Here is a 57071-nt window from a genome sequence, read left to right as displayed (position 1 = left end):
AGTAGAGCTAGATAAAATTGCTGACAAGCACGCGAGCCAAGACAAAGAAGCGCAAGATGCGGTGACTGATTATCAGCCGCTAGTACACACAGAGATCCCCCATTCAACGGGTAAGTTTCCGACCACGCGTTACTGTTTAATGGAACTGAAGCCAAAGACAGGCCGAAAACATCAATTGAGACGGCATATGGCGCATCTACGCCATCCAATCGTCGGTGATACGACTCATGGTGACGGTAAACATAATAAACTCTTCAGAGAGATTTATGACTCTCACCGACTGTTACTGCATGCCTCGGCTTTGACTTTTGTTCATCCGTTTACTCAGCAGGCGATCACAATCAAAGCGGGTGTCGATGAGACATGGCAGAAGCTGTGTGCTGAATTTGATTGGGCCGTTCCTGCCTAATACATTTGGTAAATACGAAAGAGCCCTCGAAGTGAGGGCTCTTTGTCGCTATGTTCCAGGGCTATTACTTTTCTAAGTAGTTAAGAATGGCTTTCTCAATGCCCTTAGCGTCTAATCCAAGTTCGGTGTGCAGCTCTTCTTGAGTGCCTTGGTGAACAAACTGATCAGGTAGGCCCAAGTTCAGAACAGGCTTAATCAGTTTTTCCTTCATCAGGAATTCCACCACACCCGCACCCGCACCACCAGCAATGGCATTCTCTTCCAGAGTTACGATGACATCGTGATCCGCAGCCAGTTGTTTGATTAGCTCTTCATCAAGCGGCTTCACAAAACGCATATCTGCAACGGTGGCGTTTAGATACTCTGCTGCCTCTAAGGCATTTTGTAAGAAGGTACCAAAGCTCAGAATCGCGACTTTTTCGCCTTGGCGGACCAATCGACCTTTACCAATTTCTAGTGCAGTAAACTCTTTGCTAATCTCAGCGCCTATGCCTGTACCACGAGGGTAACGAACAGCAGAAGGACCGGTGTGTTTGTGACCAGTGTAAAGCATCTGGCGACACTCATTCTCATCACTTGGTGCCATAATAACCATGTTTGGAATGCAGCGCATAAAGCTTAAGTCAAAGGCACCTTGGTGAGTTTGACCGTCAGCACCGACCAAGCCTGCGCGATCGATAGCAAACATGACAGGAAGATCCATAATTGCGACATCATGGATCAGTTGATCGTAACCGCGTTGTAAGAAAGTCGAGTAAATTGCAACGATCGGGTGATTCCCCGCAATGGCCATCCCTGTTGCGAGTGTCACAGCGTGCTGTTCAGCGATCGCGACATCGAAGTATTGATTTGGGAACTCTTTCGAGAAGCGAACCATTCCAGAACCTTCTCGCATGGCTGGAGTAATTGCCATAAGCTTGGGATCTTGAGCGGCCATATCACAGAGAAAATCACCGAAGATCTTCGAAAAGTTTGGCTTACCACCACTACTTTTAGGTAGGCAATTGTGGGATGGGTCAAATTTAGGTACACCATGGTAACCAATAGGATCGCGCTCTGCGGGCTCGTAACCTTTTCCTTTCTTGGTCATGATGTGTAGAAACTGAGGACCTTTAAGTTCACGCATGTTCTTCAATGTTTTGACGAGTTCGTTGACGTCATGTCCATCGACAGGGCCAATATAGTTAAAGCCAAACTCTTCAAACAGCGTACCTGGGACTACCATTCCCTTCAAATGCTCTTCGGTACGGCGTACGAGCTCTTTGATAGGAGGGACGCCGGAAAGGACTTTTTTGCCACCTTCGCGAATTGAAGTATAAAGGTTACCTGATAGTACTTGTGCCAGGTGATTATTCAGCGCGCCAACGTTTTCTGAAATCGACATTTCGTTGTCGTTCAGAATCACCAACATATCAGAATGAACGTCACCTGCGTGGTTCATTGCTTCAAACGCCATACCTGCGGTAATTGCGCCGTCACCAATGACACTGACAACTTTTCGGTTTTTACCTTCTTTTTCAGCACTAATCGCCATGCCAAGAGCAGCACTGATCGAAGTGGATGAGTGACCGACTGAAAGCGTGTCGTATTCACTTTCTTCGCGCCAAGGGAAGGGGTGTAATCCGTCTTTTTGGCGGATGCTTGACATCCGATCGCGGCGACCTGTCAGTATTTTATGCGGGTAAGCTTGGTGGCCTACATCCCAGACCAATTGGTCAAAAGGCGTATTGTAAACGTAGTGCAGAGCAACTGTGAGCTCTACAGTGCCTAAGCCTGAGGCTAGGTGGCCACTAGATTGGCTGACTGAATTGAGTAAATAGGTACGTAATTCATCACATAGCTTAGGCAGTAGCTCATTGGGAAGACTGCGTAGTTCATCGGGCGTATCTGCCAGAGCCAGTGTTGGGTACTTTGAAATATCAAGAGTCATATATTTGCGCGCTTATAGTGTTAGTTCTTGCGCTCGATGACGTATCGGGCGAACTCTTCGAGTAACTCTGTATTGTATGGGATAGCTTCCAATGCTTGAAGTGCTTCATGTAACAGAGTGTGAGCTTTGTTTATTGCTCCATCTAGCCCAAGTAATGAGGGGTAGGTGCTCTTGTTTAATTCTTGATCAGAACCCTGAGGTTTCCCTAAAGTTTCTGTATCACTAATAATATCTAAAATATCATCTTGGACCTGAAATGCTAAGCCTATAGCATCCGCGTATTGATCCAATTGAGGTAATACTTCCAGCCCTTTCTCACCTGCCGCTAAAGCACCTAAGCGAATGGCACTTTTCATTAATGCACCCGTCTTATGGCGGTGAATTTCTTTTAGCTCGTCTAAAGAAATAGAGCGGTTTTCAGCGGAAAGATCCAGTGACTGCCCCATGCACATACCGCTTGCCCCTGAAGCAGATGCCAGAGCACTGACCATTTTTACTCGGTTACACTCGGCTTCTGGTGCGAGTTTGCCATCGGCAAGGATAGTGAATGCCAAGGTTTGCAGTGCATCACCAGTAAGAATAGCGGTCGCCTCATCAAACTTAATGTGGCAGGTTGGTTGCCCACGGCGAAGTGCATCGTCATCCATGGCTGGCAAGTCATCATGGATTAAAGAGTACGCATGAATGCATTCCACAGCGGCGGCGGGAGTATCAAGTACTTCTAAATCACAACCCAGCATCTGTCCTGTGATGTATACAAGGAAAGGGCGTGCGCGTTTTCCGCCAAGGAGTAGACCATAGCGCATTGCATCAATCAGAGGTTGCTGTTGGTGAGGTAGCTGGTTTAGCCACTCTTCTAACTTAACGTTATTACGTTGTTGAAGTGAGGTTAGGGCCTCTTGCATAAGGATATCTTCTAAATCAATTATTCTGGCTGAGCGTCAAACTGACTAAGTGGCGCTTCATCATCATTGCTTAATAAAATACTGACGCGTTGTTCCGCATCATTTAGCTTGCCTTGACCTGCGCGTGCTAGTGCAATGCCACGCTCAAACTTTTTAAGTGCGTCATCAAGCGCAAGATCACCATTTTCAAGGTTTTCTACGATTGTATCGAGCTCTTTAATGGTTGCCTCAAAGGTCATATTTTCAGGTTTTTTGCTCGCCATAATATATCTGTGTTGATAAAGATGCACGAAAGTTACCTTAGAGGCTAATGATGGTCAAATTTAACCGAGTAAATTTGTCAGAAAATCGAACCTGCTCAGTGATATCGGGCATAGCTATGAACTCACCTTGCGCTGTCTATTTTTACTTGGAACAAGAATCTAGGTTGGGGATTGAGAAAAGACTAAAGATCTGAAGGCGTTGCCGATATAATCTGATAGAAGCTCAGAGATAGCATGAGGAGTGCTTTGTGGATTTAGCAACGCTGATAGGTTTGATTGGCGGCTTTGCTTTCGTCATCATGGCGATGGTACTTGGCGGAAGCATCATGATGTTCGTTGATGTCACCTCCATTCTTATTGTGGTCGGTGGCTCGACATTTGTCGTATTGATGAAATTTACAATGGGCCAGTTCTTCGGTGCAGGTAAGATTGCTGGCAAAGCGTTTATGTTTAAGGTTGATGAACCTGAAGACCTTATCGCCAAAGTGGTTGAGATGGCCGACGCTGCCCGTAAAGGTGGTTTCCTTGCGCTTGAAGAGATGGAAATCTCCAACAGCTTTATGCAAAAAGGCATCGATTTACTGGTGGATGGACACGACGCCGATGTCGTCCGTGCAGCGCTGCAAAAAGATATTTCACTGACCGATGAACGCCATGAGTTCGGTACTAGCGTATTTCGCGCCTTCGGTGATGTTGCTCCCGCGATGGGGATGATCGGTACATTGGTTGGTCTAGTGGCTATGCTTTCTAATATGGATGACCCTAAAGCCATCGGCCCTGCAATGGCGGTTGCACTTTTGACGACATTGTATGGTGCCATCTTATCTAATATGGTTTTCTTTCCGATTGCGGACAAATTATCGTTACGCCGAGAGCAAGAAAAACTCAACCGTCGCCTGATCATGGATGGCGTACTGGCTATTCAAGATGGTCAAAACCCTCGTGTTATAGACAGCTACCTCAAGAATTACCTTAATGAAGGTAAGCGTTCTCTTGATATAGATAACGAGTAAGGAAGTCACTATGGATGACGATAGCGAATGCAAATGCCCGCCACCTGGCCTTCCCCTGTGGATGGGGACATTTGCTGACTTGATGTCGCTGCTGATGTGCTTCTTTGTACTGCTGCTTTCTTTCTCTGAAATGGATGTACTGAAGTTCAAGCAGATAGCAGGCTCTATGAAATTTGCCTTTGGTGTTCAGAACCGTTTAGAGGTGAAAGACATACCTAAAGGTACCAGCATCATTGCACAAGAATTTCGTCCGGGTAGGCCGGAGCCGACACCAATTGATGTGATCATGCAGCAGACAATCGATATTACGCAGCAAACTCTCGAATTCCATGAAGGTGAGTCAGACAGGGCTGGTGGTACTCAGCGTGACAAAGGTAAGCTGACGGGGGGGAAGTCACCGGACACCTCCACGCAAGATAACCAGAATTCAGAATCGGATAACGAACAGCAACAATCGGCTGAGATGTCTCAAGAGCTAGAAACACTGATGGAAGCCATCAAGAAAGCGCTCGCTAGGGAAATAGAGCAAGGTGCGATAGAAGTGGAAAACTTAGGGCAGCAAATCGATATTCGTATTCGTGAGAAGGGCGCGTTCCCTGAAGGGTCTGCCTTCCTACAACCTAAATTTAGACCATTAGTGAGGCAAATCGCAGAACTGGTAAAGGATGTGCCAGGTGTGATTCGTGTTTCTGGTCATACGGATAACCAGCGACTTGATTCTGAATTGTATCGCTCTAATTGGGACCTTTCTGCCCAGCGAGCGGTGTCAGTGGCTCAAGAAATGGAAAAGGTGCGCGGCTTTGATCATCAACGATTGCAAGTTCGCGGCATGGCAGATACTGCACCACTGGAGCCTAATGATACGGAAGTACAGCGTTCGCGAAATCGACGGGTAGAAATCAGTATTTTACAGGGTGAACCTATTTACAGTGATGAAGTCCCGGCCCTAGAGAATTAAAACCCAACGGGTAATAGAAAGACGAGCAGCACGCTCGTCTTTTTTATGAGCGATCGATCATGTATAATCTTGCGCCCTTAGCTTTTCCGCCGACCACTTGACGAGTTCAGTGGCATTGATATCGGTGCGATTAAGCGAACTTGTTTTGCGAAACTATTAACTTGTGAAGTGAATTATGAAATTTATCGTTAAGCCCCATCCAGAAATCTTCGTAAAAAGTGAATCGGTACGTAAACGCTTCACAAAGATTCTCGAGTGTAATATTCGCAACATTATCAAGGCTCGTACCGAATCTGTCGCGGTATTCAACCGCCGTGATCATATCGAAGTGACGTCAGAATCTGCAGAATTCCATAAAGAAGTGGTTGAAGTGCTGACGCAAACGCCGGGTATCCACCACGTGCTTGAAGTGAAACAGTCTGAGTTTACAGATCTGCATAACATCTTTGAGCAAGTACTGGAGCTAAACCGTGCTGACATTGAAGGCAAAACCTTCGTTGTGCGTGCAAAGCGTCGTGGTAAACATGACTTTACTTCGATCGAGCTTGAGCGTTATGTTGGCGGCGGCTTGAACCAAGCGGTAGAAAGCGCAAGCGTGAAGCTGAAAAATCCAGATGTGACAGTTAACGTCGAAGTGGCTGGCGATAAACTAAACCAAGTGATTGCACGTCATAAAGGTTTGGGTGGCTTCCCACTTGGTACGCAAGAAGACGTATTAAGCCTGATTTCAGGTGGCTTTGACTCTGGTGTGTCTAGCTACCTACACATCAAGCGTGGCTCAAAAGTCCACTACTGTTTCTTTAACCTTGGTGGCCCTGCACACGAGATCGGCGTTAAGCAGGTTTCTCACTACCTATGGAACAAATACGGTTCATCGGCCAAAGTACGTTTCATCTCTGTGGACTTCGAACCTGTTGTGGCAGAAATCCTTGAGAAAGTTGATGACGGCCAAATGGGCGTGATCCTTAAGCGTATGTTTATGCGTGCAGCGGGTATGATTGCAGAGAAATTTGGCATTCAGGCTCTTGTGACGGGTGAAGCACTTGGTCAGGTATCTAGCCAGACGCTGACTAACCTTCGTCATATTGATGGCGTAACGGATTCGCTGATCCTTCGTCCTTTAATCAACTGGGATAAAGAAGACATCATCAACCTAGCGCGTCAAATCGGTACAGAAGACTTTGCTAAGACCATGCCGGAATACTGTGGTGTGATCTCTAAGAAGCCAACAGTGAAAGCGGTGAAAGCGAAACTGGAAGCTGAAGAAGAGAAATTTGACTTCGATATCCTAGAGCAAGTGGTTCGTGATGCTCGCCAGATGGATATTCGCGATATCGCCAAAGAAACAGAGCAAGCAGCACCAGAAGTTGAGCAAGTTCAAGCGGTTGAAGAACACGCGATCGTGCTTGATATCCGTAGCCCAGAAGAGGAAGACGACAACCCGTTAGAAATTGATGGCGTTGAGGTAAAACACATTCCTTTCTACAAGCTAGGTACTCAGTTTGGTGATTTAGATCAGTCTAAGACTTATCTGCTGTACTGTGACCGTGGTGTAATGAGCCGACTGCAGGCGCTTTACCTGCAAGAGCAGGGCTTTAACAACGTTAAGGTGTATCGTCCATAGAGATGATGAGCCCATCGAGCTAAAAGCGAAAGCGCAAATCGTTCATCGGTTTGCGCTTTTTTGTTGGGCTAAATCCAGTGTAACGCATAGAGCGGAGCATAAAGGAAAATTCAGACATAAAAAAACACCGCCATATAGGCGGTGCTAAAAAATTTGACAGACAGGTCAAAATAAATACAGGAAGTATGTTTCACTTCATTCATTGAAATGAAACGGTGGTAGAAACCTACCTAACTCGAAATACGAGTTTGCAAACACAACATCGCAACAATATGCCAATTGATTCAACAAGGAATCAAGCCGTTCTGGCTTTTTGCTGCGGGGTGAAATATAGAATTTCTCTGGTCGTCAGGCAACGGACATTTTATAATGTTTCAGATAAAAAAAACTAATCCAACGTTAGGAAGAGCGCCATGTCTAGACGATTGCCTCCGTTAAATTCACTCAAAGTGTTTGAGGCTGCAGCACGTCATTTGAGTTTTACTCGTGCGGCTGAAGAGCTGTTTGTCACTCAAGCTGCGGTCAGTCATCAAATTAAAGCGTTAGAAGAATTTCTGGGCCTGAAGCTATTTCGCAGAAGAAATCGCTCCTTACTTCTGACCGAAGAAGGGCAGAGCTACTTCTTAGACATTAAAGATATCTTTACATCACTAGCAGAAGCTACTGATAAAGTGCTAGAGCGCAGTGAGAAAGGTGCACTAACCATCAGTTTGCCGCCAAGTTTTGCTATTCAGTGGCTTGTTCCGCGCTTAGCGGACTTTAATCAGCAAGAACCTGATATCGATGTGCGAATTAAAGCGGTGGACATGGATGAAGGATCATTGACTGATGACGTTGATGTCGCTATTTACTATGGGCGAGGTAATTGGCCAGGATTGCGAGCTGATAAATTGTATCAAGAGTTCTTGATTCCGTTGTGCTCTCCTTCATTACTGTTAGGAAATAAACCATTAGAATCATTAAGTGATTTGGCACAACATACGTTACTACACGACACATCTCGTAAAGATTGGAAACAATTTGCTAAGCAGAATGGTATCGAAGGCGTCAACGTTAACCACGGGCCTATTTTCAGTCACTCCACCATGGTGTTGCAAGCTGCGGCGCATGGACAAGGGGTTGCGCTAGGAAACAACGTTCTTGCTCAGCCAGAGCTAGAAGCTGGACGCCTAATTGCACCGTTTGATGAAGTGTTGGTGACCAAAAACGCTTTCTATGTGGTATGTCATGACAAGCAAGCAGACATGGGTCGTATAGCGACATTCCGAGATTGGATGCTAGCCAAAGCCCAAAGTGAACAAGAGGTACTTTTAGATGAGTAATTACCTGATTGATGGTGAGAAAGACCAACCGATCTTCATTTTTGCCCACGGTGCAGGAGCAGGAATGGATCACGACTTTATGTCGGCAGTCGCAAAGGGGCTGGCTGGAAAAGGTGTCCAGGTGGTGCGTTTTAACTTCCCTTACATGGTGAAACGCGCAGAAGATGGCAAAAAGAGGCCGCCAGATCGAGCTCCAAAGCTTCTGGAGGCCTATCAGAGTGTTATCAAGGAGTTCGCAGATATGCCTGTTGTTATCGGTGGCAAGTCAATGGGAGGGCGCATGGCGAGTTTATTAGCGGAAGAGAGCGATGTGGCAGCGGTGGCGTGTTTAGGCTTCCCATTTCATCCACCGGGTAAGCCGGAGAAGTACAAAGGAGAGCATTTAGCCTCCGTGACAAAACCGTTGCTTCTCTTGCAAGGTGAACGAGATACGTTTGGCAAGCAAGAAGAGTTTGCAGAGTTTCAGCTTTCCGATTCGATCAACGTGACATTCTTGCCTGATGGTGACCACAGCTTCAAACCTCGCAAACGCTCTGGATATACTGAAGAAGGCAATATTCAGTTGGCGGTTGAACGTTTAGCAACATTTATCTTTGAGGTGTATGGTGAAAAGTAATTCTATGCTTGCCGCTGGTGGCTTATTAGCCGGGTTGGGTGTTGCTCTAGGGGCCTTTGCGGCTCATGGTCTTAAGAAGGTACTTTCTCCTTACTTGATCGACGTTTTTAATACAGGTGTGCAATACCAGCTCATCCATGCACTCGCTATCTTGCTATGTGGAGTTCTGTTAAGAACGTCATTGAGTGCTAAATCACAAAAATATTTCGCCCTCGCTGCAATTTGCTTTATCATCGGCATCTTTTGTTTTAGCGGCAGTCTTTATGCTTTGGCTATAACCGGGATTAAGTGGTTTGGCCCAGTGACACCATTAGGTGGTATCACTTTTATGCTTGGATGGGGACTGTTCGTTTTCGCAGCACTACAGATTAAAGAGGTGAATCAGTGAAACAGGTAATGCTCTACTGCCGTTCGGGTTTCGAAAAAGAGTGTGCAGGAGAAATTCAGGATCGCGCGACGCAACTGGAAGTGTTTGGTTTCCCTCGTGTTAAAAACAATACGGGTTATGTTCTGTTTGAATGTTACCAAGATGGCGATGCTGAAAAGCTCATCAAAGAGCTGGATTTTAAATCGCTGATTTTCGCTCGTCAGATCTTTGCTGTTGCGACTGAAATCCAAGATCTACCGCGTGAAGACCGTATCTCACCTATTCTTGACCAGTTAGGTGATGTTGAAAATATGCCTCGTTGCGGTGACATTCGTATCGAAACACCAGATACCAACGAAGCGAAAGAACTGCTTAAGTTCTGCCGTAAGTTTACTGTACCTATGCGCCAAGCTTTGCGCGGTAAAGGCATTCTATTTCCGAAAGACAGCCCGAAAAAGCCAGTGCTTCATATCTGCTTTGTCGCGCCAGGCCACTGTTTTGTTGGTTACTCGTTACCGTCAAACAACTCTCAGTTCTTCATGGGGATTCCGCGTCTAAAATTCCCAGCAGATGCGCCAAGCCGTTCAACACTTAAGCTGGAAGAAGCGTTTCACGTATTTATTCCTCGTGATGAGTGGGATGAGCGTCTAGCGCCTGGAATGTGGGGTGTCGACTTGGGGGCGTGTCCGGGTGGTTGGACGTACCAATTGGTGAAGCGTTCTATGTTCGTGCATGCGGTTGATAACGGTATGATGGCCGATAGTCTGATGGAAACGGGCCAGGTTAAACACCACCAAGAAGATGGCTTTAAGTTTGAGCCTGCGCGTAAAAATGTGACGTGGCTAATTTGTGATATGGTTGAGAAACCATCACGCGTTGCACAGCTAATGGGTGAATGGATCATTAGTGGTTGGGCAAAAGAAGCGCTCTTTAACCTTAAATTGCCAATGAAGGGTCGATACGATGAAGTTCTTGAAGACATTGAGAACTTGAAGATCTTCCTTAAAGAGCATGGTGTAAAATACAGACTGCAAGCGAAGCACCTGTATCATGATCGTGAAGAAATCACCGTGCACGTTCAGTGCTTATCGAATATTTCTCCTCACTAAACGCTCAATGAATCAAAACGAAAAAGGCTCTGAAATCAGAGCCTTTTTTGTTGGTATGTAGCGTTCAATTATGCTTCATTTGCGCCGTTAAAACGCAAATCCTGCAGATTAAAGCCTAACTCAATATCTGTCTTAAGAGCGGATACAAGCTTACACTTGCGCGCCGATTCAATGTGCTCATCCAGCTTCTTGCGGTATTTCGTTGGGAGTTCGTCGCTAGCGTAAGCTTGCTCAATATCGTTAAATTGGTTGAGAATTTCCTTTGCCGCTTTGGGACCAACTCCCGGAACGCCTGGCACTTGGCTAGAGCTCACACCAGCAAGCCCCCAGTAATCTGCTAGCTGATTGGGTTTGACCCCAAATTCTTTGTCGATGAAGGGTTCATCTAACCAGCGGTGCTGGAAATAATCCCGAATTTGCAGAGTAGGAGAGAGTAGCTGGCAATACCCTTTGTCTGTTGAAATGATCGTCACTTTCTCATTATGGCTTGCGACTTTCATTGCCAAAGTCGCGACTAAGTCATCCGCTTCATCACCCTCTGATAGAAGTGAATCTATGCCAAGTTTCCACCATGCATCTTGAATGGATTCCAAACCTTTCATCAACGGCTCTGGCATGGGTTTCCGGTTCTGTTTGTATTCAGGAAGAATATCCGCACGCCAACCCCGCTCTTGCAGGTGATGGTCAAACACCGCAATGATATGTGTGGGTTGAGATTCGGTAATGATCTTGTTTAACGTCCGGGTCGTCGTGGTGATGGTTCTTGCTATATCGTTTGGATCGGGCTGGGCAGAGTGCACGCGTCGAATGAGGTTGAGGGCATCAATAATAACAAGATGGATAGACATAAAAAGACAAAAAGATAAGGGCAATTAAGCCCTTATTGTATAGGATGAATGACAGATTACCAGCGACTAGCCGAGCGTATTGATGTGATAACACGGTTCGTACGCGCTGCCGCCCGGTAACTTCATGCGGTCTTGTTCGACGAAATCTCGCAGTAGTTTGTCCATTTTTGTCATCAAACTGGCATCACCATTGAGTGAGAATGGGCCATACTTTTCAATTTCTTGAATGCCTTCTGCTTTGACGTTACCCGCCACTATCCCTGAGAAAGCTTGTCGCAGGGAAGCGGCTAAAAACTCAGGACGCTGGTTTAAGTGCAGGTTTAAGCGCGCCATGTTCTCATGGGTCGGTTCAAACGGCAGCTGGAACTCTGGCTCAATCTTCAATAGCCAGTTAAAGCTGTAGGCATCGCCGGTATCTTTACGGTGTTGACGTACATCGGTCATGCCATGCTTCATGATTTGCGCCACTCTTGCGGGATCGTCAATGACAATCTCATAGTGTTGCTGTGCTGTTTCACCTAATGTTTCACCAATAAAACGATCGATGGAGCGGAAGTACTCTTCACTCTCTTTCGGCCCGGTTAATACTATTGGCAGCGGCTGGCTGACGTTTTCGGGGTGCATCATAATACCCAAGATATACAACAGCTCTTCTGCGGTACCCGCGCCACCAGGGAAAATGACGATGCCATGAGCCATACGAACAAACGCTTCAAGACGCTTTTCGATGTCTGGCATGATTATCAACTCATTGACGATCGGGTTTGGCGGCTCTGCTGCAATGATCGACGGTTCAGTCAGGCCTAGGTAACGCTGCTCATAATAACGCTGCTTCGCGTGGCCGATGGCGGCACCTTTCATTGGCCCTTCCATTGCACCTGGGCCACAACCAGTACAGATATTCATTTCACGTAAGCCAAGTTCATGGCCCACTTCACGAGTGTACTGATACTCTACCGCGTTGATGGAATGGCCACCCCAGCAAACAACAAGGTTGGGTACGATTCCTGGCGTCAGCGCACCAGCATTGCGTAAAATACCAAACACTAAGTTGGTGATATGGCTTGCGTTGGTCAGGTTCAGTCGTTGGTTGTCCGCTAAATGCATGTTGACGTAAACAATGTCTCTCAACACTGCAAACAAATGTTCTTGAATCCCCTTGATGATTTGGCCGTCGACAAAGGCGTGCTCTGGGGCATTTGTGAGCTCCAGTTTGATACCACGTTCGCGACGTACCACATTGACGTCGAAGGACTTATATTTATCAAGCAGTTCTTTAGAGTTGTCAGTGTGGCTACCAGAATTCAATACTGCGAGTGTACAGTTTCTGTATAGCTGATAAAGATCACTGGAGGCGGTTTTCTTAAGGCGCTCAACTTCAAGTTGAGAGAGAAGATCCATACTACCAGCCGGACTAATATGAGTGATCATAATACTCTCCTTGACTAGGGTCATACTCTCCGTGTGTCGTTAAAAAGAGGAAGGGGTAGGTGCTCGATTCACTCCACATCTAACGACCAGGTAAACTTTAGCTTAGCATGCTTTTGTTAACAACATCCTAACTTATTGATATTTATATGACATTGGTAGGGAATATATCGCTACTTCCAGATGAGTTGGTTTGGCCCGATAGCTTTGCCTTTTTTCAGGCGTAAGTTGAGGCGCTCTAAAACCTCTTCTGGTGTATCAGACTCTTTAAAGTAGCTGCTCGCGGCAGATAGCGTAATCGTCAGGTTTTGTTCTTTGAACTTAAACGGCAGTTTCGAGATCTGTTGCTGAATTTTTTGTACCAAGCTATGGCAGTCTTTATCTGAACGCTGTGGCAAAATCAGGATAAACTCCTCTCCGCCAAAACGCGCTACGATGTCACCATCTGTTAAGGTGCTTTTTATGGTACGCGCAATGATCTTAAGCGCTTTATCACCCGCCGTGTAACCAAAACTGTCATTGATGGCACTAAATCCATCGATGTCTAGTAACACCAAGTGAAGGTCGTGCTGGTTTCTAATCCAGCGGCGATACTCAATTTCAAGTTTGTCATTAAATGCGGTGCGGTTATAGATTTTGGTCAGCGGATCAAGCTGAATTCTTTGCTTTTGTTCGTCCAAACGACGACGGTAGTCTTGAGCGAGTTCAAACAGGGCTTCAAGTTGGTCTTTGCCATGCTCCATATGATCGAGCAATGCTTGCTCTCTTTGCTCGGCATGACGTAAGCGTTCTGATAGCGAGTTGAGTTGGTTTAGCAGTGGAGTCAGGTCGTTTTTCAGTGCGGCTAAATCCGTTGCTGAGGTCACTTTAGCTTCGGTTTTACCAATGACATCAGCAAGTTCATCATTGATTTCATGACGTTGTGCTAAGTAACTTTGCGATTGCTGAGTGTTTTGTTCTGTCGCACTCATAGAAGAGGCGAGAGACGCATTCACTTGATCTAAAAATTGCTCGGAGGTTTTACGTTCGTAGTGTGTGCCATCAACCACTAATTTAAGTGTTTGAAGCGTGAGTTCCAAAAGCGTATGTGAATTAACACCGATGAGTAATTTTGCGCGAATATCGGCCAACTGTTCACCAGACTCGCCTTCAAAATCGATCTCAGCAATTAAATGCTGCAGTTCGTCCGAAAGTTTTAGAAGCAACTCTCTATCAGAGCTCTTAGAAATTTGATTGAGTGGCGTATGGGGATTGGCTGCAATGATTTTGACAGAACGGTCATACAGGTTAAGCAGTTTTACTGCCTGCTCTGCATGTGGACGTTTTTGACCGTTTGAATAGTTCAACAGATCTCTAAGGTCTCGCTTAATTTTTACCGGCAAGCCTGTTAGACGCAGCAGTGTTTCTCCGCTGTGTCTGATCTGCGAATCTAGGTGTTCCGTCTGTTTTTCCATAGCCAAGCCTTGTTGTTTAAGCAACCGCTCTAATATCGCTAGCTTTGGTATCAAAGAGCTGATGTCTTGTTGCTGCTCTATGGCTTGTTTCAGCTCGATTAAACCTGCTTGTAGTCGAGGGTCCTCGCTTTTATGGGCATCTGTCATTGATGCAATGATTCTTTTGAGTACCTTCTGCTCTCTAATAAATTTGAACGAGGTATCCTTTTGTGTCAATCGAACTTGTTCTAATTGATATTTAAGATGGTGAAGCTGTGACTGGAGATCTGGTTCTAGAGAGCCCATAAAAACTAAACTTACAGACTGGTGATTAATAAATCACCCTTATTAATTAATCTATTGATAATAACAAATAAAATCTATCCGTCACTGCCTACAACGTTTGATTGACGATGTTTTCCTCATCTTTTAACAGTTTTTTGATGCTGTCCTCATTCTTATAAGAGGAATGAACTTTTATTAGCCCTTGATTTATTGAGTGCTTACACGCCTGGCGTATGTTACCTGTTGCCAAGCTTGCCGCTGGCGCATTCTCGATGGCTTTGAGGTAAACCCACTGGCTACAATGCTCTTTCATACTTAGGGTGCGCGCTGTGCTGGTCGCCATCAGCAGTACGTCCAGTAGTTCCTTATCATTAACCGCTGTATAAGCTCTAGGCAGGAAAGGGTAGTCAGCCATACCGATACGAATGATGCGGTTTATGTTTTTCTCAGGGTTAAAATCCGTTACCCATTGTTGGACTTTATTGAATACCGCTTCAGGGTCTGTGCTTTCTTCCGTGTTGTGTTCGATATACAGCAGATTGGCGTCAGAAAAATGGTACATACGGGCTGGATGGTCGATTTTCTTTTTCAAGTATTCGCCAAATTCACGTTCGAGTTTTAAGCCTTCTTGGTAGCCATGCTGCAAGTACATGTTGCGTAAAAAAGGCACATCGATCATAACGAAGCGCAAGCGATCATTAAGTGGTTCATGGATCAGTTCTCCGACGTGCCACTGTTCAAACTTGCTGATGCTTTCTTCTAGCGAAGCGGGTAGTTTGGCATTGAGCATGCGTAGATTTTTTAACCCTGAGCGAGAGTGCGTGAACAGATCGTTATTCAGCTCGTCGAGTTCTTCCCGTTGAAGGCTGATGATGTGACCGCGTCTGAAAACAAAAAGTAACAGTAGGAAGCAGGCGGTAAACAGCGTAAACGAGATCTTTTGGAACTTGCGGAAGTCTTGTTTTGTTTGGTCAAGTTCTACTTGTTGGCCGACTAAGTGCAGAGTCTGCTCCACAAACTCTTTTTGTTGTCTAAATGCATCTTCGCTAATCACATCTAGCTCTTGCTGCTCAATATTGGTCAGCGAGTTAAACTGTTTTAAATATTCCAACGCTTTTTGGTACTCGCCACTTAACTCATAGCCCGTATAAATCAGCTGGTAGGCCGCTTTTTGTGAACGGATATCGCCTAAGGCTTTTGCTATGGCTAGCGCTTGCTTTGCTTTGAACAGAACTTGTTGTGCATCGTGTTGATGATGTGCCAAACCCGCTTCGAGCAACAGTGCTTGAGCTTTCAAACGAGGAATATCCGCATACTCAAGCAGCGTAAGAGCTCGCTCAAGATACTGTTCGGCTAATGGGAAATTCACTAAATGTAGATAGGTCTCAGCCAGTGAGATGCGGATATCAATGATACTTTCAACGTTGTTCTGTAGGCGTTCGTGATCCATCGCGTTGAAATATTGAACCAGAGCAAGGTTGTATTTTCCTTGAGTAAAGTAGATGTCTCCCATGCGCTTTAAGATCGGGGTTAGCGCAGGAGAGTTTTCGTAGTTGTCATAAAAGTCAGCCGCTTGGGAAAGGTGCTCATTGGCCTTATCAAAGACTTTTCGCTCATAAAAAAGTTGGCCAAGTGTTCGGTTGACCTCAGCAAGCAATACGCCGGAGTTACTTTCAATGGCTGTCCAATAGCTTTTGAGCAGTTCGGAAAGCGCAAGGTTGTATTGTTTGTTGTTGAGGTAGTGCTTTCCGAGCGTTGTATGATAGCTGATTTCGGTCTTAGTCGATGTTGAGTTATCTACAAACTCTTTTGCCGCCGAGTAAAGCTCTTCAGCGCGTTTGTCTTCGCCGTCTGATGAAGCAATATCGGCCTTAAGCATCGTCATCTTATATTGAAGACCGCGCGCAAGTTGCTGTGAGTTTTGGATCGCGCCAAACGATTTCTCCCATTTCACTAATGCTTCTCGAGCTTCAAAAGCTTGACCGGTGATCATCCAGCGCAGTCTGATTTCGACTAATTGCACATCGAGCAGTAAATACGGCAGGTTATAGGTGGTGGCGAGTTGCTTTGCTTCGGTTAAATGTTGCAAAGCAGCACGCGGATTCCCTAGGTTGAACTCCGCATGGGCCAAAATCCGTAACGCGTCAATCGTGCTACCTGGAGAGCGAGTGCGACTGTCACTTTCATCGCGGGAAACGGAAGATGGGCTTTGTTCCGTTTTATCAGACAAAGTACGCTGGGACAGGTAACGGGTCGCAAGCTGTTTTGATTGCTTAGGCACAATGTCTACCAGTCCGTTTGCTTCATTCAGCATAGCGGAAGAGTAGAGCGTTGCAGCGGCAACCTGTGTCGTTACAAATAAAGCGAATGCGCTTAACCAGCGCGCCCAGCGTATTTTAGCCATCCTGAAAGCGTTCCTTATTGACGAGCCATGCGTTGGTTGTGAGTGGGCTGAGCCTGCTCTGTTGAGCGGTATGGGTTAATATCCAAACCACCACGTCGGGTATAACGAGCGTATACCGTCAGCTTTTCAGGTTGGCAGTATTTCATCACATCGGTAAAGATACGTTCAACACATTGTTCATGAAACTCGTTGTGTTCACGGAATGACACAATATAACGAAGCAGGGCTTCTCGGTTGATCTGTTTTCCAGTGTACTGAATTTCAACACTGCCCCAGTCAGGCTGGTTGGTAATTAGGCAGTTGGACTTTAACAGGTGGCTGTGCAGGCTTTCTTCGACGATCTGCTCTGACGTAGCACCTTTAAGTAATGCGTCATCAAAGTCATAGCTCAAAATCTCGATATCTTGTTCGTCGATGCATTCGCCATCCATCGTGACGATAACCGAGTCTGTGTAATCAACCACAGAGCGTACAGTTACGCTGACTTCTTCACCAGCACACTCAGACAGATCTTTTTTCAGCGTTGCTTCGACTTCATCCCAGCTTGCAAAACGGGTTTGGTTGAAGCTGTTTAGGTAGAGCTTGAACGATTTCGACTCAATCAAGTTCTCGCTGGTGGCAGGAATTGATACTTCGCCCACCGCCACTTGTGGTAGGCCTTTTTCGTTTAGCCATGACAGCTCGTACAATGTCCAGATGTCGCAGCCTTTAAACGGCAGTTCTTCGCCCAAGTTCAGGTCATTTCTATTCAGGCTACGAGGCACTGGTTGCAGCAGAGAGGGATCATATTGGTTGGCATACTCGGTCTTTTGACCAAGAGTTAGGCCCGCTAACTCTTTTGCATCAGAATATTTGCTCATACTTAGGTTCATTTTCTATTAGAATGGCGAGAATTTTACGAAATCCCGCGACTAAAAGCGAATACTGATACCAAGCTAAGTTTGCTGTAAGCCGACGTTAGTTTGATGAATTTACCCAATTGGAGAGTCTAATGGCGGATAATGCCTTGCAAGCGTTGCTTTCATTCAGTGATAACTATCGACAGTCTCATTTAGAAAAACATGGCCGCTTACCTACCAGTGAAGAACTGGCGGATTTGGTGTCGCCATGTGTTGAAGCCAAACACGATGATTGCGTGGAGTGGAAAGCTTACCCACGAGAAACGTCCGCTGACTTTACTAATGTGGAACAGGGTATTGAGCTTACCTTACATGACGATATAAAAACATTTTATGGTTCTCAGTACAGCGCCGATATGGATGCGACTTGGAACGGCAATGAACTCACTTTATTGCAAGTATGGAATGATGACGATTTTGTTCGTTTGCAGGAAAATATATTGGGCCATTTGGTCACTCAGCGCCGTTTAAAGTTAAAACCAACGGTATTTATCGCCGCCACCGACGCAGAGCTGGATGTGATTTCGATTTGTAACCTAACGGGTAATGTTGTGCTAGAGCGTTTAGGTACAGATAAGCGAGACGTACTTGCAGAAGACCTCGCGGAATTTCTAGCCAAACTGACGCCTGTGGTGTAATCATGTACGTAGTTGAACTCCAATTTGAATGTTTTGATAACACTACCGTTTCAGCGGTAGATAAAGCGATCAATGGCTTGATGGACGCGCTGCGTTACAACGGTCAAGTGCTTGGGCGAGAATTCCCGATTGTGATGGGAGACGGGGAGTTTTTTGTTCGCGCCGTGTGCCCAGAGCAAGAAAGCTTGCACCCCAAATATCACTCGGATTTCGTCAATGTGTGCATTGGTCGTCTTGCCGAGGCTTGTTTATTGGCTCCAAAAGTTCGTTTGCTGGGCCGTGACTTAAACTCGGAAGCCTCTGCCGAAGACGAGACGCCTAGCTGGCAAGTACTGTACACGACTTATGTCCATACGTGTTCGCCACTGAGAAGTGGGGAGTCGTTGTTACCGATCCCGCTGTATCGCAATGGGCCGACTCTTAATGGTGATCACAAAGCGGTGGTGAAGTGGCAAACAGAATGGCAGGCATGTGATGAAATTCAAATGGCGGGCGCTTGTCGTGCCGAGCACGCAGCCTTGCATGAGATTTGCGATGCGGACAGTGTATTGTTTCGCCGTGGTTGGGATTTACGTGGCCGCATTGAATACGTCACCAAGATCCCGACTTACTACTATCAATACCGAGTAGGCGGAAAAAGTTTGGCTGATGAAAAAGCGCGTAAGTGTCCGAAATGTGGTGGAGAGTGGTTACTAGACGAGCCGCTGCACGACATCTTCCATTTTAAGTGCGACGACTGCCGAATTGTATCGAACATCTCTTGGGATCATATTAAGTGAATCGTTGAGGCCAAATAATCAAAGACCCGCATCATTGCGGGTCTTTTTTATTCTCTTCGTTCTCATCTAGCTTGTCGGCTGAAGGTGTTTTTGGCCTTCTATTTTTGACATTAAACTTCATTTTCGCGGTGTACTTCAACGCTGCGATATTACCGATGATCACGCTCAACACGATAACAATGATAACCCAAGGGTTAGTTAACCATTCCATCATTCCCCCTTACTGAGAGATATTGGTAATGAATTGATTGTATATGCTTTCGAGGTTGTCGAGTACCACTTCTTTGCCAATCAGAGAGCTGGCTTGGATCTGTTGATGCAACACAGCCATACTGAGCTGAGCTAAACAACTTTGCGCTGTGGCACGGTGGCTGATATGCCAGGGCTCACAAGCGACTCCGCCTTTGTCTTCTTGATATGGGAAAAAGAAACCAAAGTGAGCCAGATGTTCTTTTAACCACACGTAAAAATGCTGCTGGTGGCCAGTCAGATACTCCCATGGCTCAAGTTGCAAGTTAACACCTTGCGGCAAGCTGTCACGGTCATAGAGGTCAAAATCGGTTCCCCAATGGTGACGGCTACCGCCAGGTAATGCAGACCAGCGTAAAATCGCCAGTGCTTTTTCTTTTTCCGAGAGCGTATTTACATCCATCGCTTGGCTTTCGCTATCTAAGATAGCGGCTTCACCGGACATCTTGCGATTCCAGATCAGCATTTGCCTTTCAAAATCCCGAAAGCCGCTGGCGATGCATAAGTTAAAACCAGCTTGAGTTGCCGCTTTTTTCAGAGCTAACAAGTCGTTCGTGACTTGCGGGTGAACGAGAAACGATTTTTGCCCTACTAAAGTATCCACCAGATGGGTGGATACTTTACCTGTTAGCTGCTCAGCACTCATGCTCACGCGAGAAGATTCTCCAGTGTTTTCTGGTACATCTTGGTCAGCTTTTCTAGATCATCGATGTTTACGCACTCATTCACTTTGTGGATGGTCGCGTTGACTGGGCCTAGCTCAACGACTTGGCCGCCCATACGAGCGATGAATCGACCATCAGAGGTACCACCAGTGGTGAGCAATGCGGGTTTGGTTTGGTTAACCGCATCGACTGCGTCAACTACGGCATCTAACAAATCACCGGTATCGGTTAGGAACGGGTCACCGTTAAAGGTCCATTTTAGCTCGTAGTCCAAGTCATGCTTGTCGAGCGTTTCCGTTACACGTTTAACAATCGTGTCATTGTTAAGCTCTGTGCTAAAGCGCAGGTTGAACTGGACGTTGAACTCGCCAGGAATCACGTTTGATGCGCCTGTACCAGCGTGTACGTTCGGGATTTGGAAACTGGTCGGTGGGAAGTAGTCGTTGCCTTGGTCCCACTCGGTGGTCGCCAACTCGTGAATGGCCAACAAAGATTGATGAACCGGGTTTTTCGCTAGGTGAGGGTAAGCCACGTGACCTTGCACGCCTTTCACTGTTAAATCGCCAGTGATAGAGCCACGACGACCATTCTTCACCACGTCACCAACCACTTCAGTGCTGGAGGGTTCACCCACAATACACATATCGATGTTTTCACCGCGCTCCATTAGTGCTTCAACCACGCGCACGGTGCCATTAATGAATGGACCTTCTTCGTCGGAGGTGATCAAAAAACCAATTGAGCCTTTGTGGTCTGGATTGTCAGCGATAAATTGCTCTACCGCGACAATCATACTGGCTAGCGAGCCTTTCATATCTGCCGCGCCACGGCCGTGTAAGAAACCGTCTTTGATTGTTGGTTCAAATGGCGGCGTGTCCCACAGCTCTAACTTACCAGCAGGCACAACATCAGTGTGGCCAGCAAAAGCAAACAGAGGTGCTTCTGTACCACGACGAGCCCAGAAGTTGGTGGTATCTTCAAATACCATCACTTCAATTTCAAAACCGAGTGCTTTCAGGCGCTCAATCATTGCGTCTTGGCAGCCTGCATCTTCAGGGGTTACTGATTGGCGGCTGATTAAATATTTTGCGAGAGCCAGAGTCGGGCTGTCTGTCATCCTTGAAATCCTTACGAAAAATTAAGAGAAAATAGCGGCATATTGATCGGCTTTGAAACCTAGATGGTAATCGTTACCGTTAACCAGAATAGGGCGTTTGATCATCGCTGGCTGTTCAACCAACAGCTCGATTGCATTCGCTTCATTCAGATTGTCTTTTTGTTCTTGAGTCAGTTGGCGATAAGTTGTGCCGCGTTTGTTAAGTACATTTTCCCAGCCTAACTGTTGGCAAAATGTCTCCACCATTGCTTTGTCTATGCCTTGTTTACGGTAGTCGTGAAATTGATAGTCCACGCCTTCTGCTTCGAGCCATTTTTTGGCTTTTTTGATCGTGTCGCAGTTGGGGATGCCGTACATGGTGATTGTCATAAATAACCCTTTGGAAAAGTGACTTAGTTTGTATTTTTGTTATTTCAGCATCCTATCAGGAACTATGAAGAGAGACAAAAGTGCGACTGATATATTTCAGTTCGCAAATAAAATGCTGCGTGGCTGCCGAGGAATGTAGAGTTATTGATCAAACGCAACGCACGGTGGTGGAAAAGAGAAATAATGGCCTTAGAAATTTATAGGAGGTATCAATGGAATTGAGTCCTGTTTTTGCAAGGCGATTATATCTAGCACTACTTGTTGAAAGTTTAGAAAGACCCAACGTGCCCAAACTGATTGAAAAAACGGGCTGGCCACGTCGAACCATTCAAGATGTGATTAAAGCATTGCCGGGAATAGGCATTGAGTTGATGTTTGTTCAAGACGGGCGTCGACATAACGATGGTTACTATCAGCTTTCTGATTGGGGGCCATTTGATAGCCAATGGGTTATTGATAGGGAGTCTGATATTGCTGCAAGTTTGGGGTTTAATGTTCGAGCCATTTAGCCTCTGCTGACTGGTATCTCCTACGATTAGTCTCCCATCACAAGACAGCATAAAAATCGCACTAAGGTTATTGGTGCGATTTTTTATTATTGAAGCAATAAGTTTGCTTTGTAGTGGCTTACTGGTTTTGCATAATGTAAACCGCGAATCCTATCCAACTAATGACTAATAATGCCCACGGTAAGATAGCGTTCTTTGATTGCTCGTTTTCTTGCAGTTGATGCTCAGGCGGGGTGTTTTCTATCGTCTCTTGTTCTGAACGTTTGGTTCTTTGCGCTTTTTTCTTCGCTCTATCGGCCTGACGCGCTTTTTCTTTTTGCTGTTTCTTGTACAGAGCGATACCTTTTTCGATACCTTGAGAAATCAGCTTCGTTTGTTCTTTCGTTTGGCCTGGCTTCTGCGTGGCTTTGGCAATCTTCATTGCTTCCTGCTGAGTTTCTTGAGATGGAATAACCTTTTTCTTCATCATGTGATAACTATTGCTGGATCAAAGATATAGCTATCGTACCACGATATACTGTTTTCTTAATCGAGAAATACCACAGAGGCTGACTCCATGAACAAAGTTGTCATTGCTGGCGTTGCGTTGGCGATACCGGTATTTCTGTGGTTACGCGGTACGCCGCCGGAAGAGGTGGTGCTAGAAAGTCGCGCACTAAGCCACGATCAGCAGATGCAGGATATTCAAGCCAAGCTTAAGCAAGATCCGAATCAAGCTGAGCTGTGGTTTCAACTCGGCCACGGGTACTTGAACGAGCAGGACTTTAAATCCGCATTGACCTGTTTTGATTACGCCCTGCGGCTAAGTGATCAACCTACCGCGAGCCAATTCGCCGCGAAAGCCACCGCACTCTACTATTTGAATAAGCAACAAATGACGGCAACGGTTACCGATCTTTTGCAGCAGGCGTTGGCCTTGGACAGCGCTAATCTCACGGCCTTGTCATTGATTGCCAACGACCATTTTGTCAGCTCTCGCTATCAGCAAGCGATTGACGTTTGGACGCAGATGCTCGACTCACAGCATCGAGATTTAGACCGAGTGTCGATTATTCACTCACTCAATCAAGCTAAACAGTTGTTGAAATAAAAGTATTCCAAAACAAAAGATAAAAAAGCCAGCGAATTGCTGGCTTTTTACGCTACTCATATGAGTACCTATTGATAGCTGGCTTCACGTTTCTCTGCCGCTTTTTCCCATTCAGGAACGACGGTTTCTAAGAAGTGTTTTTTCTCGGCATTCATCTTATCCATATCCATCCCCAACGCTTGTTGCGCTTTCTCTTTGGTCGAGATGTCAGGCAATTCTACCACTTCAGTAATGCCTTTGGTGGCGAGTAGGCGAACCAGCTTAGTTCGTGCATCTGCCGCTCTGTCTACTGCTGTACCTAGCACTTCCAATGCTACTTCCGGCGCGTGCATATGTACGCCGTGAGAAGCAATAGCGTAGTCCCAACGCCATTGCGCGTGGCGGATGTCTTGCAGAATATCAGACATTTCTGCTTCGGTTGCACCGGCATCCCAAGCTGCGCCAGCTTCAAAGTGAGCGGCGACGATCTGCTTCTCTGCGGTTCGCTTCATGTTAAGGACTTGAGCTTTACGTGAAGAGACGATTTCACGCAATTGGTCTTTCGACTGAGTATGACAGTTGGCACACGTGTCTTCGAAGCGGTCAAAAGGATTGCCGACTTTATGGTCGGTGTACACAGTACCGTCTTCTTTGGTCACTTTCGGCATATGGCAGTCGACACACACCACTTTGTTTTTACCGTGGATGCCTGCTCGCCATGTTTCGTAGCCCGGGTGTTGCGCTTTCAACATCGGGGCTTTCGATACTTTGTGCGTCCAGTCTTTAAAGTTAAGCGCATCGTAGTACTTTTCCATGTCGTCTACGCTGGTGCCCATATCCCAAGGGAATTTCACCCCTTTAGTTGGGCCCGTGAAGTAGTACTCGACGTGACATTGACCACACACAGACGCTTGTTGATCCAAGCGTGATTGTTTGTCGAAAGGTTTGTCGATCGCTTGGAATGCGCGCTCAACATATGGCTTCGCCAGCGCAAGTGCGGGCTCCCCATTTTTGAATGCTTCACTGCGGGTATCATGACAGTCCGCACAACCGATTGGATTGACGATTTGGTCACCTAAGCGCGCCCATTTACCTTCGAAATAGCCATCTTCACCACGCTCTTCTATTACGCGGCCAACATCCGGGCTTTTACAGCTCCAGCACGCCATTGGCATTGGGCCTGAGTTTTCATCCGTTGGACCGCCGGTACGCAAAGTTTGTCGCACATCATCGATAGCGTAAAAGTGTCCGCGTGCCTTGTTATAGTCCTTCGCAAAGCCATAACCCGCCCACATGATGACCATGTTTGGATCTTCGGCTAATGCATCTTCGATATGTTCACTCTCAGATGTTGCTTTCCAAGAGTGATACTGATCAGGGTGATCTTGTTCGTACGCTTGGTTACGTGGGTCGATTAAGCCTTTTTCCTCTGACGCAGCTAAGCTGCTGGTGCTCATTACTGAGCTGACCAACAATATCATTGCCGCTGCGGATTTTGGTATCCAGTGCAATTGTTTCACAGTGCTATCTCCATGATTCTGATTTTTATAAACAGCGTTGTGAACTGGCTATATCAAAATAAAGAATTGGAGAACTGTTTTAAATTCTAATTAATAGGTTAGAACAAAATAAGAGGCTAAGAATTAATCATTGCTTTAGATCAATTTTGAAATGTGACTTATGCCAAATTTAATTTTATATACCTCTAAAGGGGTAGTTGTTATATCAAGGTGTTAGACAATTTTGTTTATTAATAATCAAGCATTTAATGTTAATGACCTTGCTACGTAAAGGTGATAGAGATCGATTTTTAGACACGTTTATCTACCTCTTAAGAGTCATAAGAGTAATATGTTTATTGAAGCGTTGTGGCTTATTCAAAATAAGAATTGATCTCATTTGTTGCTATTTAAAAGTGGTGACAGAGGGTATTAATTTTTTACCGGAACATTGTGTTTATTGAGATGAATATAGCGTTTATTTCGATAAATATAATTCCGGAATAAGGAAAGGATAATATGGGCAATATAAAGTTGGCCATAGTCATAATGCTGAAATCACTTCTCGCATTCTGCCTCTATGGTTATTCTCTTCATGCCGTTGCCGACACTTCAAGCTTGCAATCTGAAGGCCAAAACGCTCGCCATGAAGTCACTCTTATCCGTGACAAGGACTATAAATGTGTCCAATGTCATAAGGATGCCAAAGAAACGTTACAAGGCTCTCATGGCGAAGATACGCACAAGATCCTTGGTCGTGAAGTCAATTGTACCGAATGTCATAACAACATAGGTCCGGACCACCGTGAAGGTGCGCCTAAAGTCACTAAGTACTCTAGCGCGCAATCGCAGCAAGGTACGGACAAAGTGTTCTTAGACCCATCCGAGATACTCAAAGCGAACAGTCAGTGTACCGATTGTCACCAGCCAAAATACTTGCGCGAAGACAACTGGACACACGACGTGCATGCACAAAATCTGACTTGTTCGAACTGTCATGATGTTCACGCCAGTAAAACCAAAGTGCTGAGCTTAGACCGTAAGTCTCAGATAAAACTGTGCGTGGATTGCCACTCTGACTTTAATCAAAACAAAAAGGAGGAGTGAGATGAGTTGTTCTAGACGAAATTTCATTGCGGGCACTGGTGCACTGATTTTTACCACAGGTGTCGCAGGTACTGCGGTTTTGAATAGCCGTAAGACGCTCGCCAATGTCGAGCTGGTGGGTGAAAAACGTTACGGCATGATCCATGATGAAACCGCGTGTATTGGCTGTACGGCTTGTACCGAAGCGTGTCGTGAAGTGAATAATGTGCCGGAAGGCGTGTCGCGCTTAGAGATCATTCGCAGTGAGCCACAAGGCGAGTTTCCTGATGTTGATTACCGTTTTACCCGTAAATCTTGCCAACATTGTGAAAATCCACCTTGTGTTTATGTTTGCCCTACAGGCGCTGCATACAAAGACGAAGAAACCGGCATTATCGACGTTCATCAAGAGAAATGTGTTGGTTGTGGTTACTGCTTAGCCGCGTGTCCTTATCAAGTACGTTTCTTTAACCCTGAAAACAAATCAGCGGATAAATGTAACTTCTGTCGAGACACCAATTTGGCACAAGGCAAACTGCCGGCGTGTGTTGAATCTTGTCCGACCAAAGCACTGACGTTTGGTGACCTCAACGATCCTGAGAGCGAAATCAATCGCGTGCTGAAGACGGAAGTAGTGTATCGCGACAAAGTCCACTTAGGCACCAAACCTAAGTTGTACAAAATTCCTCATCAGAAAGGGGAGGTGTAGTCATGAACGGATTTGAAAGTGCATTCCACTTTGACTCTCTGGTTTGGGATTGGATCATTGCGATCTACCTATTTTTAGCGGGTATGTCTGCTGGCGCAGTGATGATCGGTATCTACCTTAAACGCAAAGTGATTGAAGGTGACCCAGCCAACAACGGTATTTTAAAGGCCGTCGCTTGGTTAGCGCCTTTCGGTATTATCGTTGGCTTGTTGATTTTGGTGTTCCACTTAACCAAACCCCTCGAGTTTTGGAAGATCATGATTTACTACAACCCAACTTCTGTAATGTCGATGGGTGTGGTGTTGTTCCAAGTCTACATGGCAGTACTGTTTGTCTGGATTGGCGTGATTTTCCGTCATCAGATCATCAACTTCTGCGAAGGCAAACTGCCTGGTGGACTGCTCAACTTTGTCGATACGATTTTGCTCAAAGCGAAAAACGTCAACAATTTGCTTGAGCTGTTCTTAGGCTTTTTGGCGATTGTGCTGGCCGCCTACACCGGCTTCCTGTTGTCCGCGCTAAAAACTTATCCAATGCTCAATAACCCGGTATTGCCGATCTTATTCTTGTTCTCGAGTTTATCGTCTGGTGCTGCGGCGTGTTTGCTGTTTGGTATTTTAGTTTTTAAAGAGTCGGCGAGCAGTCCAAGTGTCTCTTGGGTGCATGGCTTCGAGCGTCCGGTGGTGTTGTTTGAGTTGTTTGTCTTAGTGACGTTCTTCACAGGGCTGATTTTCAGTGGCGGGCAAAACGAAGCGGCGGCGTGGAACGCGATCGGTGGCGGTTTCTGGTCGAACTGGTTCTGGTTTGGCGTCGTGTTGGTGGGGATGTTATTACCACTGACGCTCAATGCTGTTTCACCGAAAGAAGTACGTCATAACGGCGGCTACATCTTTGTTGTGACCATGCTGAGCTTGTTTGGGGTATTGATGCTACGTACCTTTATCTTGTACGCCGGACAAATGACGGTCGTATAACTATGTTAGGGGAGTCGGGACTTTTAGCTTTGGTACTGATCGCGCTGCTCAGCAGTTTGAGTTTTGCGTATTACGGTTGGTGCCGCTTTCAAGCCAAGAGTTCTGGTGCTTCCCTTACCTTCATTTCTAGGTTGAACGCGGTGTTTGCGACGTTCAGCCTTGCTGTATTAGCCAGTCTGTTTCTCAGTGACCAATTCCAGTTTGCCTACGTTGCTGCGCATTCTAACTCGGCGTTACCACCGTTTTTTAAGTTTGCTGCGGTTTGGGGCGGCCACGAAGGGTCAATGCTGTTTTGGGTGTTTACCCTTTGTTTGTGGTCTGGGTTGATATCACTTCATTCTCTGCATCAGTCCCGTTACTTTCAAAACGTGTTGTGGGTAATGAGTGGTTTTGTCGCCGCTTTTGCTTGGTTTACTCTTTTGGCGTCCAATCCGTTTTCTTATGCAGAGTTGTTTGTCACTGAAGGACGAGATTTAAATCCGATGTTGCAAGATATCGGACTGATCTTTCATCCCCCTTTACTCTATCTCGGCTATATTGGTTTTTCGACGGTGTTGGCGTTTGCCCTTGCGGCGCTGCTAGACAACCAGTACGACCATCGCTGGGTAGAATACTGTCGAACTTGGGCGATTTCGGCGTGGATGCTACTGACTCTTGGGATCTTGATAGGCTCTTGGTGGGCATACAACGAACTCGGTTGGGGCGGCTGGTGGTTCTGGGACCCGGTAGAGAATGCCTCATTGTTGCCTTGGCTGACGGGCAGCGCTCTGCTGCATTCACTGCTTGCTTCTGTGCGTCACCAACAACTGAAACTTTGGTCGTTGAGCCTCGCGTTGGTGACGTTTTGTTTAAGTATTCTCGGCACGTTTATTGTTCGCTCAGGCGTGTTGACGTCGGTGCATGCTTTCGCGGTTGACCCGACCAAGGGTGTTGCGTTGTTAGCTATCTTGGCCGTGACACTGCTGTGTTCATTTATTTTGCTGTTTAAACACGCCGACAGGATCAAAAGTGCTCGATTTAACGCTATTGCAAGTCGTGGTTACGCGGTTTTTCTCGCGACGGGTTTGTTTTGTGTTGCCACCTTTACTGTGTTCCTCGGCACCTTTTACCCGATGATTTATGAGCTACTTGGGTTAGGCGCAATTTCGGTCGGCGCGCCGTATTTCAATACGTTGATGTTGCCTTTGACGATTGGCGCACTGCTACTCATGGGCATCGTACCTTATCTCAAGTGGCGTAAAGGGGCGTTGTTTTCCCTGCGTAATCTCGTCTTGGTTTGGTTGGTTTCAATCACTGTGGGTATCGGCTGTTATCTTGCGCAGGTGAAAGATTGGCAGGCTGTTGTCGCTTTGGTATGGGGCTTAGCGGCTTGGGTGGTTAGTTCGCATTTGTATCTGTTGTGGCGTTACCGTCGTTTGAGTTTTATGGTGCTAGCCCATATCGGTATCGCGACGTTATGTGTTGGCGCAGCGATGAACGGTTACCACTCCTATGAGCTGAATAGGAAAATGGCGCCAGAAACCAGTGTTGATATCGATAACTTCCGCGTGGAGTATCAAGAAACCCTCTGGTACGTTGGTCCTAACTATACCGCCGAACAAGCGAGTATTCGTTTCAGTTTCGAGCAAGGGCAGGTATTTGTCGTCAAACCAGAGCGGCGTCATTACCAAGTTCGGGTGATGAACATGAGCGAACCCGCGATTTATTCGACTTGGCACGGTGACTACTATGTCACACTTGGCGCAAAGGTTGATAGCCAGTCCTACGCGGTAAAAATACAATATCGAGCCTATATCCTGTGGATTTGGTGCGGGGCTTTGTTGATCATTTTCGGCGCATTGCTGCCACTACTGAAACAAGTCTCTGTGCTGACAACGAGAGCATCGCATGGCGCTATTCAAGAATCGTAAAGTCTTCATTTTCATTTTGTTAGTTATTGGTTTGGTGGGGTTTCTGCTTGCTGGGCTGCAATCTGAGTCAAACGGTAACCGCAGCCAAACGGTGGTGCGCACTTTCCCCGTGGTTTCAACTACGCTACTGAATGGTCAGTCAATCGAGAGTGTGAACTCATTACTAGATAACGAATACCAGTTAGTGAATGTTTGGGCGTCTTGGTGTGGGATCTGTAAATCGGAGCATTCATATCTAATGACGCTAGCACAGAGTGGTGTGCCTATTATCGGTCTCAACTACCGTGACCAGCAATTGGCGGCGACTGGCTACTTAAAAGATGCGGGCAATCCCTACGATGAAATCATCTACGACCCGAAAGGGCAGTTGAGTATCGAACTCGGTGTGGTGGGTACGCCCGAAACCTATTTAGTTAATGCCAGCGGTGAGGTCATTTATAAACACTATGGTAAGTTGACCGAAAAGGCATGGCAGAAGCGTTTTGCCCGCTACTTTGAACAGGACATGACGCTATGAATCGAGTCATCTGTTTACTAATGTTGGTGCTAGTCAGTCCGTTCAGTTTTGCTCAGTCGAGTCAAAGCGAGATATTTGCCGCGCCAGATAGTGAATTGGAACGACAAGTCGAACTGTTCGAGTTTAAAACCCCTAAGTTACAACAAACAGCAATCGAGCTCGCGAAGTCATTGCGTTGTCCTCAGTGCCAAAACCAAAACTTAGTTGAGTCAAATTCACCACTGGCGAAAGACTTACGTTTGATTGTTTTTAATAAGATCAACAGCGGTGAGGGCGAGCAGCAAGTGATCGACTTTATGACCGCAAGATACGGTGAGTTTGTCCTCTATAAGCCGAGCTTTACCTGGAAAAACGCCTTGTTGTGGGGTTTGCCAGTGTTATTGCTGGTGGCGTTTCTATTGGTCTCTTTCAAATCAGTAGGTAAGACAGAGCGAGAATAAAGCCTCTGTGTGACATCGCTCTGTTGTTGGTCAATTGTTCCTTTTCTAACAAAATACTACTCGTATTTTTTGTTCATTCAGTTACATTGAAACCCATTGGTATTGATGGTTGTGGCAGTAAGTGCGGTATTCTCTTGAACAATATGACAAACATGGTTTCCTAAAAGCGCCCAAATGGTTGTGGTTAGGGTGGTTGTTCATGGCGAAAGCGTGGGTGGTGTTTATTGTCGCAGGTGCCAGTCGTGAGAGCGGTAGCAAGATCCTTAATATCGTCTATCCTGATCACTCGATGCTCTACCTTGGCCTCGCGATGGGCGTTCCCAGCATCATGTTAATGTGGCTGATCAGTTTACGCAGCCCAGAACGAAAATGGGTTAACTGGATAGTAAAATGGGGAAAAGGCATCACTCTCCTAACGGTGTTACTGCAGTTTAGCCAGGGCGTCTATCATGTTTACCTAGAACAAGGCGCGTTTAGTTGGGCCAATGGTGTGACTATGCTGGTACTACTTTGGTTTGGGTTGTACACATATCAAAGTCGCAGTGTGAAAGACACGTTTAAAAACCCAGCCGTCAATTGATGCAGAAAAATCTCTATTGTTAGAATGAATGCGTGGAAGAGAAGTGAATAAATTGTCTGGATAATTCAGAGTTCTTTAGATTTGCCAATTCAGTCGGGTAGATGAAGAGTTCTTACTTATACAGACTGGTAATACAATGTGAGGAAAAATAATGTCTAACCCTCAAAGTGCAATTCTTCCAGAAGCGGGTCCATTCGCTCAGTACACACTGCTTAAAGTCACGCAGAACCCACAGGTTGTTCTAGAGCAGTTACAGGCGTTGCCACAGCTGGTAGCGGAACTGAATGACAGCCAGCCAGGTGCAAACTTGGCGATATCAATAGCCTTTACCAAATCTTTTTGGGGCCAACTGAATGTTGATATGCCTGCAGAGCTGATTGACTTCCCGGTATTAGGTGAGGGCGATATTACAGCGCCGAGTACCGATGTGGATGTGTTGCTTCATATCCATTCAAATCGTCATGACCTGCATTTTTACTTACTGCGCAAGTTTATGTCGTCTGTGGCGGATAACGTAACCATTGTTGATGAAACAAACTCATATCGCTTTTTGGATGCGCGTGATATGACGGACTTTATCGATGGCACCGAAAACCCGAAAGATGCGCAGAGAGAAGAAGTGGCTATTATTCCTGGCGGTGAATTTGCTGGTGGTAGTTACGTGATGCTTCAGCGTTTCATTCATAACTTACCTGCTTGGAACCGCTTGAGCGTATCTGCGCAAGAAAAGGTGATCGGCCGTACGAAGCCAGATTCAATTGAACTTGATGACGTACCCGCCGCGTCACACGTTGGCCGTGTCGATATTAAAGAAGAAGGCAAAGGCCTTAAAATTGTGCGTCATAGCTTGCCATACGGGAGCGTGTCTGGTGACCACGGCCTGCTTTTTATCGCTTACTGTAATACGCTACATAACTTTAAAGCGATGCTAGAGAGCATGTACGGCGTTACCGATGGTAAAACCGACCAGTTACTTCGTTTTACTCAAGCCGTTACAGGCGCGTACTTCTTTGCTCCTTCCGCCGATATGCTGCAAAGTCTACAGATGAAGTAGTCACTTAACACGATAGTAAAAGCCGAGCGCACCAAGCTCGGCTTTTTTACGTTTTACACTAAAGAAATAAAGACATGGCCGATATACAAGATAATCCACTAAAGGAACATCACTGAATAATGGCTATCACTGTTAATACCAATGTTGCAGCAATGACAGCGCAACGTCATTTGACGAGCGCGACAGACTTGCTCAATCAATCTCTGGAGCGTTTAGCTTCGGGGAGTCGTATTAATAGCGCCAAAGATGACGCGGCCGGGTTACAAATTTCCAATCGACTTGAATCGCAAATGCGAGGACTGGATGTCGCGGTACGCAATGCGAACGATGGCATTTCAATCATGCAAACGGCAGAAGGGGCGATGAAAGAAACCACCAACCTTCTCCAGCGCATGCGCGATCTTTCTCTGCAATCTTCCAACGGTTCGAATAGCCAAGCAGAGCGCGATGCACTTCAAGAAGAAATGACCGCATTGAATGATGAACTGAACCGAATTGCTGAAACGACCTCTTTTGGTGGTCGAAAGTTACTCAATGGCTCTTTTGCCTCTTCTTCATTTCAAATCGGAGCCGGGTCTGGTGAGGCAGTTCAAGTATCGCTCAAGAATATGCGCTCAGACAGTATTGAAATGGGTGGTTTCAGCTATATCGCAGCGGGACAAGCAGGGGAGAATTGGCAAGTTGAGCAAGGTAGTCATGTTCTCAATATGCAGTACACCAATGCGCAAGGGCAGCAAGAAAACATCCAGATAAAAGCGAAAGCCGGTGATGATATTGAAGAGTTGGCCACCTACATTAATGGTCAAACCGATAAAGTATCGGCGTCGGTTAATGAACACGGTCAGTTGCAAGTATTTATGGCGGGCAAGGAAACGGCTGGAACCCTTAGCTTCTCCGGTAGCCTTGCTGATCAGTTGAAGATGAACTTAGCAGGCTACGAAGCTGTCGATAATGTAGATATCAGCGACGTCGGTGGCGCACAACGGGCGGTCTCCGTCATTGATACCGCATTGAACTACGTTGATAGTCATCGAGCGGAACTAGGGGCGATGCAAAACCGATTTACGCATGCGATTAATAACTTAGATAATGTTCATGAAAACCTTGCTGCGTCAAACAGCCGTATCAAAGACACGGATTACGCCAAAGAAACCACGCAAATGGTTAAGCAGCAAATCTTGCAACAAGTGAGCACTTCTATACTGGCACAAGCGAAACAACAGCCGAATTTGGCGATTACTTTGCTTGGCTAATTTGCAAAAAAGAAAAGGTTATCGACAAGCCCAAATAAAGCTTTAGCGGAAATTTTACTTTTTTATCGCTTTTTTCCAATTCATCACGTTTTTCCTCCCAAATAGACTTTTTTCAAAAAAAACTTAAAAAAATCCTCAAGGTTTTTAGAGCCATGCCGTTAATAAAAGTAACTTTGAGAGAACTACTTGGTTTTCCGAGACGTCGGAAACCGGAACCATCGGAAAATCAATTGGAGAGATCACCATGGCAGTAAATGTAAACACTAACGTAGCAGCAATGACAGCTCAGCGTCACCTAAACAACGCAACTAGCGCACAGCAAACTTCGATGGAACGCCTGTCATCAGGTTCGAAAATCAACAGTGCGAAAGACGACGCAGCAGGTCTACAAATCTCTAACCGCTTGAACGTTCAAAGTCGCGGTCTAGATGTAGCTGTACGTAACGCGAACGACGGTATCTCTATCGCTCAGACTGCTGAAGGTGCGATGAACGAGACAACGAACATCCTGCAACGTATGCGTGACCTATCGCTACAATCTGCAAACGGTTCAAACTCTAAATCAGAGCGTGTAGCGATTCAGGAAGAAGTAACAGCCCTGAACGACGAGCTAAACCGAATTGCTGAAACCACATCTTTTGGTGGCAACAAGCTGCTAAACGGCACTTACCAGACTAAATCGTTCCAAATCGGTGCTGATAACGGTGAAGCGGTAATGCTAACACTGAAAGACATGCGCTCAGACAACGAGGCGATGGGTGGTTCAAGCTACAAAGCTGGCACTGCAAAAGACGCCGACTGGACCGTTGAGTCAGGCAAGAATGATCTAAGTCTAGCGTTCAAAGATAAAGATGGCGTGGATCAGAAAGTGGACATCACTGCAAAAGAGGGTGATGACATTGAAGAGCTTGCAACGTACATTAACGGTCAAACAGATATGGTAAAAGCGTCTGTAGACGAAGAAGGCAAACTGCAAGTATTCGCAGGCTCAGATAAAGTAGAGGGCACAGTAGCATTTAGTGGTGGTCTTGCTGGCGAACTAAGCATGGGTGCAGCGCAAGCAGTAACGGTTGATACTATTGACGTAACATCAGTGGGCGGCGCACAAGAATCGGTAGCAATCATCGATGCAGCACTGAAAAACGTAGATAGCCACCGCGCAGAGCTAGGTGCATTCCAAAACCGTTTCAACCACGCGATCAACAACTTAGACAACATCAACGAAAACGTGAATGCGTCTAAGAGCCGAATCAAAGACACTGACTTCGCGAAAGAAACTACTGCGATGACTAAGTCTCAGATTCTATCGCAAGCTTCAAGCTCTATCCTTGCTCAAGCGAAGCAAGCACCAAACTCGGCACTAAGCCTACTTGGTTAATCAAAAGTAAATGCTTTAAAAATCCAGCTTCGGCTGGATTTTTTTATTTCTGTCCCTAAGACTTTTGGGTGAGCAATGAGTTTTATAGCCATCCAGATCACATTTTTCTTCCTATATTTGTAAATTGCGTAAAAAAGTCATTTTTTTTCTAAAGCTTATGGGTGCTCCGCCGTTAAAGGACTGAGAGAAATGAGATGTGCTGACGTGAGGTGAGAGACACAGATGCACATCGCCCTAATGCCTAAGGAGATCGAATATGGCAATTAACGTAAACACTAACGTGTCTGCGATGACTGCTCAGCGCCACCTAAATGGTGCAGCTGAGGGTATGCAGAAGTCTATGGAGCGTCTGTCTTCAGGCTACAAAATCAACAGTGCTCGTGATGACGCTGCAGGCCTACAAATCTCAAACCGTTTGACGTCGCAAAGTCGTGGTCTGGATATGGCGGTAAAAAATGCCAACGATGGTATTTCTATCGCTCAGACTGCTGAAGGTGCAATGAACGAAAGTACTAACATCCTTCAACGTATGCGTGACCTTGCGCTACAGTCCTCAAATGGTTCCAACTCTAAAGCTGAACGTGTTGCTATTCAGGAAGAAGTGACTGCGCTTAACGATGAATTGAATCGTATTGCAGAAACGACTTCTTTTGGTGGTAATAAGCTACTCAACGGTAACTTTGGCAGTCAATCATTCCAAATCGGTGCGAGTTCAGGCGAAGCTGTTAAGCTAAGCATGGGCAATATGCGCTCTGATACAGAAGGCATGGGCGGTAAAGCTTACGTTGCGGCAACAGGTAAAGCGGATGACTGGAAAGTCGAAGCGGGTACAACTGATATTACTCTAGACTATACAGATGCTCACGGTGAAGCTCAGACGATATCTATTGACGCGAAAGCGGGTGATGATATCGAACAGCTTGCGACTTACATTAACGGCCAGAGTGACGACGTAAAAGCGTCTGTGGGCGAAGATGGTAAAATGCAGTTATTCGCAGCAAGCAACAAAGTTGCTTCTGACGTGACGATTGGTGGTGGACTAGGTACAGACCTTGGCTTTGCAGCAGCTGAGAGCAAAACTGTTGCTGATGTTGATGTTACATCGGTTGCTGGTTCTCAAATGGCGGTATCTATTATTGATGGCGCACTTAAGAACGTAGACAGCCAACGTGCAGAATTGGGTGCGTTCCAAAACCGTTTTGGTCACGCAATCAATAACCTGGACAACATCAACGAGAATGTAAACGCTTCACGTAGCCGTATCCTAGATACAGACTTTGCTAAAGAAACAACAGCAATGACTAAATCACAGATCCTACAGCAGGCGAGTACTTCTATTTTGGCACAAGCGAAGCAGTCACCGTCTTCTGCGCTTAGTCTACTGGGTTAATCGATAGGTTCGACAGGAGCTTATTGTTAGCAGCTTTGTGTTGTTGACCTAAAGGTGGAAGGGAGATCGTTATGGAAATACCATCCTACACATCGAACGTCCAGCCTTACGGCTCAGAAAGTGGCACTAAAGTTGCTTCAAAAAACGATGAAGCGCAGCTCGTTTCCTTATCGAAGGAACCGCAAGCAAACGAAAAAGTAAACCAGCAAGCCGTACGGTCTTTCGAAAGAGTGATCGAAGCGACGAAAGAACGCGAAGAACTCAATAAGGAAGAACGGGAACGGCTTGTAGAACAGATGAATAATTTTATTTCATCTATCAATAAAGGTTTATCATTTCGCGTTGATGAAGAGTCCGGCAAGGAAGTCGTGACTATCTATGAAGCGGATACTGGTGACATCATTCGCCAGATTCCTGATGAGGAAATGTTAGAAATTTTGCGTCGCCTTAGGGAGCAAACCGCCCGATATTCATCTGGGTTGGTCAACCAAATGGTGTAATCGTAGTTTGAGGTGATTGAATGAGTTTTGGCCCAATAGGGATGAATACTGGCATGGATATCAATTCCATGGTGAGCAAAGTGGTTGATGCGGAGCGTGTGCCTAAACAGCAACGTATCGACAACGAGCGAACCAAAATTGAATCCAGTTTCAGTGCCTATGGTCGGCTCAGAGAGTCGCTGGATACGATGAAAAACTTGATGACGAACTTTCGCCAAGAGAAAGCATTCGCCGCAAGAAAAGTTGACACAACAAATGACAACGTCGTATCGGCGACAGCAACCACTGATGCCATCGCTGGTCGCTATGCTATCGATGTGTTGCAGCTTGCCCAGAGTCATAAAATTGCATCTGACGTATTACCTGAAGATGCTAAATTTGGCCCTGGCAAGCTGCAGATTTCGCTTGGCAGTAAAAAATTCTCCGTAGACGTATCCTCCAATTCAAAATTGGTTGATGTCGTTCGTGGCATCAACGGAAGTAAATCTAACCCTGGCGTGCGCGCATCTGTCATTAATGACACGGCGGGGCCACGTCTTATTGTTGCCTCGAATGTATCGGGCGAAGACAATAGCCTATCCATTACCACCGACGCCAAACCAGGCAATATGCTCAAACAACTTGAGTACAAAACACTGGAACAGCGTGTAAAAGACCTTGAAAATGCTCGTGCAGCTGCTCAGGAATTACTTGTCCCTCTATCGGATCAAGAACAAGAAATCGCGGACAAAATAGCTCAGCGTAATATTGAAGCGGCAAAAGTTGTCGATCAAGAAATTGCCGACGCGTCCAAGCAAGCCGCAATTCAAGCTGACCCAAAAGCGGCTAAAGAATCGACTCCTGATAATGAGCTCTCAAGCCAGGCGGCAACAGCTGCGGCCCAAGCAGCCATTGACGCGAACAAATACATCAAGCCAGAAGATCGTATCCCCGGTTGGACCGAAACGGCGTCTGGTACATTGTTGGATTCATACTGGGAGCCGGGACCAGAGCTAGATGCAAAAGCAATTGAAAAGTCAGCCGATGTTCCAGGGTGGAGCAATACGGCGTCAGGCACGCTGACTGACTCATACGTGACACCGAAAGAAGCCCAAGCCAAACTCGAAGCAGAACAAGCGAAGATCGAGCAAAAGCTTGTGCAAGAAAAAGTAGAGCTAGATAAAAAAGTCTCTTCGGGTGAGTTAACGCCCGAGCAAGCGAAAGAGTTAGAAAGGGCCAAACTTTCACCAGAAGAAAAGGCGTACTTAGAGCGTGTCGATAAGGCACAAGAAGACCTTAAAGCGGCACAAGCATCGTTCGATACTTATAGCGGTATGGCGCAAGTTCAAGCCGCGCAAGACTCAAAAGTCACGCTTGATGGTATTGCTCAGCTCTCGAGTCATAACAATATTATCGAAGACGCCATTGATGGTGTGGATTTAACCTTAAAAGGGCGCACCGAGCCGGGTAAAGCCGTCTCAGAAATCGACATTGAGTATGATAGACAAGGGGTTCGAGAAGATATTGAGCAATTCGTTGCATCATACAATCAGTTTTATCAATTGTCTCAAGAGTTAGGCGGTGCTGATCCACGTACTGGTGCTGCAGGTCCTTTATCAGGCGATAGCATTGTTCGCAATGCAGACTCTCGGCTCAAAGCGGTCTTTTCTTCGGCTATAGAGGATGCGCCAGAAGATTTGAAGACGTTGACGGAGTTTGGCATCACTACCACCCGTCAGGGTAACCTAGAAATTAATTACAACATGCTGGATCGCCAGTTAAACAATAACTTCAATAAGCTGGAAGATTTCTTTGGCGGGAATAACGGTTTTGCTAAAAAAGTAGAGGACGCGATTCAAGGGCTTACAGGAGTAACCGGCGCGATCCGAACCCGTGAGCGCAGCATGATAGATCAAAACTACAGTCTACAAGATGATCAAGCGGCACTGGATCGCCGCATGGAGAACTTGGAAAAACGCACTCATGCCAAATTTACAGCGATGCAGGACGCGACAAGTAAAATGCAGTCACAACTCGCAGGGATGATGAATGCACTTACGTAGTGAATTTGAGCAACTACTGGATGTCTTTTGTGAAGTTAATCACAATATGTCAGACTGTTTAATTCAAGAAGAGATCGATACTGAAGAAATTACATCCCTGGTCGATACAAGGGAACAGTTATTGCAGAAGTTATTGCAGTTAATTAGTCAAAATGGCCAACTTGCGAGTTTAGATAAGTGGCAAAATGCCATCGAAGAAACGCAAGCTATCGCCGGGTTGATGCAAGAGAAGACCAATCAAATTGGCTTGTCACTACGAAAGTATCAGCACGGAAAACGTTCTGTTCAGCAATATAGAAAATTTATTTAACTAAGAGGTTTGTTTATGCGTGGTTCACTACAGGCTTACAAGAAGGTATCGGTTGATAGCCAACTCAGTGCGGCCTCCCCGCATAAAATCGTTCAGATGCTGATGGCCGGGGCTATCGAGCGTTTAATTCAGGGCAAGGCGGCGATGCAGCAAGGAAATATTCCGGTAAAAGGCGAACGCCTTGGTAAGGCTCTGGATATCATCATTAGCCTTAGAAGCTGCCTATCTATGGATGATGGCGGTGACATCGCTCAAAATCTTGACCAACTTTACGAGTTTATGATCACTCAGATCACAGAAGCTAACCACTTAAACGATCCTAAACCGATTGACGATGTGATTGAAATCATCCGTGAAATTAAGTCTGCTTGGGACCAAATCCCAAATGAGTATCACAACCTTACCGCATCTGATGTTGGTATATAACGTCAATAAATAAACCGTTTGGCGCATACTTAGTCAAAATGTCGCCAATTGGTTTTGGGCTAATATCACACCCGCTGATTGCCTAGTTGCCATATTTTTATAATCAAATAGAATAGACGCCACTAACTAGCCTAGTGGCTTCTTTTGTTGCTGAAAATTATCAATTGTTTATCGTATTCTCTTTTTCTTAAGTGTATTGATATCAACTTTTTAGCAGCCACATCGATTATAAATAAAGGCGAATATTCTCACCTATGCAAGGTTTAGCAAAAATACTTGTGATTGAAGATGATGCACAAGCGCGTATCAATCTCAGTAATATTTTAGAATTTGTTGGAGAGCCGTGTGAAGCCATAAGCTCAGATCAGTTAGGTGATGTTAATTGGTCTGCGGTATGGGCAGGTTGTATTGTCGGTTCACTCTCAGACAATGAGTTACCCGCTAAGATATCTTGCGCCAACCATATTCCTTTGCTTATTGCTGGTAATCATTCCTATCCAGTTGAAGAACTCCCCCACTATGTAGGTGAGCTGGAGTACCCTCTTAATTACCCGCAACTCAGTGAAGCCATTCGTCACTGTAAAGACTTTTTGGGCCGTAAAGGGACCAATGTTGTTGTTTCTGAGCGTAAGAATACGCTTTTTCGCAGTTTAGTTGGACAAAGCTCAGGTATCAAAGAAGTTAGACACCTCATCGAGCAAGTGTCGGGCACCGAAGCGAACGTACTGATTTTGGGCGAGTCTGGTACGGGTAAAGAGGTTGTTGCTCGTAATATTCACTACCATTCTTCACGCCGTAACGGCCCTTTTGTTCCTATCAACTGTGGCGCTATTCCACCAGACTTGCTCGAGAGTGAACTATTCGGTCACGAAAAGGGCGCGTTTACCGGTGCAATTACAGCACGTAAAGGTCGCTTTGAGCTTGCTGAAGGCGGCACACTTTTCTTGGATGAAATCGGTGATATGCCGATGCCAATGCAAGTAAAATTGCTTCGTGTCCTTCAAGAGCGTTGTTTCGAACGTGTCGGTGGCAATACTACTATTCAGGCCAATGTTCGTATTATCGCGGCTACACACCGTGAATTAGAGACGATGATCAACGAGAAATCGTTCCGCGAAGATCTTTATTACCGATTGAACGTTTTTCCGATTGAAATGCCAGCGTTACGAGATCGTAAAGAGGACACACCACTGCTACTTCAAGAGCTGATGACTCGAATGGAAGCTGAAGGCGCACAACCGATCTGCTTTACGCCTCGTGCAATTAACTCTTTAATGGAGCACGACTGGCCGGGTAATGTCCGTGAGCTAGCAAACCTCGTAGAAAGAATGATCATTCTGTATCCAAATAGTTTGGTTGATGTGAATCATTTGCCGACCAAATACCGCTATAGTGATATTCCGGAGTTTCAGCCAGGTTTTAATGATGCCCAGTCCATAGAAGAGCAGGAGCGTGATGCTTTCTTTGATATTTTTTCTGAAGATTTTAGCCTAGATTCAAACGACCTGTTCATTGATGAAGATGCGGCACCACAACATTTACCGCCTGAAGGGGTAAACTTGAAAGAAGTGTTAGCGGATCTTGAAGTCAACATGATCAATCAAGCTTTGGAAGCTCAAGGCGGAGTAGTTGCAAGAGCTGCAGATATGCTTGGTATGCGACGAACCACACTTGTGGAAAAAATGCGTAAGTACAATTTACAGCGCTAATGACACTGTCAAATATCTGACTTTTCATTAAATTATTGAAAAATATAACAAATAGCCTGGTATGCTTCTTGCATTCTAGGCTATTGTCGTTTATAAGGCAGAATTCCGTCATGCAGCCCACATCTATTTCTGATAATCACACATCGCTTGGCTCCTTAGAGCAACAGGTTGAACGTTACCAGCAGGTATTGGACGTCATGCCAGCAGGCGTGATCTTGCTCGATACGCAAGGGGTTGTATGTGAAGCCAACCCTGAAGCGCAGAAGCTGCTAGCGGTTCCGTTAGTCGGTGAAAAATGGTTTGAAGTGATTCAACAGGCATTTGCTCCTCAAGAGGATGATGGCCACGAAATCTCACTGAAGACTGGACGTAAAGTCCGGCTCGCAATATCAGCGTCAACCACCGGCCAATTGATCTTGATTACAGATTTGACAGAAACCCGTTTGCTACAATCGCGAGTTAGCGATTTGCAGCGCTTGTCATCTTTAGGACGAATGGTCGCCTCTTTGGCTCACCAAGTCCGGACGCCGCTTTCTAGTGCCATGTTGTATGCATCAAACCTAGGCGCGCCTAATTTACCTACTGCAACCAAAGAGCGATTTCAAACCAAGTTAATGGATCGTTTACACGATTTAGAGAAGCAAGTAAACGATATGCTACTCTTTGCAAAGGGTGGCGATAACAAAGTTGTTAAGCCGTTTACGATTGCAGATTTGGTTGCGGAGTTTTCACCCATGGTGGAGGCGGCGCTGAAGAATAACCAGATAGACTACTTTCTCGAAGTTGAGGAAAAGCAAACTGTGCTGTTAGGGAACGCGAATGCGATTGCTTCGGCCCTAAGTAACTTAGTGATGAATGCTATTCAAATTGCAGGTAAAGCGTCTCAGGTAGATGTATTCTTTCGCCCCGTTAACGGTGAATTAAAAATATCGGTGCAAGATAGTGGACCAGGTGTTCCACAAGAGCTGCAAAGTAAGATTATGGAGCCTTTCTTTACCACTCGCTCGCAAGGGACGGGTTTAGGGCTTGCTGTTGTCCAAATGGTCTGCCGAGCGCATGACGGAAGATTAGAGTTAATTTCGGAACCGGGTGATGGTGCATGTTTTACCATGTGCATCCCATTTCAAAGCCACTCACACACTGAACAAGAACCAGAGACTGGAGAGTAATAATGGCTCAAAGCAAAGTACTTATTGTTGAAGATGACGAAGGCTTGCGTGAAGCATTAGTCGATACGCTGGCTTTGGCAGGGTATGAATGGATCGAGGCTGACAGTGCAGAAGATGCGCTAGTGAAGCTAAAATCAAACAGTGTGGATATTGTGGTGTCTGACGTCCAGATGGCGGGCATGGGCGGGTTAGCTTTATTACGTAATATCAAACAGCATTGGCCAAATTTGCCAGTGCTATTAATGACAGCATACGCAAACATCGAAGACGCTGTTTCTGCGATGAAAGATGGCGCGATCGACTACATGGCAAAACCCTTTGCGCCTGAAGTTCTCCTAAATATGGTCAGCCGCTATGCGCCAGTAAAGTCTGATGATAACGGTGACGCTGTCGTCGCAGACGAAAAAAGTATTAAACTTCTCTCATTGGCTGATAAAGTCGCGAAGACAGATGCCAGTGTGATGATCCTTGGTCCAAGCGGCTCTGGTAAAGAAGTAATGTCACGTTACTTACATAACTCTTCTAACCGAAAAGACGGTCCATTTGTTGCGATAAACTGTGCGGCTATCCCAGACAACATGCTTGAAGCTACCTTATTTGGGTATGAAAAAGGCGCATTTACGGGGGCTGTGCAAGCATGCCCAGGTAAATTTGAGCAAGCTCAGGGCGGGACAATCTTGCTAGATGAAATCAGCGAGATGGATCTCAACCTGCAAGCCAAGTTACTTCGCGTTCTGCAAGAAAGAGAAGTTGAACGCTTAGGGAGCCGAAAGAGTATCAAGCTGGATGTGCGTGTGTTAGCGACCAGTAACCGAGACTTAAAGCTATACGTTCAAGAAGGCAATTTCAGAGAAGATCTGTATTACCGTTTGAATGTGTTCCCAATTGCTTGGCCTGCACTGTGTGAACGCAAAGGTGATATTGAGCCACTAACCAAGCATTTAATAGAGCGCAATTGCAAAAAACTTGGTATGCCTGTTCCTACCGTTTCTGAGAGCGCGATAGGAAAATTACTTGCTTATAACTGGCCGGGTAATGTCCGTGAGTTGGACAATGTTGTTCAGCGCGCGTTGATATTAGGCGAAAACGGTCGTATTGACGCTGAACATATATTGCTTGAAGGTTTGGATTGGAGCGATGCCTCCGGACTGCAACAGGTGATTGAGAGTGGGGATGTGAACGCGCCAAGCCTCAAGCCAGTTGCACAACCTGACACGGGCAAAAGTGCCGCAGTGGGTTCGGGATTAGGTGGTGAGCTAAGAGATCAAGAATTTGCCATCATCCTGGATACTTTAACTGAGTGTAATGGACGCCGAAAAGAGATGGCTGAAAAATTAGGGATCAGTCCACGTACTTTGCGCTATAAGTTAGCAAAAATGCGCGATGCAGGGATTGATATTCCAAACTAACGTGCTATTTTCGTCGCTAAAATACGTGGCATGCGGTTTGCACTGTCATAAATACAACAATCGTTCTAGTCAAAAGGTTGACGTCTGAGGTCTTGATGAAAATTGATGGTTTTCAAAGCGAAATGCAAGCAATGATGTTTGAGGCTGGCAATACGAAACCAGCCGCTACGGGCCAAAGTGTTGGTGCGGATTTTAGCGCGTTGCTGAATGATGCCATTAACAACGTCAATAGCTTATCCAAAGCTTCAGGTAACCTACAAATGCGATTTGATCGCGGTGATCAGGATGTCTCTCTTTCCGACGTTATGATCGCGCGCAATAAATCCAGTGTGGCATTTGAGGCAACCATACAAGTACGCAACAAACTTGTGGAAGCGTATAAAGAACTGATGAACATGCCAGTGTAATAGATAGGTGGAATCTGTGGCAGAGCAAAATCAATCAACAGATCTAGCCCTTTCTGAAGGTGGAACTAGCAACGCATTGCTAGAAACATCTGACGTGGATGCAGGTGTACAAAATCCAGACTTAGATGAGAAAAGCAGCTCAAAGCTAGATATGGCGGTAGGCGATCTCGATCTTGTTCGCCAAATTGTTCTGGTTCTGTCGATTTCTATCTGCGTGGCGTTGATCGTCATGCTGTTTTTCTGGGTCAAAGAGCCAGAAATGCGCCCGCTTGGTGCTTATGAAACAGAGGAACTGATTCCTGTTCTTGATTATCTCGATCAACAGAAACTCGATTATAAGTTAGACGGGAATACCATCTTAGTACCCGCGAGTGACTACAACACCTTAAAGCTGGATATGGTTCGAGCTGGCCTTAACCAAGAAAAGCAAGCCGGAGACGATATCCTGCTGCAGGACATGGGCTTTGGTGTGTCTCAGCGCCTGGAGCAAGAGCGTTTAAAACTCAGCCGAGAACGTCAGCTGTCAAAAGCCATTGAAGCGATGAAGCAGGTGCGTAAAGCGCGTGTGTTACTTGCGTTACCGAAACAGAGCGTGTTCGTTCGCCATAACCAAGAAGCGTCGGCTTCCGTATTCTTAACGTTGAATACGGGTGCGAATCTCAAGCAAGAAGAAATCGATTCCATTGTTGATATGGTTGCGAGTGCTGTCCCAGGCATGAAGCCTAACCGTATTACCGTAACGGATCAGCATGGCCGATTATTGAGCTCTGGTAGCCAAGACCCAGCTTCCGCAGCGCGTCGCAAAGAACATGAGTTAGAGCGTAAGCAAGAACAAGCACTAAAAGATAAGATCGACTCTGTGCTTATCCCCATTTTAGGTTTTGGCAACTACACCGCTCAGGTGGACATAGAGCTAGACTTTAGTGCCATAGAACAAACTCGTAAGCGCTTCGACCCAAATACTCCATCGACACGCAGCGAATATACACTCGAAGATTATAACAACGGCAGCATGGTCGCGGGTGTGCCAGGCGCTCTGAGTAACCAGCCGCCTGCGGATGCATCTATCCCACAAGATGTGGCACAGATGAAAGATGGCACCAGCATAGGGCAAGGCTCTGTTCACAAAGAAGCGACCCGAAACTACGAACTGGATACCACTATCAGTCATGAGCGTCGCCAAACGGGCGTTGTGAACCGACAAACTGTCGCGGTCGCGATTAAGAACCGTGCTATCGTGAACCCAGATACCGGTGAAACCAGTTATCAGCCTCTGTCGGATGCCGATTTATCCTCGATCCGCCAAGTATTGATTGGTGCCGTTGGTTTTAATCAAAACCGCGGTGATTTACTGAATGTTTTAAGCATGCAGTTTGCGGAACCGGAAGTACAAACCATCGAAGATGCGCCGATTTGGGAACATCCAAACTTCAACGACTGGGTACGCTGGTTCGCGAGTGCGTTAGTTATTATCGTGGTGATATTAGTGTTAGTGCGTCCTGCGATGAAGAAACTGCTTAACCCTGCCTCTGAAGAGGATGACGGACAGCTTTACGGGCCTGACGGTCTACCAATTGGTGCAGACGGCGAGACCAGCTTAATTGGCAGTGATTTGGATGGTGGAGATTTGTTTGAAATCGGCTCAACCATTGATTTACCTAATCTGCACAAAGATGAAGACGTGCTGAAAGCCGTTCGTGCTCTAGTCGCAAACGAGCCTGAACTTGCGGCGCAAGTAGTTAAGAATTGGATGCAAGAAGATGCCTAACGATATAGTTCCTCAAGAACAAGGCGGCGAAATGACAGAAAATGCCGTCGACATTTCATCAATTCAAGGTGCAGAACGTGCGGCGATTCTTCTTTTAAGCCTAAATGAAGAAGACGCTGCTGGAATTATTCGCCACTTGGAGCCAAAGCAAGTCCAGCGTGTTGGTAGCGCAATGGCTCGAGCAAAAGACTTGAGTCAAGACAAGGTTGGCGCTGTGCACCGTGCATTTCTAGAAGACATTCAAAAATACACCAATATTGGTATGGGCAGTGAAGACTTTATGCGCAATGCATTAGTGGCTGCTCTTGGTGAAGATAAAGCGAATAACCTTGTCGATCAAATCCTCCTTGGTACTGGTTCGAAAGGCTTAGACTCATTGAAGTGGATGGACCCTCGTCAGGTCGCCAGTATTATTATCAATGAGCACCCGCAGATCCAAACTATCGTGCTTTCTTATCTGGAACCCGATCAATCTGCGGAGATTTTATCGCAGTTCTCAGAACGTGATCGCCTCGACCTTATGATGCGTATTGCAAACCTAGAGGAAATTCAGCCTTCTGCATTGGCGGAACTGAATGAAATTATGGAGAAACAGTTTGCAGGTCAAGCAGGTGCACAAGCCGCGAAAATTGGTGGCCTGAAAGCTGCTGCCGAAATCATGAACTACATGGACAACAATGTCGAAGGCATCTTGATGGATCAAATTCGCGATCAAGATGAAGACATGGCGACCCAAATCCAAGACCTTATGTTTGTTTTCGAAAACTTGGTGGAAGTGGACGACCAAGGTATTCAGAAACTGCTGCGTGACGTGCCTCAAGACGTACTTCAGCGTGCACTTAAAGGTGCAGATGACACGTTACGTGACAAGATCTTCAAGAACATGTCTAAGCGTGCTGCTGAGATGATGCGTGATGATCTGGAAGCAATGCCGCCGATTAAAGTATCTGATGTGGAAGCAGCACAAAAAGAAATTTTGGCAATTGCTCGTCGCATGGCTGACTCTGGCGAACTTATGCTGGGCGGCGGCGCAGACGAATTCTTGTAATGACAATGAGCAAGTAGGTATCTATGTCTGGGGAAAGAAAGCGTGGTTTCTTACGCTTAGATAATGATGAAGTAGTTCAGAAAGCCGAGCGCTGGGGCATGCCGGATTATACGGCTAAGACCCATACGAAGGCGAAACAAACGGCGATGAACTACGACCCTAGCTGGATGCCTGAATTGACTGAAAAGGTTGAAGAAGCGCCAACAGAACTGAGCGAAGAAGAGATCGAACTGATCAAGCAACAAGCTTATCAGGAAGGGCTTCACCAAGGTCAGGAAGCTGGCTTCAAGCAAGGTTATGAGAAAGGCAAAGAGCAAGGCATGCAAGAGGGCCATCAAGAAGGCCTTGAGTCAGGCAAGCTTGAAGGTGTGGCATCGGGCCAAGAGTTCATCCAGCAACAAGTTCAAACCTTTATCAATTTAGCGAACCAATTTGCACAACCGCTTGAGCTAATGAATGCTCAGGTAGAGAAGCAACTTGTTGATATGGTCCTCACGTTAGTAAAAGAAGTGGTCCATGTTGAAGTACAAACAAATCCTCAAGTCATTTTAGACACAATCAAACAGTCAGTAGAATCCCTACCTATTTCCGGACACGCTATCACGCTAAAACTCCACCCGGATGATGTTGAAATCATCCGCTCTTCATACGGTGAAGAGGAAGTGGAATTTAGAAACTGGACGTTAATGAGTGAACCGGCTCTGAATCGCGGTGACGTACAGATTGAAGCGGGCGAGTCGAGTGTTAACTACCGAATGGAAGATCGTATTCGAAGCGTCATCCAGAGCTTTTGTGGGGTGAATCGCCACCAAGGTGGTGAGTAGTGTTAGCGTTAGCCGAGCGTTTATCCCAATACAAAGTTGACGGTTTAACCTGTCGGCCCGTCGCGTCGGGTAAGTTAGTACGCGTTGTTGGGCTAACTTTAGAGGCAACCGGATGTCGCGCCCCCATCGGCAGTTTGTGCAAAGTCGAAACCATGAATGGTGAAATGGAAGCCGAGGTGGTGGGGTTCTCTGGTGACAACCTCTTTTTGATGCCGAGTGAACAAATCACTGGTGTTCTACCGGGTGCCAAAGTCACGCCGCTAACAAGTGAAACGGGTTTACCTGTCGGAATGGAGCTACTCGGTCGGGTGATCGATGGGGTGGGAAATCCTCTAGACGGATTAGGCCCTATTTATACAGAAAAACGCGCCTCCTTTAACTCCGAACCGATAAACCCACTTGCAAGAAAGCCGATCTCCGAGCCTCTTGATGTCGGTTTGAAAGCCATCAATGGTTTATTGACGGTCGGCAAAGGCCAGCGTATCGGCTTATTTGCTGGTTCTGGTGTGGGTAAATCGGTCACGCTCGGCATGATGACTCGAGGCACAACAGCACAGGTTGTCGTCGTTGGCCTTATCGGTGAACGTGGGCGAGAAGTTAAAGAATTTATTGAAGAAATCCTTGGCGTCGATGGTCGCCAACGTTCTGTTGTCGTGGCTGCGCCTGCCGACTCTTCACCACTCATGCGACTCAAAGGCTGTCAGACCGCGCTGACTATCGCCGAATACTTCCGTGACCAAGGCCTAGATGTTCTTCTACTAATGGACTCTCTTACACGCTTTGCTCAAGCCCAGCGTGAGATTGCTTTGTCGGTCGGTGAACCGCCTGCAACCAAAGGCTATCCACCCTCTGTATTTGCCAAACTTCCGGCCCTGGTTGAAAGGGCGGGGAATGGCAGTCCAGATCAAGGCTCAATCACTGCGTTTTTTACCGTTCTGACCGAAGGTGACGATCTGCAAGACCCTATTGCTGACGCGTCACGCGCCATTCTGGATGGTCACATTGTGTTGTCTCGTGAGATGGCGGACGCCGGTCATTACCCTGCGATTGATGTTGAAAAGTCAGTGAGCCGGGTCATGCCTCAGATTACCGACGAAGAGCATGTGCTGATGTCGAAAGCGGTGCGTCAGGTACTTTCTGTTTGTCGTAAAAACCAAGATTTGGTCTCTATTGGTGCTTATAAGCCGGGGACCGATCCTGCTATTGATGGCGCTTTCACGCTGAAACCAAAGCTAGACGCGTACTTGCAGCAATCGATGAAAGAAAGTGTGCCGTATGACATGTGCGTCAACATGTTACGTGGCTTACTTCAAGGGTGATAGGCAATGAATAACGCACTTGAATTTCTGTTGGAACAAGCGAAAGAGCGAGAAAACCAAGCCGTTTTAGCATTGAACCAAGCCAGAACAGAGCTCGATGGCTATTACCAACAGTTGCAGCAAATAGAACAGTATCGTATGGACTATTGCCAGCAGTTGATAGACCGAGGTCAGCAAGGTTTGACAGCCAGCCAATACAGCCACCTTAACCGATTTTTAACCACGCTTGATGAAACGCTAGCCAAACAGAAACAGGCTGAAAGTCACTTCAAAGGGCAGGTTGAAAGCTGCGAGCAAAACTGGCTGGAAGCTCGTAAGCAAAGACGTTCTTATGAATGGTTAATTGAGAAGAAGAAAACCGAAAAAGCTCAAATAGAAAATGCGCGCGAGCAAAAGCAAATGGATGAATTTGCAACGCTACAATTTTCCCGCCGATTTACTCAGCTGTAAGTTATTTGTTGCCATTGTTTGGCGTATTTCTTGCATTTATTACCGTTAGTTTATTAATACCGTACGCATTGCGTTTTGCATTGTACGCTTTCTTCAGTCTGTGTAGGTGACTTGAGTATGAATATCAATCTATCGGTAGCAACGGACAACCCTAAAGCAACAAAACCTGCTGCAGAAAGTACAGATGTCGCGGGCGAAGGCGAAGTTGTCGCGCCGGAAGGTTTTTTGTCTAAGCTGGTTGCGTTTGTGAAAGGCGATTCAGAGCAAAGCGAAAAAGAAGTCATTAGCTCGTCTGGTGCTAATGTTGGTGAAAGTGCAGAAACGGGTGAAGCTCAAAAATCTGTCGATACAAAGCAAATTGAAAACACTGAGACAGATGAACTGCTTGTAGAGCAGAAAGACAGTGCAGGAGAAGCTGACGACGCTCAAAGCAGCGCAAAATCGGCCTCATCTACCCCTGTTTCTAGTGAGCAAAACGACTCTAAAAGCGCCGAGTCCATTGTTGCTGATAGCGAGCAGGTTCTTAAGCGTCTCAACGATGCCAACAATGCATTGCAGCCTAATAACGGCAAAGGTTTGCCACAAGCTAGCGTTAGTGAAGAGGGCGATGTTAAAGAAGCTGTGGTTCAAAAAATCGATAAAGTAGCATCTGACAATCGATCGACTATAAGTGACGGCGAGCAACCTAAACCAACAAGCCAACCACGAGCAGTGACCGAAAGCTCACAAATACCCGATGAGCCCCAATCTGCATCAGATTCTGTTGTGATACCTGAATCAGCCAAGCGTTTCATTCAGCAACAAGAAAAACCGCTGAGTGATGAACAAGCTCCCGAGTTAGTAAAAGATACTGAAGCCTCTGAAGCGATTAAGCCAGCAATGCACTCGAACAATAGTGTGAGTCCAGGTGAAGCGAATCTTGCTGAGGATGAAAAAGGTGAAAAATCAGAGCGTCCAATGGCAGGATCTGCTGACAAGCTTGAAAACTCTGAACAACATCTGTCTACCGAGGCCTCCGACGGAGTTAAACAGGTTAAGACTGAATTTTCGCCAAATGGCGTGGAAAAAGAAGCCATCGCTAAAGATGTAGTGAACGTTTCAGAGGTTGAAAATTCAACAGAGATAGATAAATCTCGTAGCTCACAAGAATTGCCACCACACCAAACAGCGGTCAATGCTCCTAGTGATAAAAGCACGGCTCAAATAGCCAATTTAGTCGAGGATACAGCGCCGGAAGCAGAGCAAAATGCTCCTGCAATTCCGTGGTCAGTAAATAATTCTGATGCGGTCACAGAAGAAGCCTTGACACAAGCTGCGGTGCAAACAAAAGACGCGCAAACCAGTGGATCTTCACCGTCGGCTACGGCGGTAAACTCATCGCAATTGTCTAAGGCGCATGCGCCTCAAGTGGCTCTGCAAAATAGCATGGTTAATAGTGCGCCTTTGCCGGATGCCGTGAATACCACGCCTACGCCACAGTTAGCCAATACAGTAGCATCAGCCGCACCTGCCGTTACTGAGCAGGCTTTGCTTAAAGCCTCGTTGGGCGCGAAAGCAGCAGCTTCATTGGTTGGTAAATCACTGGACAAAGCAGAGACAGGCCAAGGAGGCGAGTCAACATTTGCTCACCAGTTGGCTCAAGCCGCCGGTGTACAGCAAAATGCTCCGACGGGGACTCAGCCTAGAGTCGAGCAGGCAAACGCACAGATTCCCTTGCAGTTAAACCGCGAGATGGCGAGTGACCAAGTTGCAGAGCGTGTGCAAATGATGCTGTCCAAGAATTTGAAAAATATCGATATTCGCCTGGATCCGCCCGAGTTAGGCCGAATGCAGATTCGCATGAATATGAATGGAGACGGCGCAACGGTTCACTTTACGGTTGCGAACCAACAAGCGCGTGATGCACTTGAACAATCTATGCCTAGATTGCGTGAGATGCTTGCTCAACAAGGTGTGCAGCTAGGGGATACTTCGGTTCAGCAACAACCGAGTAATCAACAGCAAAATCGATACGCAGCAGGTGGGCAGCCCCATTCTGGTCAAGGTGGCAGCAATCAATCAGGTATGGCTGAAGAAAACCTTGAAGCAGACATCAATCTTGATTTGAATGTCGCCGCAAAGCGTGATGGAATTAGCTATTACGCTTAAACTGTGAAAATACCAATATTAAGAGAACGTTAAGTTATGGCAATCGAAGAAGTCGAGACAGAGGCGCCAAAAGGGAAAGGTAAGCTGATCATTATAATTGTTGCTGCTGTTGTCCTTTTGCTTGGTGGCGGAGGCGCTGCGTTTTTCTTGATGGGCTCTGATGACACACAGGCTAACCAAGAGACGGCTCAACAAGAAGTCGTTACATCAGCAGAACCGGTTGCTTACGTGAATATCCCTCAGCCTTTTATTTTTAACGTGACAGGCGACAAACGTGACCGCTTAGTACAAATCAAAGTTCAGTTGATGGTACGTGGCGCCGAAAATGAAAACTTGGCGCGCTACCACTCGCCATTGGTTGAAAGTACCTTATTGAGCACGTTTGCTTCGGCAACGGTAGAGCAGTTACGCAGTGCTAATGGTCGTGTTGAGCTCCGTAGTAAAGCAACGGATGATATCAAGGCCAGCTTAAATCGCGCGGTGGGTAAACCTGTGATTGAGCGCGTGCTCTTTACTGATTTTGTCATTCAATAGGTGAACTGTGACTGATCTATTAAGCCAAGATGAAATCGATGCGCTCCTCCACGGTGTAGATGATGTCGATGAAGTTGAAGATTCAGAGGTTGATAGCAGCTCTGCGGTAGAGTTCGACTTTTCATCACAGGATCGTATTGTCCGTGGCCGGATGCCGACCCTCGAGCTGATCAATGAGCGCTTTGCTCGTCACTTGCGTATCAGTTTGTTTAACATGCTGCGTAAAACAGCTGAAGTCTCGATCAACGGCGTACAGATGATGAAATTTGGTGAATACCAAAATACCTTGTACGTTCCAACCAGTCTAAACATGGTTCGCTTTCGACCATTGAAAGGCACAGCCCTGATTACCATGGAAGCGCGACTGGTGTTTATTCTGGTTGAAAACTTCTTTGGTGGTGATGGTCGATTCCATGCCCGTATTGAGGGACGCGAGTTCACCCCAACAGAGCGCCGAATTATTCAGCTCTTGCTCAAGATTGTGTTTGAAGATTACAAAGAATCTTGGTCACCAGTCATGGGGGTGGAGTTTGAGTATTTGGACTCGGAAGTAAACCCGAGTATGGCAAACATCGTTAGCCCGACAGAGGTTATCGTTGTCAGCTCTTTCCATATCGAAGTGGATGGTGGTGGTGGTGATTTCCACGTGGTGATGCCTTACTCAATGGTTGAGCCAATTCGAGAGTTGCTCGATGCCGGTGTTCAATCGGACAAAATGGAAACTGACGTTCGATGGAGTACAGCGCTGCGTGAAGAGATCATGGACGTGCCAGTCAACTTTCGAGTGAACCTGTTGGAGCAAGATATCTCTCTACGTGATCTCATGGAACTGAGACCTGGCGACATTATCCCAATTAATATGCCTGAAAATGCCGTTATGTTCGTCGAAGATCTGCCGACATTTCGAGTCAAAATGGGTCGCTCTGGTGACAACTTGGCGGTACAGGTGTCAGAAAAAATTAAACGACCAGATGTGGTTAAATCCGATATTGCCTTCTTAAGCAAAGATGTTATTTCTGAGTTAGAAGGCGATGACGGCGAGATAGACGATTAATAAAGAATTGTAGGTATGAGTATGGAACCAAGTGACGACCAAAAACTGGCCGACGAATGGGCGGCAGCTTTGGGCGAAGATCCTAATGCACCAGAGATTGATGTAGATGAGGTTATGTCTGCTCAACTTGATGAGCTAAAAGACACCTCCTCACCGATTTCGGATGATGAACGCCGTAAGTTAGACACCATTCTCGATATTCCGGTCACTATTTCGATGGAGGTGGGTCGTTCGCAAATCAGTATCCGTAACCTGCTTCAACTTAACCAAGGCTCTGTGGTTGAGCTAGAGCGCTTAGCGGGTGAATCTCTAGACGTGTTGGTTAATGGTACGTTGATTGCTCATGGCGAAGTTGTAGTAGTGAACGACAAGTTTGGTATCCGCCTTACTGACGTTATCAGTCAGACAGAGCGAATTAAGAAACTAAGGTAAATATGGCTCATAAGCTGAAAGGGTACGTATTTTACTTACTAACATTCTTTTCCCCTTCTGTGTTGGCGGCCACGCCTGGTAGTCAGTTGGATTTAGCGGCCACCCTTGGGTCGCTTTTGTTCGTTATTGCTTTTATTTTGTTCTTGGCTTGGCTATTGAAACGCATGAAGTTTCCCGCGCTGGCCAATCAACAAGGGTTGAGTGTGATACGACAGATCCCAGTAGGAACCAAAGAGCGCATTATGATAGTTCAAGCTGGGGAAGAGCAGTTTTTGGTTGGGGTTACCGCGCAGTCCATCCAGTTGATCTCTAAATTGGATAAACCTTTGTCTCAGGAGGAGCTGAACAAGTCGTCTTTAGTGTCTAGCCCATTTGCTAATCAACTGACTCAGCTGTTAAAAAAGAATGATAAGAACTAGCCAGTTTACCGCGATATTGTTGACCTTATTCGTCGCTCTATTCTCTGCTTTTAGTTATGCGCAAGCAGAGGGTGATGAGCCTGTTCCTGCTAGTCCTGCATCAAACTCTGTTACTGTCTCGGCAATGGAAAGTGAGCAGGGAAACGCAAGAACCTTATCGACAGGTTCGATTGCTGGTGGCGGGGGAGGGATTCCTGCCCTGACGATGACGACCAATCCTGATGGCAGTGAAGACTACTCAGTCAACTTGCAGATTCTTGCATTGATGACCATGTTGGGCTTCTTGCCAGCAATGGTTATCCTGATGACTTCATTCACGCGGATTGTGGTCGTAATGTCGATTTTGCGTCAGGCAATGGGCCTGCAGCAGACGCCATCGAACCAGGTGATTATTGGTATCTCAATCTTTCTGACCTTTTTCATTATGTCGCCAGTGTTGAACAAGATAAACGATGACGCCGTTCAGCCTTACATTAATGAGCAAATCAGTGCGAGACAAGCTTTTGATTTGGCCCAAATTCCAATCAGAGACTTCATGTTGAAACAGACTCGTGTGAAAGATTTGGAAACCTTCGTCAACATTTCTGGCTCAACAGCGACAGCGCCTGAAGATGTCTCTATGGCCGTGTTGATCCCAGCATTCATTACCTCAGAGCTAAAAACAGCCTTCCAAATTGGTTTTATGTTGTTTTTGCCGTTTTTGATCATCGACTTAGTGGTAGCTTCAGTATTAATGGCGATGGGTATGATGATGCTGTCACCCATGATTGTCTCGTTGCCTTTTAAGCTGATGCTTTTTGTTTTAGTCGATGGCTGGAACCTCATCTTGTCGACCTTGGCCGGCAGCTTTGCCTTGTAGCGGAGGAAGACCATGACGCCTGAAATATTCGTTGAGCTATTTAGAGATGCCTTGTGGATGGTACTCATCATGGTCTGTGCCATCATTATTCCGAGCTTGTTGATTGGCTTGGTCGTGGCAATTTTTCAGGCTGCTACCTCTATCAACGAACAAACGTTAAGCTTTTTGCCACGTTTGATCGTGACATTGCTGGCGTTGATGATGTTTGCCCATTGGATGACGCAAATGATGATGGAGTTCTTCTTCTCCATTATAGAGCGCCTTCCTCAAGTATTGTACTAGGTTCAATTCGGGCTTATGGAATATCCGGCTAACCTTATACTCGACTGGCTCGCCAATTATTTTTGGCCTTATACCCGAATTTCAGCCATGTTGATGGTGATGTCGGTGACAGGCGCGCGCTTTGTGTCAACGCGGGTGCGTTTGTATTTAGGGCTTGCTATCACATTTGCCGTGATGCCTGCGATCCCCGCGGTGCCTGAAACGATCGAGTTGTTGTCATTCAAAGGTTTTATGACCTTACTTGAGCAAATCATTATCGGGGTTGCTATGGGGACCATTACTCAGTTTATGATTCAAACCTTTGTTATTTTAGGTCAAATCTTGGGTATGCAATCGAGCTTGGGTTTCGCGTCAATGGTTGACCCAGCCAATGGTCAAAATACGCCTTTGCTCGGCCAGTTATTTATGTTTTTGGCGACGATGTTTTTTCTCGCAACTGACGGCCACCTTAAAATGATTATGCTGGTCGTGATGAGCTTTAAATCTCTGCCTATTGGCTCAGGTTCGCTGACGACCATGGATTTTAGAGAGATTGCACTTTGGCTAGGCATCATGTTCAAAGTGGCGTTGAGCATGTCGCTCTCTGGTATTATTGCCCTTTTAACCATCAACCTTTCCTTTGGTGTGATGACTCGTGCTGCGCCTCAGTTAAACATTTTCTCTTTAGGTTTTGCCTTCGCGCTGATCGTTGGTTTGCTATTGTGTTGGTATATTCTCGCCGGTTTATACAATCACTATGAATTATTCTGGCTGCAAGGTGAGAAGCAGATTTGTAGCCTGATCCGACTCGACTGTTAAATTAGGAGACTGAATTGGCAGAATCAGACGGACAAGAACGCACCGAAGACGCCACGCCCAAGCGCTTGCAACAGGCCCGAGAAAAAGGGCAGGTTGCAAGGTCAAAAGAGCTCGCGTCAGTATCAGTACTTGTGGTTGGCTCTATCGCCTTAATGTGGTTTGGCGAGAGCTTAGCTCGTGGGCTTGCCACTGTGATGGAGCGTTTGTTTAGCCTTTCCCGCGAGGAGATATTCGACCATGTGAAGTTGATGGACATTGCGCTGGGCTCGCTGGTTAACCTATTGCTGCCTTTGATTCTTATTCTTGTTACTTTATTTGTTGCTGCTGTTGCAGGGGCTGCAGGAGTGGGGGGGATCAGTTTTTCTGCCGAAGCGGCGATGCCAAAACTCTCCAAAATGAATCCATTAAGCGGTTTAAAACGCATGGTCGGCATGCAAAGTTGGGTCGAACTGATTAAATCAATTTTGAAAGTGGCGCTCGTTTCAGGAGTGGCTTTTTATCTTATCAATGCGGCCAAAGAAGACCTGTTTCAGCTCAGTATGGACGTGTATCCGCAGAATATTTTCCATGCTCTCGATATCTTACTGAACTTTGTCCTTCTAATTAGCTGCTCTCTTTTAGTTGTGGTAGCCATCGATATTCCGTTCCAGATTTGGCAGCACGCCAATCAGTTAAAGATGACCAAACAGGAAGTGAAGGATGAATATAAGGAGACGGAAGGGAAACCAGAAGTAAAAGGCCGGATTCGTATGTTGCAACGCGAAGCCGCGCAGCGTCGTATGATGGCAGAAGTCCCACAAGCGGATGTTATTGTCACCAACCCAGAGCATTTCTCAGTCGCACTGCGTTATAAACAAGACTCAGATCGGGCTCCGATTGTTGTCGCCAAAGGTACAGACCATATGGCACTTAAGATCAGAGAAATCGCGCGCGAAAATGATATTTATGTGATCCCTGCTCCTCCACTGGCGCGAGCGCTGTACCATTCTACTGAATTGGAGCAAGAGATCCCGGACGGGTTATTTACAGCCGTGGCACAAGTCTTGGCTTATGTTTTCCAGCTCAAACAGTATCGCAAGCGTGGTGGTCAACGACCGAATTTAAAGGCATCTGATCTGCCGATCCCACCAGACTTACGTAAGTAATCAAAGTGACTTCTTATTCTT

59 protein-coding genes (1 of these 59 running past the window's edge) are annotated in these 57071 nt (G+C 46.2%); 45 read left to right on the top strand and 14 right to left on the bottom strand.

All coding sequences use genetic code 11. The annotated features are described in order from the left end of the window. Nucleotides 1-409, top strand: partial view of a tRNA pseudouridine(65) synthase TruC gene (truC, locus tag VNE01S_RS07130; RefSeq protein ID WP_053395185.1) — the 3' portion only. It extends 314 nt beyond the left edge of the window; 409 of the gene's 723 nt are visible here — the last part of the coding sequence; the start codon falls outside the window, past its left edge; it ends in the stop codon at nucleotides 407-409. Between the two features lie 64 nt (nucleotides 410-473). Here truC and dxs read toward each other — a convergent pair whose 3' ends face one another. From dxs to xseB, 3 genes are read right to left on the bottom strand one after another with little or no spacing between them, the layout of a single operon-like run. Then, nucleotides 474-2339 carry a 1-deoxy-D-xylulose-5-phosphate synthase gene (dxs, locus tag VNE01S_RS07125; RefSeq protein WP_053395184.1) on the bottom strand — a complete coding sequence of 622 codons (1866 nt, stop codon included), beginning with the start codon at nucleotides 2337-2339 and terminating at the stop codon, nucleotides 474-476. Between the two features lie 20 nt (nucleotides 2340-2359). Next, nucleotides 2360-3244, bottom strand: a complete 885-nt coding sequence (ispA, locus tag VNE01S_RS07120; RefSeq protein WP_053395183.1) for a (2E,6E)-farnesyl diphosphate synthase — start codon at nucleotides 3242-3244, stop codon at nucleotides 2360-2362. Nucleotides 3245-3264: 20 nt separating this feature from the next. Next, entirely contained in the window at nucleotides 3265-3507 is a 243-nt protein-coding gene (gene xseB / locus VNE01S_RS07115; protein WP_053395182.1) for an exodeoxyribonuclease VII small subunit, read from the bottom strand. A gap of 248 nt (nucleotides 3508-3755) precedes the next feature. Between xseB and pomA the strand changes: the two genes are divergently transcribed. From pomA to rlmM, 7 genes are all read left to right on the top strand, one after another. Continuing rightward, nucleotides 3756-4520, top strand: a complete 765-nt coding sequence (gene pomA, locus VNE01S_RS07110; RefSeq protein WP_053395181.1) for a flagellar motor protein PomA — start codon at nucleotides 3756-3758, stop codon at nucleotides 4518-4520. A 10-nt stretch (nucleotides 4521-4530) separates the two neighbouring features. Then, the gene (locus VNE01S_RS07105; protein ID WP_053395180.1) at nucleotides 4531-5478 is read left to right on the top strand and encodes a flagellar motor protein MotB; all 948 of its coding nucleotides are present in this window, start codon (nucleotides 4531-4533) and stop codon (nucleotides 5476-5478) included. Nucleotides 5479-5653: 175 nt separating this feature from the next. Beyond that, nucleotides 5654-7102 carry a tRNA uracil 4-sulfurtransferase ThiI gene (gene thiI, locus VNE01S_RS07100; RefSeq protein ID WP_053395179.1) on the top strand — a complete coding sequence of 483 codons (1449 nt, stop codon included), beginning with the start codon at nucleotides 5654-5656 and terminating at the stop codon, nucleotides 7100-7102. Between the two features lie 413 nt (nucleotides 7103-7515). Continuing rightward, on the top strand, nucleotides 7516-8424 hold the full coding sequence (locus VNE01S_RS07095; RefSeq protein ID WP_053395178.1) for a transcriptional regulator GcvA: 909 nt from the start codon (nucleotides 7516-7518) through the stop codon (nucleotides 8422-8424). Continuing rightward, complete coding sequence (locus VNE01S_RS07090) at nucleotides 8417-9040, top strand: alpha/beta family hydrolase (protein ID WP_053395177.1); 624 nt, start codon at nucleotides 8417-8419, stop codon at nucleotides 9038-9040. Before VNE01S_RS07095 ends, VNE01S_RS07090 begins: the two co-directional genes overlap by 8 nt. Next, complete coding sequence (locus tag VNE01S_RS07085) at nucleotides 9027-9428, top strand: DUF423 domain-containing protein (RefSeq protein ID WP_373278538.1); 402 nt, start codon at nucleotides 9027-9029, stop codon at nucleotides 9426-9428. Before VNE01S_RS07090 ends, VNE01S_RS07085 begins: the two co-directional genes overlap by 14 nt. Continuing rightward, complete coding sequence (gene rlmM, locus VNE01S_RS07080) at nucleotides 9425-10516, top strand: 23S rRNA (cytidine(2498)-2'-O)-methyltransferase RlmM (RefSeq protein WP_053395176.1); 1092 nt, start codon at nucleotides 9425-9427, stop codon at nucleotides 10514-10516. The genes VNE01S_RS07085 and rlmM overlap by 4 nt, the downstream gene beginning before the upstream one ends. Before the next feature lie 68 nt (nucleotides 10517-10584). On the opposite strand, the gene xni is transcribed toward rlmM, so the two are convergent. From xni to queF, 5 genes are all read right to left on the bottom strand, one after another. After that, nucleotides 10585-11364, bottom strand: coding sequence for a flap endonuclease Xni (gene xni, locus VNE01S_RS07075; protein ID WP_053395175.1), 780 nt, complete (start codon nucleotides 11362-11364; stop codon nucleotides 10585-10587). Nucleotides 11365-11430: 66 nt separating this feature from the next. Then, entirely contained in the window at nucleotides 11431-12795 is a 1365-nt protein-coding gene (gene ppnN / locus VNE01S_RS07070) for a nucleotide 5'-monophosphate nucleosidase PpnN (protein ID WP_053395174.1), read from the bottom strand. Nucleotides 12796-12965: 170 nt separating this feature from the next. Further along, nucleotides 12966-14531 (bottom strand): GGDEF domain-containing protein, encoded by a 1566-nt coding sequence (locus tag VNE01S_RS07065; RefSeq protein ID WP_053395173.1) that lies wholly within the window; start codon nucleotides 14529-14531, stop codon nucleotides 12966-12968. Nucleotides 14532-14619: 88 nt separating this feature from the next. After that, nucleotides 14620-16914, bottom strand: a complete 2295-nt coding sequence (locus VNE01S_RS07060) for a tetratricopeptide repeat protein (protein ID WP_053395172.1) — start codon at nucleotides 16912-16914, stop codon at nucleotides 14620-14622. A gap of 14 nt (nucleotides 16915-16928) precedes the next feature. Next, nucleotides 16929-17774 carry an NADPH-dependent 7-cyano-7-deazaguanine reductase QueF gene (gene queF / locus VNE01S_RS07055; RefSeq protein ID WP_053395171.1) on the bottom strand — a complete coding sequence of 282 codons (846 nt, stop codon included), beginning with the start codon at nucleotides 17772-17774 and terminating at the stop codon, nucleotides 16929-16931. Nucleotides 17775-17905: 131 nt separating this feature from the next. On the opposite strand from queF, the gene syd reads away from it, so the two are divergent. Both syd and VNE01S_RS07045 read left to right on the top strand, forming a co-directional pair. After that, nucleotides 17906-18451 (top strand): SecY-interacting protein, encoded by a 546-nt coding sequence (syd, locus tag VNE01S_RS07050; RefSeq protein ID WP_053395170.1) that lies wholly within the window; start codon nucleotides 17906-17908, stop codon nucleotides 18449-18451. Nucleotides 18452-18453: 2 nt separating this feature from the next. Beyond that, nucleotides 18454-19230 (top strand): Zn-ribbon-containing protein, encoded by a 777-nt coding sequence (locus VNE01S_RS07045; protein ID WP_053395169.1) that lies wholly within the window; start codon nucleotides 18454-18456, stop codon nucleotides 19228-19230. A gap of 31 nt (nucleotides 19231-19261) precedes the next feature. Here the strand turns inward: VNE01S_RS07045 and VNE01S_RS07040 are convergent, their stop codons facing one another. The 4 genes from VNE01S_RS07040 to VNE01S_RS07025 are packed head-to-tail and all read right to left on the bottom strand — an operon-like array spanning nucleotide 19262 to nucleotide 21630. Further along, complete coding sequence (locus VNE01S_RS07040; RefSeq protein ID WP_156309835.1) at nucleotides 19262-19444, bottom strand: DUF2897 family protein; 183 nt, start codon at nucleotides 19442-19444, stop codon at nucleotides 19262-19264. Nucleotides 19445-19450: 6 nt separating this feature from the next. Continuing rightward, nucleotides 19451-20125 carry a M15 family metallopeptidase gene (locus VNE01S_RS07035; protein WP_053395167.1) on the bottom strand — a complete coding sequence of 225 codons (675 nt, stop codon included), beginning with the start codon at nucleotides 20123-20125 and terminating at the stop codon, nucleotides 19451-19453. A gap of 2 nt (nucleotides 20126-20127) precedes the next feature. Then, nucleotides 20128-21261: a succinyl-diaminopimelate desuccinylase gene (gene dapE / locus VNE01S_RS07030; RefSeq protein WP_053395166.1), complete on the bottom strand. Its 1134-nt coding sequence runs from the start codon at nucleotides 21259-21261 to the stop codon at nucleotides 20128-20130. Between the two features lie 21 nt (nucleotides 21262-21282). Beyond that, the gene (locus tag VNE01S_RS07025) at nucleotides 21283-21630 is read right to left on the bottom strand and encodes an ArsC family reductase (protein WP_053395165.1); all 348 of its coding nucleotides are present in this window, start codon (nucleotides 21628-21630) and stop codon (nucleotides 21283-21285) included. A gap of 212 nt (nucleotides 21631-21842) precedes the next feature. Between VNE01S_RS07025 and VNE01S_RS07020 the strand changes: the two genes are divergently transcribed. Continuing rightward, on the top strand, nucleotides 21843-22139 hold the full coding sequence (locus VNE01S_RS07020; RefSeq protein WP_053395164.1) for a winged helix-turn-helix domain-containing protein: 297 nt from the start codon (nucleotides 21843-21845) through the stop codon (nucleotides 22137-22139). 118 nt (nucleotides 22140-22257) lie between these two features. Here the strand turns inward: VNE01S_RS07020 and VNE01S_RS07015 are convergent, their stop codons facing one another. Next, complete coding sequence (locus VNE01S_RS07015) at nucleotides 22258-22605, bottom strand: DUF2956 domain-containing protein (RefSeq protein ID WP_053395353.1); 348 nt, start codon at nucleotides 22603-22605, stop codon at nucleotides 22258-22260. A 90-nt stretch (nucleotides 22606-22695) separates the two neighbouring features. Here VNE01S_RS07015 and VNE01S_RS07010 point away from each other — a divergent pair, with 90 nt between their 5' ends. After that, complete coding sequence (locus VNE01S_RS07010; RefSeq protein WP_053395163.1) at nucleotides 22696-23229, top strand: TPR domain-containing protein; 534 nt, start codon at nucleotides 22696-22698, stop codon at nucleotides 23227-23229. A gap of 68 nt (nucleotides 23230-23297) precedes the next feature. Here the strand turns inward: VNE01S_RS07010 and nrfA are convergent, their stop codons facing one another. Beyond that, nucleotides 23298-24689 carry an ammonia-forming nitrite reductase cytochrome c552 subunit gene (nrfA, locus tag VNE01S_RS07005; RefSeq protein ID WP_174522329.1) on the bottom strand — a complete coding sequence of 464 codons (1392 nt, stop codon included), beginning with the start codon at nucleotides 24687-24689 and terminating at the stop codon, nucleotides 23298-23300. A gap of 537 nt (nucleotides 24690-25226) precedes the next feature. On the opposite strand from nrfA, the gene nrfB reads away from it, so the two are divergent. From nrfB to flhB, 33 genes are all read left to right on the top strand, one after another. Further along, entirely contained in the window at nucleotides 25227-25814 is a 588-nt protein-coding gene (nrfB, locus tag VNE01S_RS07000) for a cytochrome c nitrite reductase pentaheme subunit (protein WP_053395161.1), read from the top strand. Nucleotide 25815: 1 nt separating this feature from the next. Continuing rightward, the gene (gene nrfC / locus VNE01S_RS06995; protein WP_053395160.1) at nucleotides 25816-26502 is read left to right on the top strand and encodes a cytochrome c nitrite reductase Fe-S protein; all 687 of its coding nucleotides are present in this window, start codon (nucleotides 25816-25818) and stop codon (nucleotides 26500-26502) included. A 2-nt stretch (nucleotides 26503-26504) separates the two neighbouring features. Next, a complete protein-coding gene (nrfD, locus tag VNE01S_RS06990; protein WP_053395159.1) occupies nucleotides 26505-27476 on the top strand; it encodes a cytochrome c nitrite reductase subunit NrfD in 972 nt (323 codons plus the stop codon). Nucleotides 27477-27478: 2 nt separating this feature from the next. Beyond that, on the top strand, nucleotides 27479-29386 hold the full coding sequence (locus VNE01S_RS06985) for a heme lyase CcmF/NrfE family subunit (protein WP_053395158.1): 1908 nt from the start codon (nucleotides 27479-27481) through the stop codon (nucleotides 29384-29386). Then, nucleotides 29364-29903: a DsbE family thiol:disulfide interchange protein gene (locus tag VNE01S_RS06980; protein WP_053395157.1), complete on the top strand. Its 540-nt coding sequence runs from the start codon at nucleotides 29364-29366 to the stop codon at nucleotides 29901-29903. Before VNE01S_RS06985 ends, VNE01S_RS06980 begins: the two co-directional genes overlap by 23 nt. Then, on the top strand, nucleotides 29900-30343 hold the full coding sequence (locus VNE01S_RS06975; protein ID WP_053395156.1) for a cytochrome c-type biogenesis protein CcmH: 444 nt from the start codon (nucleotides 29900-29902) through the stop codon (nucleotides 30341-30343). Before VNE01S_RS06980 ends, VNE01S_RS06975 begins: the two co-directional genes overlap by 4 nt. 121 nt (nucleotides 30344-30464) lie before the next feature. After that, nucleotides 30465-30923 carry a DUF2919 domain-containing protein gene (locus VNE01S_RS06970; RefSeq protein WP_053395155.1) on the top strand — a complete coding sequence of 153 codons (459 nt, stop codon included), beginning with the start codon at nucleotides 30465-30467 and terminating at the stop codon, nucleotides 30921-30923. Nucleotides 30924-31074: 151 nt separating this feature from the next. After that, complete coding sequence (locus VNE01S_RS06965) at nucleotides 31075-31977, top strand: Dyp-type peroxidase (protein ID WP_053395154.1); 903 nt, start codon at nucleotides 31075-31077, stop codon at nucleotides 31975-31977. 119 nt (nucleotides 31978-32096) lie between these two features. Continuing rightward, nucleotides 32097-33230 carry a flagellin gene (locus VNE01S_RS06960; RefSeq protein WP_053395153.1) on the top strand — a complete coding sequence of 378 codons (1134 nt, stop codon included), beginning with the start codon at nucleotides 32097-32099 and terminating at the stop codon, nucleotides 33228-33230. Between the two features lie 244 nt (nucleotides 33231-33474). Then, nucleotides 33475-34608, top strand: a complete 1134-nt coding sequence (locus VNE01S_RS06955; RefSeq protein ID WP_053395152.1) for a flagellin — start codon at nucleotides 33475-33477, stop codon at nucleotides 34606-34608. Nucleotides 34609-34864: 256 nt separating this feature from the next. Beyond that, on the top strand, nucleotides 34865-35998 hold the full coding sequence (locus tag VNE01S_RS06950) for a flagellin (protein ID WP_053395151.1): 1134 nt from the start codon (nucleotides 34865-34867) through the stop codon (nucleotides 35996-35998). A gap of 71 nt (nucleotides 35999-36069) precedes the next feature. After that, on the top strand, nucleotides 36070-36498 hold the full coding sequence (flaG, locus tag VNE01S_RS06945) for a flagellar protein FlaG (protein ID WP_053395150.1): 429 nt from the start codon (nucleotides 36070-36072) through the stop codon (nucleotides 36496-36498). Nucleotides 36499-36518: 20 nt separating this feature from the next. Further along, on the top strand, nucleotides 36519-38540 hold the full coding sequence (fliD, locus tag VNE01S_RS06940) for a flagellar filament capping protein FliD (RefSeq protein WP_053395149.1): 2022 nt from the start codon (nucleotides 36519-36521) through the stop codon (nucleotides 38538-38540). Further along, complete coding sequence (gene fliT / locus VNE01S_RS06935) at nucleotides 38527-38850, top strand: flagellar protein FliT (protein ID WP_053395148.1); 324 nt, start codon at nucleotides 38527-38529, stop codon at nucleotides 38848-38850. Before fliD ends, fliT begins: the two co-directional genes overlap by 14 nt. A gap of 15 nt (nucleotides 38851-38865) precedes the next feature. After that, a complete protein-coding gene (gene fliS, locus VNE01S_RS06930) occupies nucleotides 38866-39276 on the top strand; it encodes a flagellar export chaperone FliS (RefSeq protein ID WP_053395147.1) in 411 nt (136 codons plus the stop codon). Nucleotides 39277-39530: 254 nt separating this feature from the next. Beyond that, entirely contained in the window at nucleotides 39531-40985 is a 1455-nt protein-coding gene (locus VNE01S_RS06925) for a sigma-54 dependent transcriptional regulator (RefSeq protein ID WP_053395146.1), read from the top strand. A 110-nt stretch (nucleotides 40986-41095) separates the two neighbouring features. Next, a complete protein-coding gene (locus tag VNE01S_RS06920) occupies nucleotides 41096-42154 on the top strand; it encodes a sensor histidine kinase (RefSeq protein ID WP_053395145.1) in 1059 nt (352 codons plus the stop codon). A gap of 2 nt (nucleotides 42155-42156) precedes the next feature. Continuing rightward, nucleotides 42157-43563 (top strand): sigma-54-dependent transcriptional regulator, encoded by a 1407-nt coding sequence (locus VNE01S_RS06915; protein ID WP_053395144.1) that lies wholly within the window; start codon nucleotides 42157-42159, stop codon nucleotides 43561-43563. A 95-nt stretch (nucleotides 43564-43658) separates the two neighbouring features. After that, nucleotides 43659-43970: a flagellar hook-basal body complex protein FliE gene (fliE, locus tag VNE01S_RS06910; protein ID WP_053395143.1), complete on the top strand. Its 312-nt coding sequence runs from the start codon at nucleotides 43659-43661 to the stop codon at nucleotides 43968-43970. 16 nt (nucleotides 43971-43986) lie between these two features. Next, nucleotides 43987-45738 carry a flagellar basal-body MS-ring/collar protein FliF gene (fliF, locus tag VNE01S_RS06905; protein WP_053395142.1) on the top strand — a complete coding sequence of 584 codons (1752 nt, stop codon included), beginning with the start codon at nucleotides 43987-43989 and terminating at the stop codon, nucleotides 45736-45738. Then, a complete protein-coding gene (gene fliG, locus VNE01S_RS06900; protein WP_053395141.1) occupies nucleotides 45731-46786 on the top strand; it encodes a flagellar motor switch protein FliG in 1056 nt (351 codons plus the stop codon). Before fliF ends, fliG begins: the two co-directional genes overlap by 8 nt. 23 nt (nucleotides 46787-46809) lie before the next feature. Continuing rightward, nucleotides 46810-47610 carry a flagellar assembly protein FliH gene (gene fliH, locus VNE01S_RS06895; RefSeq protein WP_053395140.1) on the top strand — a complete coding sequence of 267 codons (801 nt, stop codon included), beginning with the start codon at nucleotides 46810-46812 and terminating at the stop codon, nucleotides 47608-47610. Next, the gene (gene fliI / locus VNE01S_RS06890) at nucleotides 47610-48929 is read left to right on the top strand and encodes a flagellar protein export ATPase FliI (protein WP_053395139.1); all 1320 of its coding nucleotides are present in this window, start codon (nucleotides 47610-47612) and stop codon (nucleotides 48927-48929) included. Before fliH ends, fliI begins: the two co-directional genes overlap by 1 nt. A 6-nt stretch (nucleotides 48930-48935) precedes the next feature. Further along, a complete protein-coding gene (gene fliJ, locus VNE01S_RS06885; protein ID WP_053395138.1) occupies nucleotides 48936-49379 on the top strand; it encodes a flagellar export protein FliJ in 444 nt (147 codons plus the stop codon). A 117-nt stretch (nucleotides 49380-49496) separates the two neighbouring features. Further along, nucleotides 49497-51527 carry a flagellar hook-length control protein FliK gene (locus tag VNE01S_RS06880; RefSeq protein WP_053395137.1) on the top strand — a complete coding sequence of 677 codons (2031 nt, stop codon included), beginning with the start codon at nucleotides 49497-49499 and terminating at the stop codon, nucleotides 51525-51527. 36 nt (nucleotides 51528-51563) lie between these two features. Then, on the top strand, nucleotides 51564-52061 hold the full coding sequence (gene fliL / locus VNE01S_RS06875) for a flagellar basal body-associated protein FliL (RefSeq protein WP_053395136.1): 498 nt from the start codon (nucleotides 51564-51566) through the stop codon (nucleotides 52059-52061). Between the two features lie 7 nt (nucleotides 52062-52068). Further along, on the top strand, nucleotides 52069-53115 hold the full coding sequence (gene fliM, locus VNE01S_RS06870) for a flagellar motor switch protein FliM (protein ID WP_053395135.1): 1047 nt from the start codon (nucleotides 52069-52071) through the stop codon (nucleotides 53113-53115). A 21-nt stretch (nucleotides 53116-53136) separates the two neighbouring features. Continuing rightward, nucleotides 53137-53547: a flagellar motor switch protein FliN gene (fliN, locus tag VNE01S_RS06865; RefSeq protein ID WP_053395352.1), complete on the top strand. Its 411-nt coding sequence runs from the start codon at nucleotides 53137-53139 to the stop codon at nucleotides 53545-53547. Nucleotides 53548-53549: 2 nt separating this feature from the next. Next, entirely contained in the window at nucleotides 53550-53966 is a 417-nt protein-coding gene (fliO, locus tag VNE01S_RS06860) for a flagellar biosynthetic protein FliO (protein ID WP_053395134.1), read from the top strand. Continuing rightward, nucleotides 53953-54825: a flagellar type III secretion system pore protein FliP gene (fliP, locus tag VNE01S_RS06855; RefSeq protein ID WP_053395133.1), complete on the top strand. Its 873-nt coding sequence runs from the start codon at nucleotides 53953-53955 to the stop codon at nucleotides 54823-54825. Before fliO ends, fliP begins: the two co-directional genes overlap by 14 nt. Before the next feature lie 12 nt (nucleotides 54826-54837). Then, on the top strand, nucleotides 54838-55107 hold the full coding sequence (gene fliQ, locus VNE01S_RS06850; RefSeq protein WP_053395132.1) for a flagellar biosynthesis protein FliQ: 270 nt from the start codon (nucleotides 54838-54840) through the stop codon (nucleotides 55105-55107). Nucleotides 55108-55122: 15 nt separating this feature from the next. Next, complete coding sequence (gene fliR, locus VNE01S_RS06845; protein WP_053395131.1) at nucleotides 55123-55905, top strand: flagellar biosynthetic protein FliR; 783 nt, start codon at nucleotides 55123-55125, stop codon at nucleotides 55903-55905. 14 nt (nucleotides 55906-55919) lie between these two features. Beyond that, nucleotides 55920-57050 (top strand): flagellar biosynthesis protein FlhB, encoded by a 1131-nt coding sequence (gene flhB, locus VNE01S_RS06840; protein ID WP_053395130.1) that lies wholly within the window; start codon nucleotides 55920-55922, stop codon nucleotides 57048-57050. Nucleotides 57051-57071: the final 21 nt, after the last annotated feature.

Origin of the sequence: Vibrio nereis NBRC 15637, from assembly GCF_001591105.1 — a bacterium.
GTDB lineage: Bacteria > Pseudomonadota > Gammaproteobacteria > Enterobacterales > Vibrionaceae > Vibrio > Vibrio nereis.
This window is presented reverse-complemented; position numbering and strand designations above follow the sequence as displayed.

Excerpts from the sequence above, each read along its gene's own strand:
- dxs (WP_053395184.1), bottom strand. The coding sequence starts at position 2,339 with ATGACTCTTGATATTTCAAAGTACCCAACACTGGCTCTGGCAGATACG.
- ispA (WP_053395183.1), bottom strand. The coding sequence starts at position 3,244 with ATGCAAGAGGCCCTAACCTCACTTCAACAACGTAATAACGTTAAGTTA.
- xseB (WP_053395182.1), bottom strand. The coding sequence starts at position 3,507 with ATGGCGAGCAAAAAACCTGAAAATATGACCTTTGAGGCAACCATTAAA.
- VNE01S_RS07105 (WP_053395180.1), top strand. The coding sequence starts at position 4,531 with ATGGATGACGATAGCGAATGCAAATGCCCGCCACCTGGCCTTCCCCTG.
- thiI (WP_053395179.1), top strand. The coding sequence starts at position 5,654 with ATGAAATTTATCGTTAAGCCCCATCCAGAAATCTTCGTAAAAAGTGAA.
- VNE01S_RS07095 (WP_053395178.1), top strand. The coding sequence starts at position 7,516 with ATGTCTAGACGATTGCCTCCGTTAAATTCACTCAAAGTGTTTGAGGCT.
- VNE01S_RS07090 (WP_053395177.1), top strand. The coding sequence starts at position 8,417 with ATGAGTAATTACCTGATTGATGGTGAGAAAGACCAACCGATCTTCATT.
- VNE01S_RS07085 (WP_373278538.1), top strand. The coding sequence starts at position 9,027 with ATGGTGAAAAGTAATTCTATGCTTGCCGCTGGTGGCTTATTAGCCGGG.
- xni (WP_053395175.1), bottom strand. The coding sequence starts at position 11,364 with ATGTCTATCCATCTTGTTATTATTGATGCCCTCAACCTCATTCGACGC.
- ppnN (WP_053395174.1), bottom strand. The coding sequence starts at position 12,795 with ATGATCACTCATATTAGTCCGGCTGGTAGTATGGATCTTCTCTCTCAA.
- VNE01S_RS07065 (WP_053395173.1), bottom strand. The coding sequence starts at position 14,531 with ATGGGCTCTCTAGAACCAGATCTCCAGTCACAGCTTCACCATCTTAAA.
- VNE01S_RS07060 (WP_053395172.1), bottom strand. The coding sequence starts at position 16,914 with ATGGCTAAAATACGCTGGGCGCGCTGGTTAAGCGCATTCGCTTTATTT.
- queF (WP_053395171.1), bottom strand. The coding sequence starts at position 17,774 with ATGAGCAAATATTCTGATGCAAAAGAGTTAGCGGGCCTAACTCTTGGT.
- syd (WP_053395170.1), top strand. The coding sequence starts at position 17,906 with ATGGCGGATAATGCCTTGCAAGCGTTGCTTTCATTCAGTGATAACTAT.
- VNE01S_RS07045 (WP_053395169.1), top strand. The coding sequence starts at position 18,454 with ATGTACGTAGTTGAACTCCAATTTGAATGTTTTGATAACACTACCGTT.
- VNE01S_RS07040 (WP_156309835.1), bottom strand. The coding sequence starts at position 19,444 with ATGATGGAATGGTTAACTAACCCTTGGGTTATCATTGTTATCGTGTTG.
- VNE01S_RS07035 (WP_053395167.1), bottom strand. The coding sequence starts at position 20,125 with ATGAGTGCTGAGCAGCTAACAGGTAAAGTATCCACCCATCTGGTGGAT.
- dapE (WP_053395166.1), bottom strand. The coding sequence starts at position 21,261 with ATGACAGACAGCCCGACTCTGGCTCTCGCAAAATATTTAATCAGCCGC.
- VNE01S_RS07025 (WP_053395165.1), bottom strand. The coding sequence starts at position 21,630 with ATGACAATCACCATGTACGGCATCCCCAACTGCGACACGATCAAAAAA.
- VNE01S_RS07020 (WP_053395164.1), top strand. The coding sequence starts at position 21,843 with ATGGAATTGAGTCCTGTTTTTGCAAGGCGATTATATCTAGCACTACTT.
- VNE01S_RS07015 (WP_053395353.1), bottom strand. The coding sequence starts at position 22,605 with ATGAAGAAAAAGGTTATTCCATCTCAAGAAACTCAGCAGGAAGCAATG.
- VNE01S_RS07010 (WP_053395163.1), top strand. The coding sequence starts at position 22,696 with ATGAACAAAGTTGTCATTGCTGGCGTTGCGTTGGCGATACCGGTATTT.
- nrfA (WP_174522329.1), bottom strand. The coding sequence starts at position 24,689 with ATGATATTGTTGGTCAGCTCAGTAATGAGCACCAGCAGCTTAGCTGCG.
- nrfB (WP_053395161.1), top strand. The coding sequence starts at position 25,227 with ATGGGCAATATAAAGTTGGCCATAGTCATAATGCTGAAATCACTTCTC.
- nrfC (WP_053395160.1), top strand. The coding sequence starts at position 25,816 with ATGAGTTGTTCTAGACGAAATTTCATTGCGGGCACTGGTGCACTGATT.
- nrfD (WP_053395159.1), top strand. The coding sequence starts at position 26,505 with ATGAACGGATTTGAAAGTGCATTCCACTTTGACTCTCTGGTTTGGGAT.
- VNE01S_RS06985 (WP_053395158.1), top strand. The coding sequence starts at position 27,479 with ATGTTAGGGGAGTCGGGACTTTTAGCTTTGGTACTGATCGCGCTGCTC.
- VNE01S_RS06980 (WP_053395157.1), top strand. The coding sequence starts at position 29,364 with ATGGCGCTATTCAAGAATCGTAAAGTCTTCATTTTCATTTTGTTAGTT.
- VNE01S_RS06975 (WP_053395156.1), top strand. The coding sequence starts at position 29,900 with ATGAATCGAGTCATCTGTTTACTAATGTTGGTGCTAGTCAGTCCGTTC.
- VNE01S_RS06965 (WP_053395154.1), top strand. The coding sequence starts at position 31,075 with ATGTCTAACCCTCAAAGTGCAATTCTTCCAGAAGCGGGTCCATTCGCT.
- VNE01S_RS06960 (WP_053395153.1), top strand. The coding sequence starts at position 32,097 with ATGGCTATCACTGTTAATACCAATGTTGCAGCAATGACAGCGCAACGT.
- VNE01S_RS06955 (WP_053395152.1), top strand. The coding sequence starts at position 33,475 with ATGGCAGTAAATGTAAACACTAACGTAGCAGCAATGACAGCTCAGCGT.
- VNE01S_RS06950 (WP_053395151.1), top strand. The coding sequence starts at position 34,865 with ATGGCAATTAACGTAAACACTAACGTGTCTGCGATGACTGCTCAGCGC.
- flaG (WP_053395150.1), top strand. The coding sequence starts at position 36,070 with ATGGAAATACCATCCTACACATCGAACGTCCAGCCTTACGGCTCAGAA.
- fliD (WP_053395149.1), top strand. The coding sequence starts at position 36,519 with ATGAGTTTTGGCCCAATAGGGATGAATACTGGCATGGATATCAATTCC.
- fliT (WP_053395148.1), top strand. The coding sequence starts at position 38,527 with ATGCACTTACGTAGTGAATTTGAGCAACTACTGGATGTCTTTTGTGAA.
- fliS (WP_053395147.1), top strand. The coding sequence starts at position 38,866 with ATGCGTGGTTCACTACAGGCTTACAAGAAGGTATCGGTTGATAGCCAA.
- VNE01S_RS06925 (WP_053395146.1), top strand. The coding sequence starts at position 39,531 with ATGCAAGGTTTAGCAAAAATACTTGTGATTGAAGATGATGCACAAGCG.
- VNE01S_RS06920 (WP_053395145.1), top strand. The coding sequence starts at position 41,096 with ATGCAGCCCACATCTATTTCTGATAATCACACATCGCTTGGCTCCTTA.
- VNE01S_RS06915 (WP_053395144.1), top strand. The coding sequence starts at position 42,157 with ATGGCTCAAAGCAAAGTACTTATTGTTGAAGATGACGAAGGCTTGCGT.
- fliE (WP_053395143.1), top strand. The coding sequence starts at position 43,659 with ATGAAAATTGATGGTTTTCAAAGCGAAATGCAAGCAATGATGTTTGAG.
- fliG (WP_053395141.1), top strand. The coding sequence starts at position 45,731 with ATGCCTAACGATATAGTTCCTCAAGAACAAGGCGGCGAAATGACAGAA.
- fliH (WP_053395140.1), top strand. The coding sequence starts at position 46,810 with ATGTCTGGGGAAAGAAAGCGTGGTTTCTTACGCTTAGATAATGATGAA.
- fliJ (WP_053395138.1), top strand. The coding sequence starts at position 48,936 with ATGAATAACGCACTTGAATTTCTGTTGGAACAAGCGAAAGAGCGAGAA.
- VNE01S_RS06880 (WP_053395137.1), top strand. The coding sequence starts at position 49,497 with ATGAATATCAATCTATCGGTAGCAACGGACAACCCTAAAGCAACAAAA.
- fliL (WP_053395136.1), top strand. The coding sequence starts at position 51,564 with ATGGCAATCGAAGAAGTCGAGACAGAGGCGCCAAAAGGGAAAGGTAAG.
- fliN (WP_053395352.1), top strand. The coding sequence starts at position 53,137 with ATGGAACCAAGTGACGACCAAAAACTGGCCGACGAATGGGCGGCAGCT.
- fliO (WP_053395134.1), top strand. The coding sequence starts at position 53,550 with ATGGCTCATAAGCTGAAAGGGTACGTATTTTACTTACTAACATTCTTT.
- fliP (WP_053395133.1), top strand. The coding sequence starts at position 53,953 with ATGATAAGAACTAGCCAGTTTACCGCGATATTGTTGACCTTATTCGTC.
- fliQ (WP_053395132.1), top strand. The coding sequence starts at position 54,838 with ATGACGCCTGAAATATTCGTTGAGCTATTTAGAGATGCCTTGTGGATG.
- fliR (WP_053395131.1), top strand. The coding sequence starts at position 55,123 with ATGGAATATCCGGCTAACCTTATACTCGACTGGCTCGCCAATTATTTT.